The organism is Streptomyces sp. MS191 (assembly GCF_008042125.1).
GTDB lineage: Bacteria > Actinomycetota > Actinomycetes > Streptomycetales > Streptomycetaceae > Streptomyces.
The window spans coordinates 1-48334 of record NZ_RDBI01000020.1 but is presented as its reverse complement, the minus strand read 5'-3'; the positions used below and the strand labels follow the sequence as shown (position 1 = coordinate 48334).

General features: G+C 72.2%; 49 protein-coding genes and 1 tRNA gene. 28 read left to right on the top strand and 22 right to left on the bottom strand.

Going from position 1 to position 48334, the window contains the following annotated elements; all coding sequences use genetic code 11:
- Positions 1-124 precede the first annotated feature (124 nt).
- Positions 125-976 (top strand): aldo/keto reductase, encoded by an 852-nt coding sequence (locus EAO71_RS02675; protein ID WP_147976168.1) that lies wholly within the window; start codon positions 125-127, stop codon positions 974-976.
- Positions 977-1145: 169 nt separating this feature from the next.
- On the opposite strand, the gene EAO71_RS02670 is transcribed toward EAO71_RS02675, so the two are convergent.
- The 4 genes from EAO71_RS02670 to EAO71_RS02655 all read right to left on the bottom strand — a co-directional run bounded on the left by EAO71_RS02670 (position 1146) and on the right by EAO71_RS02655 (position 3041).
- Positions 1146-1712, bottom strand: a complete 567-nt coding sequence (locus tag EAO71_RS02670) for a hypothetical protein (protein ID WP_147976136.1) — start codon at positions 1710-1712, stop codon at positions 1146-1148.
- Between the two features lie 118 nt (positions 1713-1830).
- A tRNA-Met gene (locus EAO71_RS02665) sits at positions 1831-1904 on the bottom strand.
- Positions 1905-2044: 140 nt separating this feature from the next.
- Positions 2045-2473, bottom strand: a complete 429-nt coding sequence (locus tag EAO71_RS02660) for a VOC family protein (protein ID WP_147976135.1) — start codon at positions 2471-2473, stop codon at positions 2045-2047.
- A gap of 154 nt (positions 2474-2627) precedes the next feature.
- On the bottom strand, positions 2628-3041 hold the full coding sequence (locus tag EAO71_RS02655) for a peptidoglycan-binding domain-containing protein (protein ID WP_147976134.1): 414 nt from the start codon (positions 3039-3041) through the stop codon (positions 2628-2630).
- A gap of 165 nt (positions 3042-3206) precedes the next feature.
- Here EAO71_RS02655 and EAO71_RS02650 point away from each other — a divergent pair, with 165 nt between their 5' ends.
- The gene (locus EAO71_RS02650) at positions 3207-4238 is read left to right on the top strand and encodes a helix-turn-helix domain-containing protein (RefSeq protein WP_147976133.1); all 1032 of its coding nucleotides are present in this window, start codon (positions 3207-3209) and stop codon (positions 4236-4238) included.
- A gap of 174 nt (positions 4239-4412) precedes the next feature.
- The gene (locus EAO71_RS02645; RefSeq protein WP_147976132.1) at positions 4413-4964 is read left to right on the top strand and encodes a YciI family protein; all 552 of its coding nucleotides are present in this window, start codon (positions 4413-4415) and stop codon (positions 4962-4964) included.
- A 92-nt stretch (positions 4965-5056) separates the two neighbouring features.
- On the opposite strand, the gene EAO71_RS02640 is transcribed toward EAO71_RS02645, so the two are convergent.
- The 4 genes from EAO71_RS02640 to EAO71_RS02620 form a co-directional block, all read right to left on the bottom strand.
- Positions 5057-5701 (bottom strand): dihydrofolate reductase family protein, encoded by a 645-nt coding sequence (locus EAO71_RS02640; RefSeq protein WP_147976131.1) that lies wholly within the window; start codon positions 5699-5701, stop codon positions 5057-5059.
- A 212-nt stretch (positions 5702-5913) separates the two neighbouring features.
- Positions 5914-6186 (bottom strand): hypothetical protein, encoded by a 273-nt coding sequence (locus EAO71_RS02630; RefSeq protein WP_147976130.1) that lies wholly within the window; start codon positions 6184-6186, stop codon positions 5914-5916.
- Entirely contained in the window at positions 6186-6419 is a 234-nt protein-coding gene (locus EAO71_RS02625; protein ID WP_147976129.1) for a hypothetical protein, read from the bottom strand. The genes EAO71_RS02630 and EAO71_RS02625 overlap by 1 nt, the downstream gene beginning before the upstream one ends.
- Positions 6420-6623: 204 nt before the next feature.
- Positions 6624-7046: a DUF2690 domain-containing protein gene (locus EAO71_RS02620; protein WP_187282532.1), complete on the bottom strand. Its 423-nt coding sequence runs from the start codon at positions 7044-7046 to the stop codon at positions 6624-6626.
- Between the two features lie 289 nt (positions 7047-7335).
- Between EAO71_RS02620 and EAO71_RS02615 the strand changes: the two genes are divergently transcribed.
- From EAO71_RS02615 to EAO71_RS02605, 3 genes are read left to right on the top strand one after another with little or no spacing between them, the layout of a single operon-like run.
- Positions 7336-7794: a Crp/Fnr family transcriptional regulator gene (locus EAO71_RS02615; protein ID WP_147976127.1), complete on the top strand. Its 459-nt coding sequence runs from the start codon at positions 7336-7338 to the stop codon at positions 7792-7794.
- Positions 7795-7818: 24 nt separating this feature from the next.
- Entirely contained in the window at positions 7819-8457 is a 639-nt protein-coding gene (locus EAO71_RS02610; protein ID WP_147976126.1) for a CBS domain-containing protein, read from the top strand.
- Positions 8458-8507: 50 nt separating this feature from the next.
- Positions 8508-9209 (top strand): response regulator, encoded by a 702-nt coding sequence (locus tag EAO71_RS02605; protein WP_147976125.1) that lies wholly within the window; start codon positions 8508-8510, stop codon positions 9207-9209.
- Positions 9210-9297: 88 nt separating this feature from the next.
- Here the strand turns inward: EAO71_RS02605 and EAO71_RS02600 are convergent, their stop codons facing one another.
- The 3 genes from EAO71_RS02600 to EAO71_RS02590 all read right to left on the bottom strand — a co-directional run bounded on the left by EAO71_RS02600 (position 9298) and on the right by EAO71_RS02590 (position 13422).
- Entirely contained in the window at positions 9298-11031 is a 1734-nt protein-coding gene (locus EAO71_RS02600; protein ID WP_147976167.1) for a sensor histidine kinase, read from the bottom strand.
- 393 nt (positions 11032-11424) lie between these two features.
- Positions 11425-12282: a universal stress protein gene (locus tag EAO71_RS02595; protein WP_147976124.1), complete on the bottom strand. Its 858-nt coding sequence runs from the start codon at positions 12280-12282 to the stop codon at positions 11425-11427.
- A gap of 99 nt (positions 12283-12381) precedes the next feature.
- Positions 12382-13422 carry a zinc-dependent alcohol dehydrogenase family protein gene (locus tag EAO71_RS02590; protein ID WP_147976123.1) on the bottom strand — a complete coding sequence of 347 codons (1041 nt, stop codon included), beginning with the start codon at positions 13420-13422 and terminating at the stop codon, positions 12382-12384.
- Positions 13423-13625: 203 nt separating this feature from the next.
- On the opposite strand from EAO71_RS02590, the gene EAO71_RS02585 reads away from it, so the two are divergent.
- Positions 13626-14279, top strand: a complete 654-nt coding sequence (locus EAO71_RS02585; protein ID WP_147976122.1) for a CBS domain-containing protein — start codon at positions 13626-13628, stop codon at positions 14277-14279.
- 176 nt (positions 14280-14455) lie between these two features.
- On the opposite strand, the gene EAO71_RS02580 is transcribed toward EAO71_RS02585, so the two are convergent.
- The 6 genes from EAO71_RS02580 to EAO71_RS02555 all read right to left on the bottom strand — a co-directional run bounded on the left by EAO71_RS02580 (position 14456) and on the right by EAO71_RS02555 (position 18949).
- Entirely contained in the window at positions 14456-15049 is a 594-nt protein-coding gene (locus EAO71_RS02580) for an Rv1733c family protein (protein ID WP_147976121.1), read from the bottom strand.
- Between the two features lie 46 nt (positions 15050-15095).
- Positions 15096-15599, bottom strand: a complete 504-nt coding sequence (locus EAO71_RS02575; protein ID WP_147976120.1) for a flavodoxin domain-containing protein — start codon at positions 15597-15599, stop codon at positions 15096-15098.
- Positions 15596-16057: an Hsp20/alpha crystallin family protein gene (locus tag EAO71_RS02570; RefSeq protein WP_147976119.1), complete on the bottom strand. Its 462-nt coding sequence runs from the start codon at positions 16055-16057 to the stop codon at positions 15596-15598. The genes EAO71_RS02575 and EAO71_RS02570 overlap by 4 nt, the downstream gene beginning before the upstream one ends.
- Positions 16058-16304: 247 nt before the next feature.
- Positions 16305-17210 (bottom strand): universal stress protein, encoded by a 906-nt coding sequence (locus EAO71_RS02565; RefSeq protein ID WP_147976118.1) that lies wholly within the window; start codon positions 17208-17210, stop codon positions 16305-16307.
- A gap of 135 nt (positions 17211-17345) precedes the next feature.
- Positions 17346-18032, bottom strand: a complete 687-nt coding sequence (locus EAO71_RS02560; protein WP_147976117.1) for a helix-turn-helix domain-containing protein — start codon at positions 18030-18032, stop codon at positions 17346-17348.
- Positions 18032-18949, bottom strand: coding sequence for a universal stress protein (locus EAO71_RS02555; protein ID WP_399753776.1), 918 nt, complete (start codon positions 18947-18949; stop codon positions 18032-18034). The genes EAO71_RS02560 and EAO71_RS02555 overlap by 1 nt, the downstream gene beginning before the upstream one ends.
- 390 nt (positions 18950-19339) lie before the next feature.
- Between EAO71_RS02555 and EAO71_RS02550 the strand changes: the two genes are divergently transcribed.
- The 7 genes from EAO71_RS02550 to EAO71_RS02520 all read left to right on the top strand — a co-directional run bounded on the left by EAO71_RS02550 (position 19340) and on the right by EAO71_RS02520 (position 27645).
- Positions 19340-19573, top strand: coding sequence for a hypothetical protein (locus EAO71_RS02550; RefSeq protein WP_147976115.1), 234 nt, complete (start codon positions 19340-19342; stop codon positions 19571-19573).
- Positions 19570-21384, top strand: coding sequence for an acetate--CoA ligase (gene acsA / locus EAO71_RS02545; RefSeq protein ID WP_147976114.1), 1815 nt, complete (start codon positions 19570-19572; stop codon positions 21382-21384). The genes EAO71_RS02550 and acsA overlap by 4 nt, the downstream gene beginning before the upstream one ends.
- 26 nt (positions 21385-21410) lie before the next feature.
- Positions 21411-22094, top strand: coding sequence for a CBS domain-containing protein (locus EAO71_RS02540; RefSeq protein WP_147976113.1), 684 nt, complete (start codon positions 21411-21413; stop codon positions 22092-22094).
- Positions 22091-22948: a universal stress protein gene (locus EAO71_RS02535; protein ID WP_147976112.1), complete on the top strand. Its 858-nt coding sequence runs from the start codon at positions 22091-22093 to the stop codon at positions 22946-22948. The genes EAO71_RS02540 and EAO71_RS02535 overlap by 4 nt, the downstream gene beginning before the upstream one ends.
- A 265-nt stretch (positions 22949-23213) precedes the next feature.
- Positions 23214-23945, top strand: coding sequence for an ABC transporter ATP-binding protein (locus tag EAO71_RS02530; RefSeq protein WP_147976111.1), 732 nt, complete (start codon positions 23214-23216; stop codon positions 23943-23945).
- Positions 23946-23953: 8 nt separating this feature from the next.
- The gene (locus tag EAO71_RS02525; protein ID WP_147976110.1) at positions 23954-26890 is read left to right on the top strand and encodes an ABC transporter permease; all 2937 of its coding nucleotides are present in this window, start codon (positions 23954-23956) and stop codon (positions 26888-26890) included.
- Positions 26891-27069: 179 nt separating this feature from the next.
- Complete coding sequence (locus tag EAO71_RS02520) at positions 27070-27645, top strand: flavodoxin domain-containing protein (RefSeq protein ID WP_261991957.1); 576 nt, start codon at positions 27070-27072, stop codon at positions 27643-27645.
- 205 nt (positions 27646-27850) lie between these two features.
- On the opposite strand, the gene EAO71_RS02515 is transcribed toward EAO71_RS02520, so the two are convergent.
- Positions 27851-28792, bottom strand: coding sequence for a glycoside hydrolase family 16 protein (locus EAO71_RS02515; protein ID WP_147976109.1), 942 nt, complete (start codon positions 28790-28792; stop codon positions 27851-27853).
- A gap of 595 nt (positions 28793-29387) precedes the next feature.
- Here EAO71_RS02515 and EAO71_RS02510 point away from each other — a divergent pair.
- The 3 genes from EAO71_RS02510 to EAO71_RS02500 all read left to right on the top strand — a co-directional run bounded on the left by EAO71_RS02510 (position 29388) and on the right by EAO71_RS02500 (position 32325).
- Positions 29388-29642, top strand: a complete 255-nt coding sequence (locus EAO71_RS02510) for a hypothetical protein (RefSeq protein WP_147976108.1) — start codon at positions 29388-29390, stop codon at positions 29640-29642.
- Positions 29643-29777: 135 nt separating this feature from the next.
- Positions 29778-31916, top strand: coding sequence for a catalase/peroxidase HPI (katG, locus tag EAO71_RS02505; protein ID WP_410093941.1), 2139 nt, complete (start codon positions 29778-29780; stop codon positions 31914-31916).
- 187 nt (positions 31917-32103) lie between these two features.
- Entirely contained in the window at positions 32104-32325 is a 222-nt protein-coding gene (locus EAO71_RS02500; RefSeq protein ID WP_147976107.1) for a hypothetical protein, read from the top strand.
- Between the two features lie 33 nt (positions 32326-32358).
- On the opposite strand, the gene EAO71_RS02495 is transcribed toward EAO71_RS02500, so the two are convergent.
- Entirely contained in the window at positions 32359-33708 is a 1350-nt protein-coding gene (locus EAO71_RS02495; protein ID WP_187282531.1) for a PucR family transcriptional regulator, read from the bottom strand.
- Positions 33709-33985: 277 nt separating this feature from the next.
- Between EAO71_RS02495 and EAO71_RS02490 the strand changes: the two genes are divergently transcribed.
- Complete coding sequence (locus EAO71_RS02490) at positions 33986-34381, top strand: hypothetical protein (RefSeq protein WP_147976106.1); 396 nt, start codon at positions 33986-33988, stop codon at positions 34379-34381.
- Here EAO71_RS02490 and EAO71_RS02485 read toward each other — a convergent pair.
- Both EAO71_RS02485 and EAO71_RS02480 read right to left on the bottom strand, forming a co-directional pair.
- Positions 34353-35474, bottom strand: a complete 1122-nt coding sequence (locus EAO71_RS02485) for a polyprenyl synthetase family protein (protein ID WP_147976105.1) — start codon at positions 35472-35474, stop codon at positions 34353-34355. The two genes, EAO71_RS02490 and EAO71_RS02485, sit on opposite strands and share 29 nt — an antisense overlap.
- Positions 35471-36619 (bottom strand): tetratricopeptide repeat protein, encoded by a 1149-nt coding sequence (locus tag EAO71_RS02480; RefSeq protein WP_147976104.1) that lies wholly within the window; start codon positions 36617-36619, stop codon positions 35471-35473. The genes EAO71_RS02485 and EAO71_RS02480 overlap by 4 nt, the downstream gene beginning before the upstream one ends.
- A gap of 600 nt (positions 36620-37219) precedes the next feature.
- Here EAO71_RS02480 and EAO71_RS02475 point away from each other — a divergent pair.
- The 9 genes from EAO71_RS02475 (at position 37220) to EAO71_RS02435 (ending at position 46714) form a co-directional block, all read left to right on the top strand.
- Positions 37220-38101: a DUF1684 domain-containing protein gene (locus tag EAO71_RS02475; RefSeq protein ID WP_147976103.1), complete on the top strand. Its 882-nt coding sequence runs from the start codon at positions 37220-37222 to the stop codon at positions 38099-38101.
- Between the two features lie 260 nt (positions 38102-38361).
- A complete protein-coding gene (locus EAO71_RS02470) occupies positions 38362-38895 on the top strand; it encodes a rhodanese-like domain-containing protein (protein ID WP_147976102.1) in 534 nt (177 codons plus the stop codon).
- Between the two features lie 650 nt (positions 38896-39545).
- Positions 39546-40613 carry an ABC transporter substrate-binding protein gene (locus EAO71_RS02465; RefSeq protein WP_147976101.1) on the top strand — a complete coding sequence of 356 codons (1068 nt, stop codon included), beginning with the start codon at positions 39546-39548 and terminating at the stop codon, positions 40611-40613.
- Positions 40614-40617: 4 nt separating this feature from the next.
- On the top strand, positions 40618-41469 hold the full coding sequence (locus tag EAO71_RS02460; RefSeq protein WP_147976100.1) for an ABC transporter ATP-binding protein: 852 nt from the start codon (positions 40618-40620) through the stop codon (positions 41467-41469).
- Positions 41466-42401: an ABC transporter permease gene (locus tag EAO71_RS02455; RefSeq protein WP_222723535.1), complete on the top strand. Its 936-nt coding sequence runs from the start codon at positions 41466-41468 to the stop codon at positions 42399-42401. The genes EAO71_RS02460 and EAO71_RS02455 overlap by 4 nt, the downstream gene beginning before the upstream one ends.
- Positions 42402-42460: 59 nt before the next feature.
- Positions 42461-43813 carry an LLM class flavin-dependent oxidoreductase gene (locus tag EAO71_RS02450; RefSeq protein ID WP_147976099.1) on the top strand — a complete coding sequence of 451 codons (1353 nt, stop codon included), beginning with the start codon at positions 42461-42463 and terminating at the stop codon, positions 43811-43813.
- The gene (locus tag EAO71_RS02445; protein ID WP_147976098.1) at positions 43810-45414 is read left to right on the top strand and encodes an FAD-dependent oxidoreductase; all 1605 of its coding nucleotides are present in this window, start codon (positions 43810-43812) and stop codon (positions 45412-45414) included. The genes EAO71_RS02450 and EAO71_RS02445 overlap by 4 nt, the downstream gene beginning before the upstream one ends.
- Positions 45411-45779 carry a 4Fe-4S dicluster domain-containing protein gene (locus EAO71_RS02440; RefSeq protein WP_147976097.1) on the top strand — a complete coding sequence of 123 codons (369 nt, stop codon included), beginning with the start codon at positions 45411-45413 and terminating at the stop codon, positions 45777-45779. The genes EAO71_RS02445 and EAO71_RS02440 overlap by 4 nt, the downstream gene beginning before the upstream one ends.
- Positions 45780-45805: 26 nt before the next feature.
- The gene (locus tag EAO71_RS02435) at positions 45806-46714 is read left to right on the top strand and encodes a TauD/TfdA dioxygenase family protein (RefSeq protein ID WP_147976096.1); all 909 of its coding nucleotides are present in this window, start codon (positions 45806-45808) and stop codon (positions 46712-46714) included.
- Positions 46715-47006: 292 nt separating this feature from the next.
- On the opposite strand, the gene EAO71_RS02430 is transcribed toward EAO71_RS02435, so the two are convergent.
- Entirely contained in the window at positions 47007-47702 is a 696-nt protein-coding gene (locus EAO71_RS02430) for a substrate-binding domain-containing protein (protein WP_147976095.1), read from the bottom strand.
- A gap of 75 nt (positions 47703-47777) precedes the next feature.
- Here EAO71_RS02430 and EAO71_RS02425 point away from each other — a divergent pair.
- The coding region (locus tag EAO71_RS02425; protein ID WP_147976094.1) for an IclR family transcriptional regulator at positions 47778-48334 on the top strand (557 nt) is incomplete at its 3' end.

The window sequence follows — 48334 nt, the reverse complement described above, 5'->3', positions numbered from 1 at the left end:
CGCCCGCGCCCTGCACATGGACGACCAGGAACACCAGCACCTGCGCGAGCTCGCCGCCCGCGCCGCCCGCTACGCCCCCGAACCGCCCCCGGCCCCCAGCCGCACAGGCAAGGACCTTCCGCTCATGCAGACCGTCACCCTCAACAACGGCGTCGAGATGCCGCTCCTCGGCTTCGGCGTGTACCAGATCCCCGCCGAGGACACCGAGCGCGCCGTCTCCGAGGCCCTGGCCGCCGGCTACCGCCTGCTGGACACCGCCGCCGCCTACGGCAACGAAGAGGCCGTCGGCCGCGCCATCAGGTCCAGCGGAATCCCGCGCGAGGACCTCTTCGTCACGACCAAGCTGTGGGTTCAGGACTCCCCCGCCGAGGACCACACCCGCCGCGCGTTCGAGACGTCCCTGGAGAAGCTGGGCCTGGACCACCTCGACCTGTATCTGATGCACCAGCCCTTCGGCGACGTCTACGGCCAGTGGCGCGCCATGGAAGCCCTCAACCGCGAAGGCGCGACCAAGGCGATCGGCGTCGCCAACTTCTACCCGGACCGGCTGATCGACCTGATCGTCAACAACGAGCTCACCCCGCAGGTCAACCAGATCGAGACCCACCCCTTCTTCCAGCGCGCCGAGTACCAGGACCTCATGCGTCGGCACGGGGTGCAGATCCAGTCCTGGGGCGGCTTCGCCGAGGGCAGGAACGACCTGTTCACCAACCCGCTCCTGGCCGACATCGGCAAGGAGCACGGCAAGTCGGTCGCCCAGGTCGTCCTGCGCTGGCTGACCCAGCGCGGCGTCGTGGCCATCCCCAAGTCGGTGCGCGCCGAACGCATGGCGGAGAACTTCGACGTCTTCGACTTCCGGCTCACCGACGAGCAGATGGCGGCCATCGCCACCCTGGACACCGGCAGCTCCCTCTTCTTCGACCACCGCGACCCCGAGATGGTCGACTGGCTCGCCAAGCGCCGCGTCGACGCCTGACCCGGCCGCCGCCGAACGGCGCGGACACGCCAATCCCCCGGGTATCCGCGCCGGCCGCGCAGGGCCGCACCCGAAGGACGTTCTCCGTGGCCCCTCCGCAGCAGGGCGGACTGCTCACCTGACCACCGCGCGAACCTTGGCGGTCACGTCTGGACCAGGTCCGCCGGCATCAGCCGTTCGGGGCCTCGAACGTGTTCACCGCGGTCCGGAAGGTTCCCTGACCGGGCCGAGCAGGGTTGATCAGCACCACGAAATCCGGCAGGGCTCCTGGAACGGGGCGCCCGGCCGCGTCCTGGCTGCCGGCTTCGGCCTGCCAGTCGATCAGGTGGACGACCACGGCATGGCGGCCCTCAGGCACCGGGTGCTCGATCACACCGTCCGAAGGGTCCCCGCTGACGTCTTCGATGCCGCTGACGAGGGCGCGGCCGCGGGAGACGAAGAGGTAGGGCTGGGAGGCGACCAGCTGATGGGCTGCCTCCCGTTCGGTCAACCCGGCCTCCGCGGCCGCACTGCCCCGGCGGACCAGAACGGCGAACGCGCCGTCTCCGCCGATGTTCACCGGAACAAGGGCACCCGCCCGGATATGACGGACGATGTCCTCGTCCTCCAGGAGTTCGTCCTCCCAGGCGTCGTCATCGACGACGGCCTCGAACCGCTGCGGATCCCACAGGACGAGCATTCCGGCGTCCGTGGCGACCGTCGCGGGGACCTCGTCATGGGGCTGCTGAGCAGTCACTCGATTCTCCGGATCCTCTTCTGCCACTCAGCGCATCGCGCCTTGGCCGGCGAAACCTCGCGAACCGGCGGCCGGGAAACGCGACAGGGGCCCGGCTGCGCCGGGCCCCTGTCTTTCGTAGCGGGGACAGGATTTGAACCTGCGACCTCTGGGTTATGAGCCCAGCGAGCTACCGAGCTGCTCCACCCCGCGTCGGTGACACCAGCTTACACACTGTTTTGGTGCCGGTCCGCCACCCTCCGTCCTCCGGCCCCGGTACCGGACACGGTCGGAGCCGGCAGCGGGGCCCGGAGGTCGCGTCGCGCGGCTCCACGTGCATCCGGCTCGGAGACTCAGTCGATACAGAACTCGTTGCCTTCGATGTCCAGCATCGGAATGCACGAGTCATTTCCGTCGTACAGCGTTTGCACATGTACGGCGCCGAGTGGGATCAGTCGCGCGCATTCGGCCTCGAGCACGGCGAGACGCTCCTCACCCACGAGACCGGTGCCGACCCGCACATCAAGATGCACCCGGTTCTTGGCGGCCTTCCCTTCGGGGACGCGTTGGAAGTACAACCGCGGACCCACTCCCGAGGGATCCGCGCAGGCGAACCATGCATCCCGCTGCTCGGGTGGTTGCGCGTTCCTGTAGTCGTCCCACGTGGCGAACCCCTCTGGTGGCGGCGGTACGACGTACCCGAGCACCTCGCACCAGAAGCGAGCGAGGCGCTCGGGTTCCGCGCAGTCGAAGGTCACCTGGAACTTCTTGATCGCCGGCATCGGCGCACCGTAGCAGGAGGCCTCTTCCCCACGCAGCCCCCAGTGGATGCACCGCGCCCCGCCGACCTCATGGCCGGCGGGGCGCAGCAGGGGTCGAAGCCCGGATCACCGGACCACGTCAGCATGTCGACGGGTCATCACCGGGGTCCCGGGGTCAGGGGACGCGGACGCAGGTGCTGCCGCTGACGGGCTTGTGCTTGATGGCCTTCCGGGTGAGCGGACCGTAGTCGCCGTCCACGGTGGTGCCGGCCTTCTGCTGGGCGCGACGCAGCGCGGCCTCGGTGGAGGGCCCGAAGTCCTGGTCCACCACGAGTCTTTCGCCGTAGCACAGGTTGAGCGTCTCCTGCAGCGTTCCCACCGCGACGCTGTTCATGACGCCCTGGTAGAGGGCGCAGTTGACGTTGCCGCTGGTCGTGCCGTAGTTGGGCACCCAGGCTCCGTAGTACGAAGCGCTCCAGTTGCACGTCGGGTTGGCGGCCGCAGCCGGTCCGGCGGAGCCGAGCGCCATCGCTGCGGCGCCGCCGATCGCCAGGACGGTCGCGAGCAGTGCGTTGAGAGGCTTGCGCACAGGGATCTCCTTTTTCGGGAATCGGGCAGGAAGGACGTCACCCGGCCGCTGGTGGCGGGGCGACGGAACTGCGTGTGCGATACGGCGAACCTTGTCAGCCGTGATCGGCGGCAGCCATCATGTTTCGCCGTAGGTAAAAGACGCACGGCGATCGGGGGGAACTGCGTGCTCCGCATTCATTTCACCGATGCCGATCTCGGGCGTACACGTGTGGCAGCGGCCGCGGACCCGTTCTGGGAGATCGCCTCCAGCCTGCATCGATTCCAGACGCGCCGCGGGCGCTGGGCTTATGCCGAATGGCATCGCACGGCCCGGAGCCGACTTCGCGAGCAAGGGCTGGAAACCGCTGTACGCACCATGCTGTTACCGCTTTTCCCGCGAGCGGCCTATTTCCCCGATTTCCTGACTCCGGCTGCCGGGGGCGGCGGCTGGGATGCCGGTGTGGACGCGATCCTGTCCACGCCGGCTCCCCAGGTGCTGCAGGAGGTGGGGATGCTGGCCCGGGTGAGTGGCGCTCCCCCATGGGTGCCGCGCCTCGCCGAGGCAGAGATCCGCACGGAGCTGGTGCGGGTGTTACGGGCCTACTACGACGCCGTCGTCGCGCCGCAGGCCGACCACGTCCAGGCGACGCTGGAGGCTGAGCGGTGTCTGCGGACCCGCGCCCTGCTCACCGAGGGCATCGACGGACTTCTTCGGAGTCTGCGTCCGACCATGCGGTGGGAGCCGCCGATCCTGCATGTGAACGCGCTCGGCGGCGACCGGGACCTTCATCTGGGCGGCCGCGGGCTGCTGCTCGTACCCTCGTACTTCTGCTGGGGCTCGCCCGTGCCCATCGCCGACCCCGAGTTGCCACCGGTCGTCGTGTACTCGGTCCTCGACGGGATGCCGAGCTGCGATCGTGTCCCGGCCAGGGCCGCCATGGAGGCCCTGGCCGGAGTCGTCGGACGGAGTCGTGCCGTCATCCTCCATGCCTGCGCGACGGGGGCGACCACCGGGGAACTCGCGCGAGCGGTGGGGATATCCGCCTCGGCCGCGACGCAGCACACCTCCGCCCTGCGCGATGCCGGACTGATCAACAGCCGGCGCTCGGCCAACCGCGTGCTGCACACCCTCACCCCCCTGGGCGCGGCGCTCATCCGGGCCGATCCGCTCGCACCCGCCCTGACGAGCGACGGCCCGCCGGGCGTGCCGGGGTAGAGGTGGGCATCGCCCTCCGCCTCATCGGCCTCACCTGGTCCCCCTCACCGATCACAGAAAGCGGAGGCTCACCCTACGAGAGCCACCGGTGTCGTCCAGGCTTCGGGGCGATCAACTGGTCCGGCCCAGCCGGAAACCGCTCGACGGGTCACCGCCCCGAAGAGATCATTGGGCATGGAATTCCTCTGCTACCACCGCGACCGGCCCGGGTCCCTGCCCCTGCGCCACGAACTGCTGGAAGAGCATTGGTCGTACATGGACCGGTACGCGAAGGAGATGATCGCCCGGGGGCCGACCCTCTCCGGCGACGGCAGCACACCCACCGGAAGCGTGCACATCGTCGACCTGCCCGATCACGCGGCTGCCCGCGCGTTCGCCTTCGAAGAACCCGGCTACCAGGCCGGCGTCTACCGGGACGTGCTCCTTCGAAGGTGGCGCAACACCCTGGGGCGCACCATGTGGGACTTCCCCGGCGGCCGGACCGGCGGCAACCGATACCTGGTGATCGGCCTCGGCACGGGGGATGCCGCCGACCTCACGGTGCCGCCCGATCGGGACGAGCTGATCGCCTACGGGCCGCTGCTGTCCGACGACGGCGCCACCTGGCTGGGCACGGCGCTGTTGGTCCGGGCGCCCGACCCGGACACGGCACGCGCCATCCTGACACCGGACCGGTATGCCGACATCGAGGTGCACAACTGGCAGTTCGGCGGGCGCCCGTCCTAGGTCATGTCCGGGAGCGAGGACAAGGCGCCGCCTGATCGTGTCCACGGCTGCCGCAGGGGCGCCCACCTCCACGGGGCGCCCCTGCGGACCGGTCACTTTCGCCAGAACAGGTGGTGGGTCACCCCGCTCGGGCTGGGAACCACATCCAGGTGGAACCGGTCGAGCAGCTCTTCCGGGGACTCCCAGAGTCGCAGCCCCGACCCGAGCTTCACGGGAGAGACCGCCACGTGCATGGTGTCGACGAGGTCGGCGTCGAGGAACTGCCGGATGGTGCTGACCCCACCGCCGAGTCGGACGTCCTTGCCCTGGGCCGCTTCCCGCGCCTGCTCGAGAACCGTGGCGGGGTCGCCGTCGACGAAGTGGAACGTGGTGTCGGAGAGTGTGAACGAAGGACGCTCGTGGTGGGTCAGGACGAACACCGGGGTGCGGAACGGGGGCTCGTCACCCCACCAGCCCTGCCACTCGAGGTCGTGCCAGGGCCCGCGCTGGGGACCGAACTTGTTGCGGCCCATGATCTCCGCGCCGATGTTGTGGGGATAGTCCCGCGTGAAGTAGTCGTCGAGACCCCGGCTGCCCCCGGGCTCGGTGCGCATGGGCCAGCTCGCCGTGGCGCCGGCCCAGGCGAACAGCCTCTCGGGGTCGACATGCCCGAACGGCCTCTCGAGGGTCTGGTCCTCGCCGGCGCCGATTCCGTCACTCGAGACGTTGAAGTTCTGGACCCTCAGCAACTGAGCCACGTGTTCCTCCTGTGTTGTCGACAACGGTGGTGAGACTCGCCGGGCCGGGAAATCTCATCGCCGCGTCCGCGACCGGTCGGAACCGAGGCTACATACTGTCCCTGCTTGCGTGGTTCGCCCGTTTCAGGAAGGCCCCTGCGGCGAGGGGCCGACCACCCCTTCGGAGCCATTCCAAGGACCCGTTGACTGACACACCATCAAAGCACTGTGCTCTAAACCTCGATGTAGGCGACGACCACGACCGTGCGGAGCGCGGTGACGAAGTACAGAACGCGTACCTGCTCGACCTCATCGGCGTACTGGCGCAGCTGGGGGCCGGTCGTGTCGCCGGGGATAGGTTCGCCGGCCTCGGGGTCGACGGAGATGACCACCAGGGCGCGGTCCAGGGCGTGGATCTCCGCCTCGTCGGTGATGTTCTCGAGCTGCTTGGCGGCGGAGTCGGAGAAGGCGATCCGGGCGCGGCGCGGGCTGTGCTGCTGGGCCATCAGGCGACGGCCGGGCGCTGGCCCGCGAGCCGGGCGAGGTGGGCCTCGCGGAGCTCCTCCCAGGGAGTGGAGCCCTCCACCGGTGGCAGCCCGTTGGTGGCGATGTCCTCCAGGACGGCGGCGAGCTGGTCGGCGTTCTCGCGGGTCTTGGCCGCGTACGCGCGGACCGCGTCGGCGGCCGCGGGCTCCAGCTGCTGCCGGACGTGTTCGGCGGGGGCCGGCTGTTCGCTCATCGAGGACTCCAAAGGGCAGAACTGGCGTCTGCTCCCACGGTATCGCCCACTCCACGCCCATGGGGACCACTCCGGACGGACCGGCCCGGAGAGGAGTCGCAGAGGATGCAGCCGATCACCCGGGGGCTACCCGGCGAGAACTCGCGTCGGGCCCCCGGGCATGTGGCGCAAGTCCCGCCTGCCCCGCGACGCCTGGCACGCGCCCTAGAACCAGCCCGTGCACCGCATGTCGTTGAAGCTCGCGCCCCCACAGGCACGTGCCTTGAGCGGATTGACGTCGTCCACCATGAGTGTGTAGACGTCGTGACCGGAGGAGACGGTCGCCGTGTAGGACGTGCCGCCGTTGCTGTCCACATCGGCGAAGTCTCCGGGCCAGGCATTGGTGATGCGGGCCCAAGCGGCCCTGCACGTACGGCTGTACCGCAGCTCGACCCGGACCCCGAGGGGAGTCGTGGTGGAGAGGACAGTGCGCGCGTCCGCACTGCACAGTCCTTGCGGATCACGGCCGTCACATGTCCATCCGTAGCAGCTCACAGCGTTCGCCTGCCCCGCGGCGAAGGTCAGGCTGCCGAGCACGGTCGCCATGACCAGAAGCAGTCGAAACGCCGCTCTCCTGAGTGAACTCATGTGTCCCCCCATGTCCATCAACGGTGGGCAGAGACTGATGGAGCCAACCGCCGCTGTCAAGAGGGAACTCGGCACCGTCAGACAGCGTGTCCACGCGCCGGAGAGGCGACCCGGACCGGCTCGACGTCGGCACCCTGCGGTGGTGTTCCCGGAGCCGCTGGACCGCACCGGTCCCTCGGGGGCCACACCGGCTGACCCCGAGAGGTCCGAGAAGGGGACCATCCGGCCCTCCCTGCGCCCGTGCCGTGCTGCGCACACTGGAGGCGGACACTGATGAGGAGGTTCTCCGATGAGTCCTGTCGCTTCCCCTCGCCTCGCGGCAGCCCTGTCCGCGGAGCAGCGTGACCGGCTGATGGCATGCGCCCGCCCGGTGGACCTTCCCGAAGGCAGCAGGCTGTTCGAGGAAGGCGGTCCCGCCGAGCATTTCTGGGTTCTTCGTACCGGTACGGTCACGCTGGACGTCCCGGTGCCGGGCGAACGTCCGGCGGTGGTCGACACCGTGAACGCGGGTGAGCTGCTCGGATGGTCGTGGCTGTTCGCGCCGTATCGCTGGCACTGCGGGGCGGAGGCCATGACGCGGGTGCGGGCGTACGAATTCGACGCGATGACCGTGCGCATGATGATGGACGCCGATCCGCACCTCGGCTCCGCCCTCGGCCATCTCGTCGCACAGATGCTCGCCCACCGGCTGGACTCCGCCCGGGTGCGGCTCCTCGATCTGTACGCCCCGCACGGCAGCGGCTTGTAGACCCTCGACCCTCAGGAGACCGTCATGACTGCCTCGCCCTACACCGTCAGCGACGTCATGACCCACACCGCCGTCGCGATCGGCCGGGACGCGCCGTACAAGGAGATCGTCGCCCTGATGGACGAGTGGAAGGTCAGCGCCGTCCCCGTCCTCGAGGGCGAGGGACGTGTCGTCGGGGTCGTGTCGGAGGCGGATCTTCTGCCGAAGGAGGAGTTCCGGCTCGATGAGCCCCGGCCGGACGAAGCCGGCGAGGCCGCCAAGGCCGGGGCGCTGCGAGCCGGGGAGCTCATGTCGGCCCCGGCCGTGACCGTGCACCCCGACACCACGCTCGCCGCGGCGGCGCGGATCATGGCCACGCGGAAGGTGAAGCGTCTGCCCGTCGTCGACGGCATCGGGATGCTGGAGGGTGTCGTCAGCCGCAGCGACCTGCTCAAGGTGTTCCTCCGCGCGGATGCCGAGATCGAGGAGGAGATCCGCCGTTCCGTCCTCGGTGAGCCGGCTGCCGCGGCGCACCTGGACGTCGCTGTACGGGAGGGTGTGGCGACCGTGCGCGGTGTGCTCGCCGACCGGTCGATGGTGCCGCTGATCGCCCGCGCCGTGCGGGCGGTGGAGGGTGTCGTCGACGTCCGGATGGATCTCGGTGCCCCTGCGGGCGCCCCATGACGGACAATCTTCACGGGGCGGATACGAATCCACCGACCGCAGGGGACGCCATGTCCGGTCTTCCGGCCTCCGCGCCGGCGCGGGTCTTCCTCGTCGACGACCACGAGGTCGTCCGCCGGGGCCTTCGTGACCTGATCGACGACGAGCCCGACATGGAGGTGGTCGGCGAGGCGGCGACGGCGGAGCAGGCGCTGGCCCGCGGCCCGGCGCTGCGTCCCGACGTCGCGGTCCTCGACGTCCGGCTGCCGGACGGCGACGGAGTGTCGGTCTGCCGCGAACTGCGCTCCGCGATGCCCGAGCTGGCCTGTCTGATGCTGACCTCGTTCGACGACGAGGACGCCCTGCTCGACGCGATCATGGCGGGGGCGGCCGGTTACGTGCTCAAGCAGATCAAGGGGTCCGATCTCGTCTCGGCGGTACGGACCGTGGCCACGGGGCAGTCGCTGCTGGATCCCGCGACCACCGCTCGGCTGATGCACGCGCTTCGGGAGCCGGAGACCGCGAGGCCGCCGGAGGACGAGCGGCTCGCGATGCTCTCCGAGCGGGAGCGGTCCGTACTCGACCTCATCGGCGAGGGGCTCACCAACCGGCAGATCGCCCAGCGGCTCTACCTGTCGGAGAAGACGGTCAAGCACCACATCTCGCGCCTGCTGGGCAAGCTCGGCGTGGAGCGCCGCGTGCAGGCGGCCGTCATCGCCGCGCAGGCGCACGAGCACGAGCACGGCACCGGGACCGGCACCGGAACCGGATAGAGGTCAGGACCGGATAGGGGTCGCGGCCGGACAAAGGTCCGGGGCCGGACAGGGCCGGGACGGGGCCCGGTCTCACTCCCGCCCGGTCTCACTCCCGCCCGTCCGTCAGCGGGATCCGCCACTCCAGTACGGTGCCGGTGCCCGGTTCCGCTCGGGCATGGACCGACAGGGTGCCGCCCAGCCGCTCGGCTCGCTCGAGGAGGTTCCGCAGTCCGCTCCGGGCGACGTCCGGTGGCATACCGATTCCGTTGTCACCCACTCTCACCATCAGGACGCCGTCGTCGGCGACGACCGTGACCTCGGCCCGGCGGGACCGCGCGTGCCGCGCCACGTTGGTGAGCCCTTCCCCGATGACGGCGATCACCGCGTCGGCCGCCTCCGGGGGGACATCCGTGTCGAGAAGCCCTTCCATGCGCAGGGCCGGGGCGAACCCGAGCGTGGCCGCGGCCTGGTCCACCGCGGTGACCACGCGGCTTCTGAGCTTCGGGGCGACGCCGGGGGTCTCGTGTTCCCGAAGTCCGAAGATGGTCGATCGGATGATCTTGATGGTGGCGTCCAGGTCGTCGATGGCCCGCTCCAGCCGGTCCACGGCTTCCGGGTGTTCGACGAACCGCCGCGCGCTCTGCAGGGTCATCCCGGTGGCGAACAGACGCTGGATCGCGAGGTCGTGGAGGTCGCGGGCGATCCGGTCACGGTCCTCCAGGAGGCTCACCTGCTCGGCGTCGCGGCGCCGGTCGGCCAGTTCGAGGGCCAGTGCGGCCTGCCCCGCGAATCCCGGGAGTGCCGTGATCTCCGGACCTGTGAACGGGGGCCTCCCGCGGCGCCGCGCGAGGATCAGCACCCCGCTGAGTCGCTCCTTGGTTCCGACCGTGACGGCCACCACCGGTCCGAAGCCCTTCCACCGCTCGGGCTGCACGGTGATCCGCGGTTCGTTCGCGACGTCGACGACCGTGACCAGGCCCTCCTGCGCGAGGGCGGCCTCGGCGAGCGTTCCTTCGCTGGTCGGCAGGACGACGCCGCGGTGCGCTTCGGCCCCCTCACCGCGGGCGAGCGAACCGCGTAGTTCACCGCCGGTCCCCACCAGGTAGAAGACGCCCATGTCGGCGCCCGCGATGTCCACCGCGTGCTCCAGCATCCCGTCGAGGACCTCGGTCTCCTCCGTGCCCGACAGCAGGGCGTTGGTGAGGTCGGAGCTCGCGGCCAGCCACCGCTGCTTGCGCCGGCCCTCCTCGTAGAGGCGGGCGTTGTCGATCGCGATGCCGGCGGCGACGGCCAGGGTCGTCACCACCGCCTCGTCCTCGGCGTCGAAGTCGGCCGCCCCCCGCTTCTCGGTGAGGTAGAGGTTGCCGAAGACCTCGTCGCGCACGCGGATGGGTACGCCCAGGAACGTGTGCATCGGCGGGTGGTGCGGCGGGAGCCCGTAGGAGGCGGGATGCTCGGACAGCTCGGACAGCCGCAGCGGCTGGGGGTTGCGGATCAGCTCTCCGAGCAGGCCGTGGCCGGAGGGCAGCGCCCCGATCTGCTTCCGTAGGTCGTCGTCGATGCCGACGGGGAGGAACTCGGAGAGCTTGTCGTCGTCTCCGATGACGCCGAGGGCTCCGTACTCGGCGTCCACCAGCGTCACCGCCGCCTGCACGATGCCGCGCAGCACCTGCGGCAGGTCGAGCTTCCTGCCGACGGTCATGACGGCTTCCAGCAGCCCGTTGAGCCGGTCCCTGGTGCTCCGTACTTCGTCGATGCGCACCTGGAGCTCATCGAGCAGCTCGTCGAGTCGCAGCCGCGGCAGCCTGCCGTCCGTCGGTCGCGGGCCTTCGTGATCCATCATCGCCTCCGGCCACGTCGGACGCACGGTCCGCGCCTGATGGGCACAACGTCAGGGTGGTTCCGGCCCCTCGGTCACTTTATCCGGATTCGTCCGGAGGAAGGCGGTGCGGAGTCGGCGTCCGGCGGGGAGGCCGAGGGGTGCGCTGGACGCGGCGGTCCCGACACCCGCCCGATCGACCGGTCCGGCCACCGGGACCCGGCGCGGGAAGGGCACGGACAGCGGCAGGGTGGAGGCGAGGACGGACATGGGCAGGAGGGGGTTCATACGGGTGAACCTCCGGGAGGGAAGTCCCGGGACGAGTCCCCGTCGGACGACGCCGACCGCCCGCTCCCCCGTCGTCCTCCGGATCGGCGCGCGTGCGCGGTCCGCTGCCGACGCCGTCCTGCCCGCTCATCCCGCCGGGACGGTGATCACCGGGCACCGGGCACGGTGCAGCAGTCCGTGGACGACGGAGCCGACGCGCATCCCGGTGTATCCACCGCGGCCCCGACGGCCGACGACCACGGCGAGCGCGTGTTCGGCGGCGTCCGCGAGCGTCTCGACCGGGGAGCCGGGGAGCACCTCGTGGGTGACTTGGACGTCGGGGTACTTCTCCGCCCAGCCCGCGGTGGTCTCCGAGAGGAGGTGGGTCTCGGCGTCGAAGACCGTGTCACGGCTGTGCAGCGTGAAGACCGGGGGTTGCCAGGCGGCGACGACCCGCAGGGCGCAGCGCCGGAGGTCCGCTTCCTCGAAGGCCCAGGCCAGGGCCGCGCGGGAGGACTCGCTGCCGTCGACGCCGACGACGAGGCAGGGCTGCTCCCGCGCGACGTGTTCCGCGACCACGACGGCCACCGGGCAGCGCGCCTTCGCCGTCACCGGTACGACCAGGGAGCCGGCGCTCAGGAACTCCTCGGTGCGGCTGAGGTGCCGGGAGCCCAGCACGACCATGGCGGCCTCGCGCGTGAGGCCCGCCAGGACCGCTGAAGGGAACCCGTCGAGAAGCGCGGAGTCGGCCCTGATGCCCGGCTGCCGGGCCTCCACCCAGGCAAGGGATCCGCGGAGGGCCTCCGTGCCTGCCTGCCGCCGCGCCAGGTGACGAGGGGTGTCGTCCACGTGCTGGGTGTCGTGCTGCGGCGGCACGGCGACCACGAGGCGCAGTCCCGTGCCTCGCAGGAGAGCCTCCTCCGCAGCCCAGGCAAGGGCCGGCTGCCCGTTCCCGACCGGATCGATGCCGACGACGATGTCGCGTCGGCCCGTGGTGCGTGTCATGTCGTACTCCCCTGTCCTGGCCGTCGCGGAGGGACGGGTTCCCGGGGCGGTGGGCGCCGGCCTCCGGTTCGGATGGTGCGCCGCGCAGGTCGTCGGGGCCTACGCCCCGGCGAGCACGACCTTGAGGGCGCCCGTGTCCGCCGCGCGCCCGAAGACGTCGTAGGCCTCTTCCATCCGGTCCAGGGGGAAGCGGTGGGTGACCAGGGACGCAGCAGGCAGTCGTCCGGCGGACATCATGCGCAGGAGCAGCGGCGTGGAGTAGGTGTCCACGAGTCCGGTGGTGATCGTGACGTCCTTGATCCACAGCTCTTCGAGGTGCAGTGTCGCCGGCTTGCCGTGGACGCCGATGTTGGCGACCCGGCCGCCCGGCCGGACCATCCGCGTGCACATCTCGAACGTCTCGGGGACGCCCACGGCCTCCATGACGACGTCGGCACCCAGGCCGTCGGTCAGGTCCGCGACGAACTGCTCCGGGTCCTCGCCCGCGGTGACGGTGGCGTCGGCGCCCAGCGTGCGTGCGGCGGCGAGCCGGGAGTCGGCGAGGTCGACGGCCACGATCTGTCCGGGGCTGTAGAGCCGTGCGGTGACGACCGCGGCGAGGCCGACGGGCCCGGCGCCGACCACGACCACCGTGTCGGCCGGCCGTACGCCGCCGTTCAGGACGCCCACCTCGTAGGAGGTGGGGAAGATGTCCGCGAGCAGGACGGCGTCGGAGCTCTCGACCGCGCTCGGCAGCGGGTACACGGACAGGTCCGCGAACGGCACTCGGACGTACTCCGCCTGTGTGCCGTCGATGGTGTGGCCGAGGATCCAGCCTCCCCCGCCGCGGCATTGGCCGTAGCGGCCCTCGCGGCAGAAGCGGCATCGGCCGCAGGCCGTGATGCAGGAGATCAGCACGCGGTCTCCGGGCCGCACCGTGCGGACGTCGCTGCCCGTCTCGACGACCGTGCCGACCGCCTCGTGTCCGAGGATCCGGCCGGAGGTCACCTCCGGCACGTCCCCCTTCAGGATGTGCAGGTCCGTGCCGCAGATGGTGACGGCGTCGACGCGGACGATCGCGTCGGCGGGGTCCTTGACGCCCGGGTCGGGTACGTCCTGCCAGGCGAGCCGGCCCGTCCCCTGGAAGACGAGTGCCTTCATGGCGCCCACCCACTTCCTGTCGCGAGTCGCAGCGGTCCCCGTTCTCCAGGGTGTGCGCCGCTCTCCGTCGGCACATGAGCCGGTCGGCCCCTGGAAGGACCCGCTCGGCCCCTCCGGACCGGCCCGGTCCGGATGCGAGGGTGGAGATCGGACGCCCAGGTGCCCGGTCCCCCGGCGTACGCCCGCCTGCCGAGGAGGGAGTCATGGCCGCTCAGCCCTTCACCGTCGCCGACGTGATGACCAAGAAGGTCGTCGCCGTGCGGCCCGGAGCGGAGTTCAAGGAGATCGTCGCCGCCATGGAGCGGTGGAAGGTGACGGCCGTCCCGGTCATCGAGGGCGAGGGCCGCGTGGTCGGGATCGTCTCCGAGGCGGACCTGCTTCTCAAGGAGGAGTTCCACGACCACCGGCTCGGTCTCGTCGAACAGCTGCGCCGAGGCGATGCCACGGCCAAGGCCGGCTCCCGGCGGGCCGGGGACCTGATGACGACGCCCGCCGTGACCGTGAATCCAGGCGCCTCGTTGCCGCGGGCCGCGCGCCTCATGGCCGCGCACCGGGTGAAGCGGCTGCCGGTCGTCGACTCGGGCGGCTCCCTGGAAGGGATCGTGAGCCGGTCCGACCTCCTCAAGGTCTTCCTCCGTCCGGACGAGGACCTGGCCGCCGAGGTGCGCCGCGACGTCGTCGAGCACCTGTTCTCGCTCTCGCACCGCCAGGTCGACGTCCTGGTCGACGCCGGCGTCGTGACCCTGTCCGGCACGGTCCGCGACAGCGCTCTCATCCCGCTCGCGGTCCGTCTGGCCCGCGCCGTCGAGGGCGTGGTGGACGTGCGGTGCGAGCTCACCGCCGAGGGCACGGGCTGACCGCGCCCGGCCTTTCCGGTTCCGGACACCGGCCCCGTCGCGCATGCCGGAAGACCCTCCCGGTGACCACCAGCGACCTGCCGAGCGGTCCGGGCAGAGGCTCACTGAGGTCGATGAGGTCGGGAGGAAACGGCCCGGGCGGGGGCAGTGGCACCGCGGCGGCGCCGGGAACACGGTCAGTCGTCGTCGCCTCCGGCACCGCTGCCTCGGTGCAGGCGTCCGGACCACACGGGTTCCACCCGCTCCCACTCCCGTTCCCAGTCGGCGAGCCGGCGCCCTTCGGTTCGCCGCCGGACGAGCAGGACCATGCCGGTCCCCGCCGCGCCGACGACACCTGCCGCCGCGGTACCGCCCGAGAGGGAGACGAGGGCCCGGTCCGCGGTGCTGCGCGGTGGCCGGGCCGGGGACCCCGCGTCGTCCACCCAGACCGTCACGGTGTGGCCCTGCGGCGTCCGGGGCGGGACGAGAACGGTCCCGGACCGGCGGACGTGTTCGGGCTGTTCCCATACCGCCGGTGCGAGGGCCTGCGGCTTCGAGCCGTACCGGCCGATGACGAACGGGTCCCTGGCCGGCCCGGTGGTGGTCGCGTGCACCCGGTGGCGATGGGCGGCGAGCTCTCGATCGGCCCTGGCTCCGGCGTTCCACAGAATCCCGGCGGCGATGGCGCCGCCGACCAGGGCGATCATCAGGACGACGAACAGGGCGGTACGTCCGAACGCGCCCCTCGCCGGAAGGGCCGTCCCGCGGCTCGGAGGCTCCTGGTGGGACATGCCCCACCTCCCCTCGGGGGTGCCGGCCGACGGACCCGCGGCGCTCTCAGGCCGTGGCGCCGAGTTCCGTTCCGATGTGATGAGCCCATACCCGGATCCGTTCCGGATTACGGAAGTCTCCGCCCTTGCCCCGGCTCACCATGGCCCGGGCGACCGGGTCCGACGTATCGGCGGTCACGGCGCCGCCGAAGGTCATGTGCTCGCGTGCACCGAGTTTTTCCATCCGCCGGGCGACACCGCGTACGGGCGGGATGTCGCGCTCGTCCGCGGAGCTGTCGACGGGACCGCTGCTGAAGAGCCACAGCGGCCGGCGGCGCAGCTGTTCGGCGTTCCGCCGGGCGCAGCGCCTGGCCTTGCCCGTCCAGTGCCCGGCGTACAGGGCGCCGCCGAGGACGACGCCGTCGTAGCCGCTGACGTCGGTGACGGTGTCGGCCGGCAGGACGACCGCGTCGAAACCGTCGTCCCGGAGCGTCCGGCCGATCTCCTCGGCGATTCCCGCGGTCGCGCCGGCCTTGCTGCCGTAGGCGACCAGGACGCGCTTGGCGTTCATGGCGCCGCGCCGCCCTCGCTCGGCTTCCCGATCCGCTTCACCGGAATCGTCCGCACCGCCGTGGTCTGCTCGTCGGGCATGGGCACACGGACGGTGAGGATGCCGTCGGCGTACGACGCCTCGACGTCGTCGGCCGGGATCGTGGCCGGGAGGCGTACGGTCCTGCGGAACGACCCGTAGCGGAACTCCGAATGCTCCTTGTCTTCCTTGGTTTCGCCGTGCTCCGCGTTCACCGTGAGGAGGTTGTCGTCGACGGTGATGCTGATGTCGTCGTCCGGGTCCATTCCCGGGAGCTCGGCCCTCAGTACGTAGACCCCGCCGCTGTTGGTCACCTCCACCGGGATGGAGTGGGCAGCCGTCGCGGGTCGCCAGCCGGGCAGCCCCGGAAACTCCCGGTTGAACCAGTCGTTGAAGTCCGGGAAGAGGCTGTGCCTGCGTTCCACCTTGCCTCCGGTCATGGTTCTGCTCCTTGTGTAGGGGCCCGGGAAACTCGCCGCGGGCCGAGTCGGTTCGGGCGGGCGGGCGGATCGCCCGTGCGTTCCGGTCCGACTCCGTACCCCACTCTTCCGCCTGCGGGGTCGCGTGGCGCAGTGTCCAAGGGGGCTGTCCGACGGGGCCGAACGGGCCGCATCGGGAGGGGCCCGATCGGCCCATGTCGCCACGGGTTCGAAGGGACGGGGAGGCCGGCGCCGACCGGTTCGTCGTTCACGTCCGCGCGGCCGGCATCACGAAGGAGGGCGGGACGATCTCGACCGGGCAGTGCGCGTGGTGGATCAGGGCATGGGCGACACGGCCCAGCGAAGGTCCGACTCCCAGCGGGCGGCGGCCGCGGCCCAGCACGAGCAGGTCGCTGTGGCGGCTGGCATCGATGAGCGTTCCCGGGGTGCTCGTGCCCGTCACCACGTGGTGCCCGACGATCAGCTGGGGGTAGACCTCCCGGACGCGGTCGGCGAGCGACTTCACCTCGTACACCCGCTGCTGGGCGATGCCGTCGAGGTCATCGAGCATGGTGGCGACGCTGCCGACATGGGTGAGGACGTTCCAGACGCTCACGAGTCGCAGCGCCGCCTTGCGGGCGTCGGCCTCGGCGGCCGCGAGGAGCAGCCATCCCAGGTCCTCCGCGTCGTGCACGGCGGCGGTCACCGAGCCCGTCTCGGGACGCTCGCCCTCCCCCCGTACGACGATCACGGGTGCTTCGGCACGCCCTGCCACCCCCAGACCGACGGAGCCGAGCAGGAGAGCGGAGAATCCGCCGAGACCCCGGTTGCCCACCACGATCGTGCCCCGGTGGCCGGCGGCCGCCCGGAGACCGGCGACCGGCTCCTGTCGGCTCAGCTCCCTGGTGACGGCGAGGTCCGCGAAGCGGTCCTGCACGAGGCTCGCGGTGTCGATCAGCAGGTCGCGTCCGGCCTCACGCACCGCCTGCAGCGTTTCGGCGTTGGCGAACAGGGCCCTCCGGTCAGTGTCGGCGGCGTGCACGAGATGCAGGGACCGCCCTCGACGGGCCGCCTCGTCGGCGGCCCAGAGCACGGCGGTACGCGCGGAGGGGGACCCGTCGACTCCGACGAGGACGTTGCCGAGCTCCGGACGGGCGGCGATCTCGCTGTTCATGGTTCCTCCTCCGGAGTGGTCCCGGGGCTCGGGACCGCGGCCCGAGGGACGGCACTCCCACGCTGCCATCGCGGCGGTCCGGCCGGATGGGCCGTTCGGCCCCTGTCGGCGCGCCTGCTGCCTTCGGCCGCCGGATCAGGAAGGCGTGCCGGGCGCGCCCGGCACCAGGATCCGGCGTCCGGTCACCCGGCGCGGTGAGAGTGCCACCGGGGTGTCCCTCCCGCCCCCTGCCCAGGGTTGCGCGACGCCGGCGTCCTTGATCCTCCGTACCGCGSTCCCGTCCGACACGGTGCGCGCCGGACCGACGACGAGGACGCTCCAGCCCTGGCTGAAGGCTTCGTCCAGGCGGTCCGCCTCGAAGGCGACCTCCCCACCGTGTGCCGAGGCGTGCGCGAGGGACGAGTCCGCGGTGGTCAGGAAGGCGATCTCCCCGTCGAGGAGCTGGAAGTTCACGGGGAACACGGCCAGTCCGTCCGGTCCTTCGACGGCGACGCGGCCGACGCCGTGACCGCCCAGCAGCTTCCAGCACTCGGCCTCGTCGATCTCCTCCAGCCGCGCCCGGTATCCGGCCCGTGCCGCTCCGGGCGCGACGTCCGGGGTGTATCCGGTGAGCTCCTGGACCGTCGTCTCCAGGGCGTTCGCGAGCCGGACCAGGAACTCGATGCCGGGGCTGGGCACCCGCTCCTCCACGTAGGTGATGTAGCCGGGCGTGGAGCCGGCTCGTTCGGCCACTTCGTCCCGCGACAGGCCGAGTTGCGCGCGTCGGGCCGCGACGCGGCGGCCCAGGTCGCTCGTGGCGTGCCGGGCGCCGTCCGTGTTCATCACCGCTCTCCTTCCGTGGTCTCCACATGCCGCTGGGGTACGACGGCGACGGGACACGAGGCGTGGTGCAGGGCGCGGTGGGCGACCCTGCCGAGCTCCAGACCGACGTGCCGGTCACGGCGTCTCGCTCCGACGACCAGGAGGTCGGCGGCGGCGGATCGCTCGGTGAGGACGCTGTGGGCGGGGCCCTCGAGTACGGTCCTGCGCAGGTGCACCCGGGGGTGTGCGGACGCCGCGGCCTCGAGGGCCTTGTCGAGCAGTTCGGAGGACCGTTCCGCGGCGAAGGCACCCTCGTCACCGTGCGGCGGAGGGTGGTCGGCCGGTTCGTGGCTCGGCCGCCGCCAGGTGCGGACGGCGTCGAGTTCCGCCTCGCGGACCGCCGCCTCCTGGAAGGCGAATCCGACGGCCGACGAGTCGACGTCGTGGTCCCCGACGCCGAGCAGCACGCGCTGGTGGCGCGCCTCCAGGGCGTAACGGTCTCCTCGGACGACGACGACCGGGCAGGAGGCCCGCGCGGCCACGATCAGGCTGACGGATCCGAGGAGAAGGTCGGCGAACTCTCCGCGGCCTCGGGAGCCGACGACGAGAAGCGCCCCTTCCCGGCCCTCCGTGAGAAGCGCGCCGGCCGCGTCCTCGGCGAGGACGTGGGTGGTGAAGGCGAGGCCGGGTGCGCGGCGCCGGGCGCGCTCGGTCGCGACGGCGGCGATGTTCTCGGCGAGGATCCGGCCCGGCTGCCGGTCGGGTGTCCAGTCCGGCAGGACCCCCTCGTACCGTTCCCACCTCGAGGCATGGACAATGCGCAGGGGAACCCCGTGCCGCACCGCTTCGTCGACGGCCCAGTCCACGGCCGTGAGACTCGCGTCGGACCCGTCCACTCCCACCACTCCTACCACCAGAGGCGATCCCATCGTGCCCACCGCCTTCCGGGTCGTGAGGTGGCCTGCTGCCACGTTCCCACCGCGCCGGAGCGGCGGGTAGGGCTGGTCGGTCCCCGGCGGGGACCGACCGGACCCGCGCGCCTGTGACGCACCGGGCTTGTCCCGCCCTTGCGGGGTTCCGGTCGCGGTCGTGGTTCTCACCTCCCGGCCCGAGCGTCCGGTCGCCGTCGTGGTTCTCACCTCCCGGCCCGAGCGTCCGGTCGCGTTCGCGGGACCGGGGCTCTCGCTCTCCGCTCTGCGTCCCGGGCGGCCGCCGTCCCAGGGGCCATCTGTCCCCGGAGGGGACCGTTCGGCACTGCCGGGGGGTGCGCTTCGCGCAGGAGGCTGAGAGCGGCAGAGGCCCTCGCGTCCCGGGAAAGGGGGGCCGTCATGCAGCACCGCACGGTTTTCGTCCCCTCCCCCGACACGCCGCACGTCGCCGTGGTGGCCGTGGCCGCCGCCGACGGAGTGGTGGCCCTGACCGGCCGTTCCCGGGAGCGTGCCGACACCCCGGTGATCGTGCGTCCGCGCCGCTCGGTCGACGGTGTCGTCGCACTCGCCCTGCGCACACCGATCGACCACGCCCACGACGACCTCGCGCGCGATCCGGACCGACCGCGATGAACTCCCTGTGGGTCTCGCCGGTCATGCCCGACTACGACAGCGCCCGGGCCACGTTCTCCTGGCGTCGCGAGCGGTCCCGGCTCGCCGGGCTGCCGGACGGCGGCGTCAACATCGGTTACGAGGCGGTCGACCGGCACCTGCGAGCAGGTCACGGCGAGCACGTCGCCCTGTGCTGCGTCGCCCGCGACGGATCCGTGAGGACCATGACGTTCGCCCGGCTCGCCGCCGAGAGCTCCCGCTTCGCGCACGTACTGGGGACGCTCGGCCTGGAACGGGGTGAGCGTGTGTTCACCTTGCTCGGCCGCCGGTCCGAGCTCTACGCCACCGTCCTCGGAACGCTGCGCGCCGGCAGAGTCCTGTGCCCCCTGTCCACCGGCTCCGGCGCCGAGCCCGTCGCGCTCCGCATGAAAGCGGGCAACGCCCGTGCACTGGTGACGACCCGGGAGCAGTACGAGCGCAAGGTCGCTCCGATCCGGTCCCGGCTTCCCCATCTGCGACACGTCCTGCTCCTCGACCCGGGCGCCGACCCGCCCGCGGACACCCTCTCCTTCCCGGCTCTCACGCGCGCCGCGCCGGACGAGTACACGGTGGCACCGACCGATCCGGCCGAGCCCGCCCTGCTGCAGTTCACCAGCGGCACGACGGGCGCCCCCAAGGGCGCGATCCACGAGCACGAGGCGGTGCTGGCCCATCACGTGACCGCCGCCTACGCCCTGGACCTTCACGAGGGCGACGTCTTCTGGTGCACGGCCGACCCGGGCTGGGTCACGGGCATGTCGTACGGCATCATCGCCCCGCTCACCCACGGGGTGACGACCGTCGTCGACGAAGGGGACTTCTCGCCCGCCCGCTGGTACGGGATCCTCGCCAACCAGCGCGTCACCGTCTGGTACACGACACCGGCGGCGCTCCGCATGCTCATGCGGGCAGCACCTCGCGGCGGCGACCCGTCGCCCGCCGTGCGCCACGACCTCTCCGCGCTCCGGTTCGTCGCGAGTGCCGGCGAGCCCCTCGCTGCCGAGGCGGTGCTCTGGGGTCGGGAGGCGCTCGGTGTACCGGTCCACGACACCTGGTGGCAGACCGAGACCGGGGCCGTCATGATCGCCAACTTCGCGGCCGATCCCGTACGCCCCGGGTCGATGGGCCGGCCGCTTCCCGGCGTCGAGGCCGGCGTACTGGCGTGCGGCGAGGACGGCCGGGCCGCGGTCACCGGCGGCCACGTCCGCGTCCTCCGGGAGCCGGGGGCCCAGGGTGAGCTCGCCCTGCGGGCGGGCTGGCCGTCGATGTTCCGCGGATACCTCCACGAGCCGCACCGTTACGAAGCCTCCTTCGCGGACGGGTGGTACCTGACCGGCGACCTCGTCAGCCGTGACGGCGACGGCTGGTACTGGTTCGTGGGACGTGCCGACGACGTCATCAGGTCCGCGGGGCACCTCATCGGGCCGTTCGAGGTGGAGAGCGTGCTCAGGGAACATCCGGCGGTCGCCGAGGCCGGTGTCATCGGACGCCCCGACCGGCTGGCCGGCGCGATCGTCAAGGCGTTCGTGCTGCCGCGCCCCGAGTGCCCGCCGGACCCCGAACTGCGGCGCGATGTCATGGCGTTCGCCCGCCGCCGGCTCGGTCCGGCCGTCGCCCCCCGGGAGATCGAGTTCGTCGACGACCTGCCCCGCACCCGCGGCGGAAAGGTCATGCGCCGCCTCCTGCGGGCCCGCGAACCGGGCCTGCCCGAGGGCGACCTGGGGACGCCGGAGACGACGGCACCGGCCGGAACGGCCGAGACGTCCGGCCGGCCGGCCGAGAGGGAGCCGTGATGGCCACCGCACGGAAGGAGAGGGTGATGCGTCACCGCAGGATCGACCGGCTGATGACCCGTGAGGTGGTGAGCGTCCGCGGCGACGCCCCGTTCAAGGAGGTCGTCCGCACGCTCTCGCGGAGCCGCGTGACCGCGGTTCCCGTGCTGGACGGCGGGGGGCGGGTGCTCGGGGTGGTCTCGGAGGCGGACCTGCTGCGCAAGACCGCGGACCAGGCAGCCGTACCGGGTGGTCAGCGGGCCGTTCCCGGCCTGGAGGCGCCGGAGCGGGCGAAGTCCGAGGGGACGCGGGCCGAGGAGCTGATGTCCGCTCCCGCCGTGTGCGCGCGGCCGGAGTGGACCGTGCCGGAGGCGGCCCGGCTGATGGAGGTCCAGGGGGTCAAACGGCTCGTCGTCGTCGACGACGAGGACCGGCCGGTGGGCATCGTGAGCCGCCGTGACCTGCTGGGCGTGTTCCTCCGCGAGGACGACGACATCCGCCGGGAGATCGTCGAGGACGTGCTCGGCGACACGCTGCGTCTCACGCCGGACGTGCTCTCCGTCGAGGTCCGCGACGGGCGGGTGGACCTCGCCGGCAGTCTGCCCTTCCGGCGCATGATCCCGGCGGTGGAGCGCATGTGCGCGACCGTCGACGGCGTGGTCTCGGTCTCCTGCTCGCGTCTCACGTACGACATCGACGACGACACCGAACGAGGAGGTGGGCGATCATGACGCGGAACATCGTGGTCGGCCTGGACGGCACGGCACAGGCGGACGCCGCCGCGGAGTGGGCAGCGGACGAGGCCCTGCTGCGCGGCACCGGCGTGGATCTGGTGTACGCGAGGGAACCGGTACCGGAGGCGGCTCTGCCGTTCGTGGCGCAGGAGTCCGAGGAGGCATGGGCCGGGGAGATGCTGGCGCGTACCGCCCGTGGGCTGGGCGAGCGCCGTCCCGGCCTGTCGGTGACCACCCGGCTGCTGCCCGCGGGTCCCGTGACGGCTCTCGTCGCCGCGGGCGAGGAGAGCGAGCTGCTGGTACTCGGCTCGCGGGCGCTCGGCGGCATGGCGGGCTACCTGCTGGGCTCGGTCGGCCTGACGGTCGCCGGTGCCGTCGAGCGGCCCGTCGTACTGGTACGGGCCGGCGGCGAAGCGACCGGTCCGCAGGCCCCCGTCGTGGTGGGGACCGACGTACGCCGGCCGGTGGACGCCGTCCTGGGTTTCGCCTTCGAGGAAGCCTCACGACGGCGCTGCCAGGTCCACGTGGTCTACGCGCAGCAGCTGCCGCTGTACGCGTCCTGGGGACCCGCGATGGTCCCGGACATCCGGATGACCGTGGCTCCCGAGATCCGGCGTTCGCTCGACGAGCTGCTGGATCCCTGGCGCGCGAAGTACTCCGCGGTCGAAGCCGCGGCCCGCGTGGTGGTCGGATCGGCCGGCATCGAACTCGTCGAGGCCGCCAGGGACGCGGGGCTCGTGGTCGTGGGTCGGCGCGCGCGTCGTGCGGCGCTGGGCGCGCACATCGGCAGCGCGGCGCACGCGGTGCTGCACCACAGCCCGGTGCCCGTGGCCCTCGTTCCCCACGCCTGAGCCCGCCGCCGGACACTCGTCGGGCGCCGTCGGACACAGCCGTACGCGTCGGACACAGCCCGCCGCCCGTACCGCCGTGACCTCGTACCCCGGACATGAGGTCGCGGTGGCGGCGTGCTCCCCCATCGTCCCGGCGGCCGGACCGGGCAGAAACCGGACATCCGCGGCTTCGGCCCGCCCGGCACCCCGATGGGGTCCTTCGGCCCTTCTCGGGGACCCGGGTGGCCGTAGCCTCAGGTCCCTCCCGGAGGTTGGTATGGGGAGCATGAACACCGACGGGGCACTCCTTGTCGCCACCGGGGTACGCAAGATCTACCGGACGGGCTCGGTGGAGGTCATGGCCCTGTGCGACCTCGATCTCGTGGTGCGTCACGGGGAGATGGTGGGCGTGATGGGGCCGTCCGGATCCGGAAAGACCACGCTGCTGAACTGTCTGTCGGGGCTCGACGACATCGACGGCGGCCGGGTCCTGGTCGACGGCCATGACCTGTTCGCCATGTCGGACGCGGCGCGCACGGAGCACCGCGCCCACACCATGGGCTTCGTCTTCCAGGCGTTCAACCTCATACCGGTCTTCTCCGCCGTGGAGAACGTCGAACTTCCCCTGCTGCTCGTGGGCACCCGGCCGCGTGAGGCACGGCGCCGGGCGCTGGACATGCTCGACCGGGTCGACCTCGGCCACCGGGTCGGGCACCGGCCGAGTGAGATGTCCGGGGGTGAGCAGCAGCGGGTGACGATCGCCCGTGCCCTGGCCGGACGCCCGGCCATCGTGTGGGCGGACGAACCCACGGGCAATCTCGACAGCACGATGGCCGACCAGGTCATGGACCTGCTGTGCGAGCTCAACCGGGACGAGGGGCAGACGATCGTCCTGGTCACCCACGACGGTGCCATAGGCGCTCGCGTCCCCCGGCTGATCCGCATGCGCGACGGGCGCCTGGTCGACGACGTCCGTCGGACCGTCACCGCCCCCGCCGCGGACCTGGACCTTCCCTAGGCCTCCCCATGTATCCGAACCTCCTCGTCCCGCTGCTCGCCGCACTCGCGCTCGCCCTCGCGGCCCTGGTGGTCGTCGCCGTCCGGCAGCCGGTGTCACGGCGGCTGGCCTTCCGTCAGGTCGCCCGCCGGCGCACCGAGGCGGCGCTGGTGATCGGCGGCTCGATGCTCGGAACGGCCATCGTCATCGGGGCCCTGGTCGTCGGCGACACCCTCAACTTCTCCGTGCGGCAGGAGGCGTACCGGACCCTGGGTCCGGTGGACGAGCGCGTCGTCGCGCCCCCCGGACCGACCGGGCGCGCCGTCACCGAACGGCTGGCCGTCCTGACCGGTGATCCCGACGTCGACGGAGTTCTGAGCGCACAGGCGACGCAGGCGTCGGCGGTCAGCGGTACCGCCGGCCTCAGGGCTGCCGAACCCCGGGTCCTGGCCTGGCAGATGGACTTCGACAAGGCGGCGCGCTTCGGGTCCCCGGGCGGAGACTCCGGTCTGGGCGGACCGAACCCGGAGCCGGGCACGGTGGTGGTCAACGAGCCGCTGGCCCGCTCCCTGAGCCTCGGAGCCGGCGATCCGATCACGCTGTACCTCTTCGGTGCACCGGGGACGTACCGGGTCGAGCGCGTGGTACCCGAACAGGGCCTGGCCGGGGTGGGTCTCGGCGGCAGGCTGAACCGCGACGTGTTCCTGCCCCCCGGGACTCTGGACTCCGCCGCCCGGGCCGCCGGCGCGGAGCCGCGCTCGGTCACCTTCGTGTCCAACCGGGGCGGCGTCGAGGGCGGCGAGGCCCTGACCGACCGGGTCACCGCCGACATCCGCCAGGCTCTGGGCCCGTTCGCCGGCCGGACGACGATCGAGACGCCCAAGCACACGGTCCTGCGGGACGCCAGACAGGCCGGGGACTCGCTCGGAGCCCTCTTCCTCATGATCGGCAGTTTCAGCATCATCGCGGGCGCGCTGCTGCTGGTGAACATCTTCGTGATGCTCGGCGAGGAGCGGAAGTCCCAGATGGGCATGGTGCGGGCGGTCGGGATGAAGCGCTCGCGGCTCGTCGGGTCCTTCGCCCTGGAGGGGGCGACCTACGCGTCGTTGTCCGCGCTGCCGGGCGTGGCCATCGGGGTCGCGGTCGGCTGGGGCGTCGCCGTGGTGGCGGCGCAGATCTTCCAGGGCTGGTCGGTCGGCGGAAGCAGCATCCGCATCGCGTTCGCCGTGACCCCCACCAGCATCCTCAACGGCCTCGCCCTGGGCCTGCTGATCGCCTTCGCCGCGATCCTCGCGACCAGCGTGCGCATCAGCAGGTTCAACATCATCGCCGCGATCCGCGACCTCCCCACCGCCCCCGGACGAGGGCCGCGCCGGCGCCTGCTCGCGGTCTGCACCGCCCTGGCCGTCCTGTGCGCGTTCGCGGCCGTCCCGGCCGTGGCCCGCAGCCAGCCCGACGCGACGTACCTCATGCCGGCTCTCGCGCTCGCCTTCGCCACTCCGGCGCTGCTACGCGTCCTCCCCCGCCACACCGTCACCACCTCGGTCGCGGGAGCCGTTCTCGCCTGGACGCTCCTCGCCCCCGTCCTGCGCCCCCGGATCTTCGACGCGCCCTCCATGTCGGTGTACGTCATCCAGGGCTCCCTGGCCGCCTTCTCCGCCGTGGTCCTCGTCAGCGACAACCAGAAGACGCTGCTCCGCCCCGTGCGGCGACTGCTCCAGCGCCCGACGGAGAGCGGCCTCGCGGCACGGCTCGCGGTGGCCTATCCGCTGGCCAAGCGGTTCAGAACCGGCGCGACGCTGGTGATGTACACCCTGATCGTGTTCGTCCTGGTGCTCCTGACGGAGATCTCGGGCATCCTTCGCGCCGGCGTCGACGGTGTCGTCTCCGATGCCACCGCCGGATACTCCCTGCGGCTCGACTACAACCCCCAGGTCGCCGGTGACCGCCTCGTGTCCGACATCCGCGGCGGGCCGTCGGGCGCCCGGATCTCCGCCGTGACGCCGCTGCTGAACGCGACGGGGCAGGCGACCGATCCGGGACACCGCAGCCCTCGACCGCTCGACACGGCCGTCGTCGGCGTACCCGACGGAGCGATCAGCGGCATCACCTTCAGGGAACGTCTGCCCGGCCTGGCGAACGACGCGGCCGTGTGGCGGGCGCTCGCGTCCGACCCCCGCTACGTCGTGCTCGACGCCTTCTTCGGGAGCACCGGCGGTCCGGCCGGCGACTACTACGACCCCGGCGACGGTCTCACCCTGAAGGATCCCCGGACGGGCCGCAGCGAACAGAAGGTCATCGCCGGCGTGCTCAGCAACGGACTGGTCTTCTACCCGGGCACCGGCGCCAGCTCGACCACCTACCCCGTCGTGATGAGCGCGCAGGGCACGCGCGAGCTCTTCGGTGCCCAGGCGCAGAACGCCTCCGCACTGGTGAGGACCGGTCCCGGAACCTCGCCCGACGCCCTCGCGACCCGACTCCAGGGCGAACAGCTGTCGTCCAGCCTGGTCGCCACGCCCATCGAGTCGGACATCCGTCGCCAGTTCGACTCCAGCACCGCCTTCTTCCGCCTCATGCAGGGCTTCCTCGCGCTGGGCCTCGGCGTCGGCATCACCGGCCTCGGCGTCGTCATGGTCCGAGCCGTACGCGAACGCCGCCGCACCATCGGCATCCTGCGGGCCCTCGGCTTCCGGGCACGGACGGTCCAGCGGTCCTTCCTGTGGGAGAGCAGCTTCGTCGCGGTGGAGGGAATCGTCCTCGGCTCGCTGCTGGGCGTGCTCACCACCTGGCTGATGTACGCCAACAGCGCCGCTTTCGAGGGCCTGGAAGGAGGGTTCCCGGTCGAGTGGACCAGCATCTGCGGCCTGGCCGCGGCCACCTTCGCCGCGTCGCTCCTGGCCACGATCGGGCCCGCCCGCCGCGCCGCGGCCATCCGCCCGGCACTCGCCGTCCGGGTCACCGAATGACGAGCGGCGCCGTGGACACCGCCCCCGCGATGACGGCGTTGCGCGGGGGCTCACGAGCCCTGCGCGTCGCCGCGGGAGGTCGACGCACCGGGATTTCCTTCCGGGCAGCGCCGAGGGAAGCAGCCGCGGTCGGATTCGGCGAGTCGCGGGAGGAGGCGCGGTCGACGAGACTGGCGCGCGTGAGCAGCGTTTCTCAACCTCCACCTCGCCACGACGACGCCCGAGTGCTCCTCGCGTATGCCGGTGTCCACGGCTCGACCAGGAGCACGGCCGAACGCATCGCCGCTCGCCTGGAGGAGCGGGGAGTCCACGCCGATGTGGTTCCCGTCGACGCCGTGGATGATCCAGGTGCCTACGACGCGTTCGTCGTGGGCAGCGCGGTTCACGACATGGCATGGCTCCCCCAGGCGCTGACCTTCGTGCACGCGAACAGGGACCTCCTGGTCCGGCGAGGCGTGTGGCTGTTCAGCGTGGGCATGCCGGCCGCGCTGCGGGGCCCGTGGAAGGCACTGGTCGCCAAGGAGGAGGACCATGTGGTCGGCGGCCTCGCCGCCGAACTGCATCCCCTGGGGCACCGTTTGTTCTCGGGTGTCATCGAACCCGGACATCTGACGCGGGCCGGGCGAGTGGAGTTCCGGGCGATGGGTCTGCGCTACGGCGACTACCGCGACTGGTCCGCGGTCGACGCGTGGGCCGAGGAGGTCGGCCGTGACCTGCTCGGGCGCGGCGCCGAAGGCGACGGCGCTCCGGCATGAGGGCCGGCGGACGCCGGGCGGCCGTGACGGCACTCGCCCATGGCGCGACGCCGGAACGCTGCGGCACGTTGACGGGCGGGGAAGGACCGGCCGGCTGAATCGCCCGCCGGCAGGGGCCGGTTGGACGCGTGAGGCGCCCGACCGGCCCACCGTCAGCGGCCTGCCCCCGGGGCAGAGCCGCTCGTCGGAGAAGGCCCCGACGGAGTCAGGACTTCGGCACGGTGTCGATGTGGTTGGTGCCGGCGCTGTAGAAGCCGTCCACCGCCTTCTGGACGTCCGCCTGGGACACGGCCTCGTCGGCCTTGTAGTAGAACCAGTTGACCTTCATGTCCCAGGTGCGCGGGCCGCCGCTGAAGGGAAGGTCGATGAACCAGTTGCTGAAGTGGATGTCCATCTTCTCGCGCGGGACGTACTTGCCGGAGCTGGTGAACAACTCCTTGCCGTCCAGGGAGTAGGTCACCTTTCCGTCCATGGCGGTGACCATCAGGGTGTGCCAGCCCTCGAGCCGCCGCTTGTGCGCGCGGGTGACCCGGTCCGGCGGATCGGCCTTGTACCAGGTGGTGGTGTCGAGTTGCGGGCCGACATGACCCCAGCCGCCGTTCGGCAGGTACTCGTAGTCGAGTTCGCTGTAGTCCGTCGAGGAGTCCGAGGCGGAGATCGGGAAGAACGTCTCGACGACGTGGTCGCCGTCGCGACCGCTCGTGGGCTTGTCGCTGAAGTGGACCCGGGCGGCGAAGGTCCCCGTGAAGAGGCTGGTGCCGGTGCTCTGCACCTCGGCCTGCCTGGTGCCCTGCTCGGTGCCGTCGGTGGAGGACTGCAGCTGCAGGATCCTGCCTCCCTGGGCGGTCGGGTCGGAGAAGAAGCCGACTCCGTCGGCGGACCAGGTGTCCTTGATCCCCGGGCCTCCCCCACCGGTACGGACCTGCCAGCCGTTGGCGGCGAGCGCGGAGTCTTCGGGGCCGCTGTAGTGGAAGTTGTCGAACAGGGTTCCCGGCGGTCCGGACGGGCTCGGCGAGGCGCTGGGGGCGGCGTCGACCCCCTCGCCGGCTATGGGGGTGCCGGAACACGCGGCGAGTACGCACAGCAGGGCGGGCAGCGTGAGCACGGTCCACGCGCGGCGGCGAGAGGTGCGGCGGGGTTGGCTCACACGGGCTCCTGAGGAATAGCGGCGGTACTCGGACACGCCGTTTGCACGAAGATCGATCTCTGTGACTGGTCACACGAGGGGGTCATCCTAACGACGGCCCGGACGGGGTCGCGCAGGTGGTCACGGCGGCTCCGCCGCAGGTCGAGGGCGCACCGGTTCCCGGTGGCGCGCCGCGCCCGTCCTCGGTGCGGCGTGGACGGCCTGCGAGCCAGGTCCGGCCTCGGTGGGGCCAGGAGCATCCGGACCGCTCGCTCCGCCGCGGCGTCAGCGGGCGGCGCGGAACGACGACCCGGGCGGTTCCACGCCACCGGCCACCGGAGGCCCGGCGCATACCTTCGACTGAAACATGCCGATTTGCGCCCACCACCTGGAGGGGTTTTTGCGGAACGACACCTACCGGAGCATTCCAATCCGGTTACAACGCCTCCATGGATCACACCAAATGCTCACATCAGGACCAATCCGAGGAACAGCGGTGCACTAGCGTTCGCCCTGCCATCCCGCGGTCTACGTACCCTGCACTGAAAGGCCTCGCAAGGTGCGCCCAGTCATCACCCCCACTGAACGCGGATCGGCTCGCCAGACGCCGCCTGACATGTACGAGTCGAGCTTCGAGGAGCCCGCTCTCCCACCGGTGTTCGTCGACCAGTCCGGGCTGCGTGGCCGGCTGCTCAGGGGCTTCGGCTGGCCGGTCTCCGTGGTCGGCGCGATCCTGGCCGTCGCCATGGGCAGCAGTCTGATCGGAGTGCAGGCGGACGCCCCCGCGATGGGCATCCCCACGCAACTCCCGGGGTCGTCCACCCCGCCGGTCTCACCCGCGCCGTCGCTGTCGCCGGCGCCCACCCCGTAACGCTCGTCGCCCCCGCGTCACGCTCGTCGCCCCGCCTCGGTCGTCTTGTCGACCGACGTGGCGATCCGGGCGTCGTGGAACGCCTCGTTGGTGGCGAGGCCGCGCAGGACGAGGCCCCCGGACGAACCGGGACTGGTGGCCGCCCCCCGGACGAACCGGGACTGGTGGCCGCAGCAGCTCGACCTACAGGTTCTCCATCAGCACTCGCCCCAGTCCACGCCCATGGACGAGGACTTCGACTACGCGGCGGAGTTCGCGGGCCTCGACGTCGACGCGCTGAAGCGCGACGTCATCGACGTGATGACGACCTCACAGGACTGGTGGCCGGCCGACTACGGGCACTACGGGCCGCTCTTCATCCGTATGAGCTGGCACGCCGCGGGGACGTACCGGATCGCGGACGGCCGCGGTGGCGGCGGTTCCGGCGCCCAGCGATTCGCACCTCTCAACAGCTGGCCGGACAACGCGAGCCTCGACAAGGCGCGCCGTCTTCTCTGGCCCGTGAAGCGGAAATACGGTCGGAAGATCTCCTGGGCCGATCTTCTGGTCTTCGCCGGCAACTGCGCGATGGAATCCATGGGATTCAAGACGTTCGGATTCGGATTCGGACGGCCGGACATCTGGGAACCCGAGGAGATCTTCTGGGGCCCCGAGGACACCTGGCTCGGAGACGAGCGGTACAGCGGCGACCGTGAACTCACCGGGCCTTTCGGCGCCGTGCAGATGGGTCTCATCTACGTCAATCCCGAAGGCCCCAACGGAAATCCCGATCCCCTCGCGGCCGCCCGCGACATCCGCGAGACCTTCGCCCGCATGGCGATGAACGACGAGGAGACGGCCGCGCTCATCATCGGCGGTCACACCTTCGGCAAGTGTCACGGCGCGGTCGACCCCTCGTACATCGGTCCGGAGCCGGAGGCGTGCCCCATCGAGCAGCAGGGGCTCGGCTGGCGGAACACGCACGGCACCGGCGCGGGCGTCGACGCGCTGACCAGCGGGCTCGAGGGTGCCTGGACCACCGAGCCGACCAAGTGGGACAACGGCTACCTGGACAACCTGTTCCGGTACGACTGGGAGCTGACGACCAGTCCGGCCGGAGCCCAGCAGTGGAAGCCGAAGGACCCCGCCGCGCAGGGCACGGTTCCCGACGCGCACGACCCGTCGAAGCGGCACGCGCCGATGATGCTGACGACGGACCTCTCGCTGAAGCTGGATCCGGTCTACGGTCCGATCGCGAAGCGCTTCCACGAGAACCCCGACCAGCTCGCCGACGCCTTCGCCAAGGCGTGGTACAAGCTGCTCCACCGCGACATGGGACCGCTCTCCCGCTACCTGGGCCCGTGGATCCCCGAGCCGCAGCTGTGGCAGGACCCCGTCCCCGCCGTCGATCACGAGCTGGTCGGGGACGCGGACGTCGCCGCTCTCAAGGAGCGGATCCTGTCCTCGGGACTGTCCGTCCCCCAGCTGGTCACCGCCGCCTGGGCGTCGGCGGCGAGCTTCCGCGGCACCGACAAGCGCGGCGGGGCCAACGGAGGCCGGATCCGCCTCGCGCCGCAGAAGGACTGGGAGATCAACGGCCGGTCCGGCGTGGCCGAGACGGTGCGGACACTCGAACAGATCCAGCGGGACTTCAACGGCTCGCAGTCCGGTGGGACCAGGATCTCCCTCGCGGACCTGATCGTCCTGGGCGGGTGCGCGGCCGTCGAGCAGGCCGCGAAGAACGCCGGGCATCCGGTCACGGTGCCGTTCGCGCCGGGACGCACCGACGCCTCCCAGGAGCAGACGGACGTGGAGGCGTTCTCCGTGCTGGAGCCACGGGCGGACGGATTCCGCAACTACCTGCGGGCCGGCGAGAAGCTCTCCCCGGAGATGCTCCTGCTCGACCGGGCCGCCCTGTTGACCCTGACCGCTCCGGAGATGACGGTCCTCACCGGTGGCATGCGTGCCCTGAACGCCAACTTCGGGGGATCGGCGCACGGCGTCTTCACCGACCGGCCGGAGGCGCTGACCACCGACTTCTTCGTGAACCTGCTCGACATGGACACGGAGTGGAAGGCGTCGGAGTCCACCGAGAACGTCTTCGAGGGCCGCGACCGCTCCACGGGTGCCGTCAAGTGGACCGCGACGGCAGCCGACCTCGTCTTCGGCTCGCACTCCCAGCTGCGGGCGCTCAGCGAGGTCTACGCGGCCGAGGACGCGGGCGAGAAGTTCGTGCGCGACTTCGTCGGGGCGTGGGACAAGGTGATGAACCTCGATCGGTTCGACCTCGGCTGAGCCGCCCGCGCCGTACGTCCCGGCCCGCCGGTCGGTGGGCCGGGACCTCGGCCGGCTCCCGGGTCGGTTCCGGCCGGTGAGCCGGTGCCGGGCGGGTGAGCCGGTGCCGGGACGGTGCGCCGGGACGGTGGGCCGGGCGGCAGAGCGCCGGAAGGCGGACCGGCCCGGGTCCCGGGATCATGAGGCCATGACGGACATGGACGCTGCCCAGTTGTTGGACCGGATCCGGCGGGCCCGTGACTGGGCGCGGCGGCGGGAGCAGGAGTCGATCACCTCCTACGTGCCCTCGGACGACTCGTCGGAGTCCTTCGCGGCGACGCTCGACGGGGTGATCCACCGTGTCGTCGCCGACGTCCTCGACGAGATCCTGGAGCCCTCGTCCGAGGAGCGGCCGACCGATCGGGACTGATGCCGTCCGGGCCCGTGCGGCCCGCCGCCGGGCTCAGGACGCGGTCGTGCGCGCCCCCTCCTGGCGGCCGGGTCCGGGCCCGGTCGCCTCACGCGACGCGGTCCTGCCGTCACCCGGGCTCCGGGGCGGCTGCCGCAGGGCGTCCCGCGCGGCGAACGCGGCCTGCAGCACCAGCAGATCAGCGCCCCGGACCGTGTCGAGGCCGGTGAGTTCCATCGCCTTGCGCAGGCGGTAGTCGACCGTGTTCGGGTGGACCTGGAGCCGGGCGGCGGCGCGGCGGCGGTCGAGCCCGCAGGCGACGAAGGTCCGCAGGGTGTCCGACAGCTCCGGGCGCGCGTCGAGCGGGTCGAGGAGTGCGGCGAGCCCGGCGCGGGCCGGGCTCGGAAGGCTCAACTGGTACTCGAGCAGGACGTCGTCGAGCAGGTGGAGTCCGGGTCCGCGGCCGGAGGTCTCCGCGATCTCGCGGACCTCGCCGGCCAGCCGGACGGCCTGTGAGACGTCCTCGGGGGCCGCGGCGGCCGCGCCCGCGATCAGTTCGGCTCCGCACATCCGGCCGAGCTCCTCGATCAGCCGGGAGAGGCGTTCCCGGTCGACGGCGCCCCATTCGGCGGCCGGCGTCTCGTGCGGGATCAGTATCAGCCCGCCGTCCCCGGAGAGCGCGGAGAGGGGTACTCCGGTGGTCTGGCGCTGCAGCTCGTTGCGCAGGCGCCTCAGCTTGCGCCGCACGGCGACGCCGGTGTTCACGTCGGGCAGCAGCTCGTCCGGATGCGGTCCCAGACCGATGCTCAGGACCAGGTAGCAGGGTGGCAGGTGGATGCCGGCACGGGCCGCTTCGGCGTACGGGCTGCCGCCCTCCAGCAGCCTGGACATCAGCGACTGGAGGGCCACCTGCCGGTCGCCGAGAGCCGCCTGCCGTTCCTGTACGTATCCGGCGGCGACGGCGCAGCTCACCAGGCGCAGATAGGCGAGCAGCCGGCTCTGGGCCAGCAGCACGTCGCGCAGGTCGCCGGGCTCGGCCGACGCCAGCACCTGGGCGGCGCACTCCTCCGCGCCGAGGTGGTAGGCGCCGACGACGGACTCCAGGGGCACCCCTTCGTCTGCGCGCCGGGCCGCCGACTCGCGGATCTCGGCCTGCTCGGTCTCCCCGGGCAGCTCGCCGGTGCGCAGGACCTCGGCGCAGCTCCGGATGCCGTTCGCCACCTGCCGGGCGATGTCGCCCCGGAGCTGTTCCGAAGGCAGCGTCCCGTAGACGGGCAGCTGCTCGACGAGCCGGGCGACGACGGCGGACGCCAGGCCCGGCCGGGCGGCCAGCAGCCGTCGGTGTACCGGGATGCCGCCGAACTGCGGTGTCTGGTCGCGCTCCAGCTCGTTGTGCGCGGTCACAATCCACCTCACGAATCTCTGTCACGTGGACCGGGGGCGCGGTCCCGCACCGCCGCCATCATGGTTTCCGGCTCGCTACCAGTTGGTAACACGGCACGTCCGTGGACCACCAGACACGGGTGGAACACGCCGTGCCCCTCCCCCGCCGCACCGGTGCACCGTGACTCGGACAGGAGAACCGCCATGCCCCGCAGATGACGCGGGCGATCACCTCCCGGCCGGACGCCCGCGTGCGGGCCGTGTCCGCGAGGCCGAGGTCCGGGGCGCTGATCTGCTGGTGCTGCAGGCCGCGTTCGCCGCGCGGGACGCCCTGCGGCAGCGCCTGGAGGAGTTCGAGCGGCTCTTCGACCACACGGTCCGCTTCTGGCGTTCCTGGCTGGGGCAGTCCACCTACTCCGGCCGCTGGCGCGAGGCGGTGGAACGTTCGGCAGTGACGCTGAAGCTCATGACCTACGCGCCGACCGGCGCACTGGTCGCCGCCCCCACCACGGGGTTCGACGGGGCGCGGACCCGGGACACGGCCGGTCCGCGCACCGGCTCCGTACTCCCCGGCGGCGCCCCGGAGCGGGGAGAGCCGCGCGACGGCCCGGGCGGCCGACCGCACCGGCGGCCGGGCGACCGGTCCCGGGTGTGCGGCGCGTGCGTCACCACGTGCGGTCGAGCAGGTGCGTGAACAGCGTGTCCAGTTCCTGTGCGGCGGTGTGGGCCAGCGGCGCCGCCCGCAACGCGCGGCGGGCGGTGTCCAGCTGGCGGCGGGCCTCCTCGCGGGCGGCGGTCCGGCCGCCGGCCTCCTCCACGAGGGTCGCGAGCCGTGCGGCGGTCTCTCCGTCGATCCGGCGGGCGGAGCCGAGCCGCGTCTCGAGTTCCCGCGCGGCCGTGCCGCCGCCGGCCAGCGCGGCGAGGACCGGGTAGGTCTTCTTGCCCCGTCGCAGGTCGGCGTGGACGGGCTTGCCGGTCTCCGCCGGGTCGCCCCAGATGCCGAGGAGGTCGTCCACCGCCTGGAAGGCGAGCCCGAGGTGGCGCCCGGCGCGTTCGAGCGCGGTCACGGTCCTGTCCGGGGCCCCGCCGAGGACCGCGCCGAGCGCGATCGCGCCACCCAGCAGCGCGCCCGTCTTGTGCTCGGCCATCGACCGGTACTCCCCCGGCACGACCGAGCCGGGTCCGGACCAGGGCCGCTCCTCGAAGCGCAGGTCCTCGGCCTGGCCGGTCACCAGGGCGTTCAGCGTCCGGCAGAGGCACCGGACCGCGGCCGCCGCGTGGGGGTTCCTGGCCTCGGCCAGGCCGGCCACGGCCTGGGCGTGGAGCGCGTCGCCGGCCAGGACGGCCGGACCCGTGCCGTAGGCCTTCCAGACCGCCGGGCGCCGCCGGCGCAGGGCGTCGGCGTCCATGATGTCGTCGTGGAGCAGGGAGAAGGTGTGCACGAGTTCGACGGCCACGGCGCCCGGGACGGCGGCGGCGCCGTCCGCCCCGACGGCCTCGGCCCCGAGCACCGCGAGCGCCTGTCGGACTCCCTTGCCCTCGGACCCGCCGAGGGCCGGGGTCCCGGCCGTATCGGCCCAGCCCAGCGCGTACGCGGCCATCTCCCCCGGCCAGGGATGCAGCCGGCCCACCGCCTCCGCCAGCACGGGGCGGACCAGTTCCCGGCATCGCTTCAGGACGGCGGGCGTCGAGGCGCCGTGACCACGAGGGGTGCGTGCCGGGGTCGCGGCGCCGGGAAGACCGGCGGGCGGCCGGACGGGTGAGGAGGAGGCCGGGAGGGCGGTCATCGGAGCCCCTCCGGGTCGGCCGTCCGCAGTGCCTCCACTCCGACCGCGGGCAGGATCGGCCCGGCCGCCCCCGGTCCGTCCCCGGTCCGGTCCGGCAGCGGCCCGACTCCCAGCTCGGCGGCGGCCTTGTCCACCATGTCCCGGGCGTGCCGCAGCCCGATGCGGTCCAGCGTCGAGCGGAGTTCGGCCAGTTCCGCGGCGGTCCTCCCGGCGTCACGGCCCAGGCGGGCGCCGGCCTTGACGAGTCCCAGCCGCGACAGCGCCGTCCCGCGCGGCTCGTCCATCTCGCGGAACTCCTCCAGCGCCAGCGCGTACAGCTCGCGGGCCTGCTCGTACCGACCCGCCCGGTAGAGCACGTTGCCGCGCATCTTGTGGTTGTAGGCGAGCGCGCTGGACAGCGATATCTCCCGGCACGCCTCCTCCGCCCGCGTCAGCAGGGACAGGGCGCGCTCCACGTCCCCGTCGCGTACGGACACCACGTCGGCGATGCCCCGCAGCGCCCACGCCCAACCGCGCCGGTCCTCGGCGCGCGACGCCGTCTCGGCCGCCTCCTCGAACAGGGCCAGGGCGTCGTCGTAGCGGCCGGTGTTGCGGTGCATCTGCGCGATGCCCTCCAGCGCCCACACCGTGTGCCGGGCCTCGCCTCGGCGGCGGGCCTCGGCCAGCAGCTGCTCGTGCAGCCTCCCCACGGCCTCGTAGTCGCCCTGGATCCGCCCGGTCTCGGCGAGCCCCGCCAGCGAGTAGCCCCGCACGACGACGTCCCCGCCCCGCTCGCCCGCCTCGGCCGCCAGGCTCAGCAACCGGTAGGCCAGCCTGAGCGCACCGCGCTGCCGGGCCAGGGTGCCGCCGCTCCACAGGGCCCACGCCATCGCCCCCTCGTGGCCTGCCGAACGCGCCGCCCGGTAGCTCGCCTTCCAGGCCCGGTCGGCCTCCCCGATCCGCCCGAGCCTGCGGCACGCCTCCGCGACGGCCAGACCGCAGCGCGCCGCCTCCCGGAGATCGCCGGACAGCTCCGCCGCACGGAGCTCCCGCACGCCCCGGGCGAGCACCTCGGGCAGGGAGGCGTTCACCGACAACGACCCCAGGGCCCCCTGGTACTCCGGCGCGGACGCCTTCGCCGGCCTCTCACTCACCTGACCTGCCATCAGAACCTCCTCCTGCCGACTCGACGATCAAGCCGGCGCGAGGGTCAAGACGTGGACGGCGGGCGCGGGTTCCTCATCGGCCGCAATGTCCGTCCCGGTACGGGCGCCGGGGTCCGCCTCAAGTGCTACAAGGCCGTCCGAGGATCCTCAGCGAGATGTACGCGGGGCCGGCCGAGACGTACGCGGGGCACGTCGCCGGCGCGTCCTGGAGGTCCCCGCAGGGGGTGCGGCCGGCCGTGCGGCGACGGTTCCCCGGGGACGGCACCGCCCGGGGCTCGGTCCGCGATGAGGCGGGATCACTGGTGCGGTGGACGGAAGTCGTGCTTTCCTGAACCCATGAGCCTGCTCGTGACGCGTCGGCACGTGGACTACGTGCGCGTCACGACCATGGCCTGTTCCGGCTGACACCGAGGCCTCGACCCGGCGTCCGGACACCGACGCGCTCGCCCCGAAGGGCTCCTGGGCGCCTCCCCGACGGCCTCGTCCTGCCCCACGGTCCGCTCCTCCTGCCGTTCCGGTCCCCTGCCTTCGGGATTCCGGCTCGCCGGCGGACGGGCCGCCCGAGCACACCTCACCATCCACAGCAGCAGGAGGAGACGCATGAGCGTCCGTGGCATCACCGAGGCCCGCGAGACCGTCGACGGCGACATCGACGGGCACACCGACACCGGCTCCCCCGATCCGGCGCGCTTCGCCGCGGAGTGGGAGGAGTGGCACCGGGACAAGGACGCCCGGCTCGCAGCCGAGCACGGCTTCCTCGCGGTCACCGGCCTGCACTGGCTCTCCGCGGAGCCGCAGAACGTCCCCGGCGCGCCCGGCAGTTGGTCGACGGGGCCCGAGGGCGTCACCGTGGAGCTCGACGAGGGGACGGAACTCGTCGTCGGGGGCGCGGTGGTGCGCGGGCGGCACCTCTTCGGCGTCATTCCGGAGCGCGGCGGCGTCGACGCCGTCTGGCAGGACACCGTGGTCGAGGTCGCCAAGCGCGGCGGCCACGACGTGGTCCGGCCCCGCCACCCCGACCATCCGCTGCGGGTCGGGTTCACCGGGACGCCGGCCTACGCGCCCGATGCCCGCTGGGTCGTCACGGGCCGCTACGAAGCCTTCGACGAGCCGCGGCCGACCACGGTCGGTGCCTCCGTCGAGGGACTCCGGCACGTGTACGACGCCCCGGGCCGTGTCGTCTTCCGGCTTCAGGAGCGCGAGCTGAGCCTCACCGCGTTCAACGGGCACACGCCCGGCAGCCTCACGGTGCTGTTCACCGACGAGACCTCCGGCGTCACCACGTACGCGGCCAACCGGCAGCTCACGGTGGCCGCGCCGGGGCCCGACGGCGCGGTCGTGCTCGACTTCAACCGCGCCACCAATCTGCCCTGCGCCTACACCGACTTCGCGACCTGCCCGCTGCCGCCGGCCGAGAACCGGCTGCCCGTCGCGATCGAGGCCGGGGAGAGGATCCCCCGGGAGCGCGGCCCGGTCGCCTGAACGGTGTCCCGATGGGGTCCCGCGGACGGCGTCGGCCCGGTTTGTTGCCGCGGCGTGACGGCGTCATGGCCACCCCGTGGCGATACCGTCCGCCGGCGGGCCCAGCGGCCCGGCGACACCTAGGGTGTGTTGCGAAAGTCCCGCCTGGCACGCCCTCCGGGCGGACGGCGCTCCTTCCGCAACACCCCCTAGCCTCCTGGGAACGGCCCTGCCGCTGAGGGTGCGGGGCCGCTCCCCGTCTCTGCCGAGGGCAGGTCCCCATGAGTATCTCCAGCACCCCGAGTGTCGACGAGGCACGGTCGCGACTGGCCGAGCTGCACGTGGTCGACGTCCGTACCCCCGGCGAGTTCGCCTCCGGCCGGCTGCCGGGCGCCGTCAACGTCCCCCTGGACCGCATCGAGGACCATCTCCCCGAGCTGCGGGACGCCGCCGAGCGAGGACCGCTGCTCCTGGTGTGCGCCGGCGGCACCCGCTCCGAGAAGGGCGTCGCCGTGCTCGCCTCCCACGGCATCACCGCCGCGGGCCTCACCGGCGGCACCCGGGCCTGGGCCGCCGCCGGGCACCCGCTCGAGCGTCCGCCCGGCCCCGTGCGTGCCGTCTGGGGCATGGAGCGTCAGGTGCGCTTCACCGCCGGTGCGCTCGTGCTGCTCGGTCTGGCTCTCGGCCTGCTCGTGCATCCGGCGTTCCAGGTGCTGTCCGCGGGGATCGCCGGAGGTCTGGTGTTCTCGGCGCTCACCGACACCTGCGGCATGGCCGTGGTCCTCGGCCGGCTGCCCTTCAACCGGCGCGGCTGAGCAGCGCCTCTCGCCCCTTCAGGGTGGGGCATTCTCCCTCGACGCGGTCCAGCAGGTCCGGGGTGTCGTTCACCCCGGACCTGTTCCGCGTCTTCCGCGTGGTCCCCCGCGATCCGGGATCCCGCTCGACGCCGTCCTTCTCCGGGCGTACCGGCCCGATATCCGGACGTACGGCCCCGATATCGCGGTGAACGCATTCGGCGAGCGAACGCCGGACCGGCAGAAAAACCTTTCCCGGCGCCGTTTTCCGGGCCGGTTGTGAACGCCGTACGACACGCGCATGTCACCCGATTCACTATGCGAGACGCAGCCGGACAAGACATTGACGGGTCCGGATTTCGCTGCAAGTCTCTTGGTCGTGAGCACGCCTGAGAACCTCGCCGCGCGGCTGCACGTCGATCTCCGACGTCAAGCCAGCGCCATCTGTGCCGCCGGCCGATAGATCCGCCGGCAGGCATCCTTCTCCTGCTCCTCTTTCCGCCGTGGACGTGCCGTGCCGCGCCGCGTCACCGCGATGACTCACGGGACATTTCTCCGGAGTCTTCGGCCTCGGCTCCTTTCCCGCCGTCCGGCGCCTTCCACGCCCTTTCCCGTCATTCCGGCGCGCCCGTTTCCGGCAGCCGCTCCATCGAACGTGAACAGGAATCCCCATGACCACGACGGCGTCGAACCGACGACAGTTCCTCACCCTGCTCGGGCTCTCGGCGGTGGCGGTGAGCTGCGGCACGGCCGCCACGGGAGCCTCCGGCAAGGGACAGACCCGGACGCTGCGGTACCAGGGGTGGGCAGGACAGGTCACGCTGCCGGAACTGGCGGCCGACCTCGGCTACCTGGAGGACGTGAAGCTGGAGTGGGTCGGCAACACGATCAGCGGGCCTCAGGACATCCAGTCCGCCGCCACCGGCCAGACGGACTTCGGCGGCGCGTTCAACGGCGCGGTCGTCAAACTGGCCGCGAACAACACCCCGATCAAGGCCGTCATCAGTTATTACGGCTCCGACAAGTACGCCTACAACGGCTACTACGTCCTCGAGGACAGCCCGATCCGATCGGCCCGCGATCTGGCCGGCAAGAAGGTCGGCATGAACACCCTCGGGGCGCACGCGGAGGCCATGCTCGACATCTATCTCCAGCGTGGCGGTCTGTCCCGGGCGGAGATCGGGAAGGTCGAACCGCTGGTCGTGCCGCCGGTGAACACCGAGCAGTCCCTGCGTGCGAGACAGATCGAAGTGGCCGTACTCGGCGGAATTCTGCGCGACAAGGCGCTCGCGGTCGGTGGAATTCGCCCGCTGTTCACGGACTTCGAACTGCTCGGCGCCTTCAGCGCCGGCTCCTACGTGATGACGGAGCGCTTTCTCAAGCAGAACCCCGACACGGCCCGGACCTTCGTCACCGCGGTGGGCCGGGCCATCGAGTGGTCGCGCACCACTCCGCGCGCCGAGGTCATCGCCCGGATGACGGACATCGTGAAGAAGCGCGGGCGCAACGAGGACACCGCGCCCCTGAAGTTCTGGCGGTCCTACGGCGTCGCCGAGACGTCGGGCCGGATCACCGGCAAGGAACTCCAGCTCTGGATCGACTGGCTGGCCGAGCGCGGCGACATCCGGAAGGGCCAGGTGACGTTGGGCGACCTCTACACCAACGAGTTCAACGCGGCCGGTCGGGGCGGCGCGACGCCCTCCTCGCCGGCCCCCTCCGCCTCGACGAGCGGGAGCTGATCCCATGCCTGTGTCCACCACACCCAAGATCGTGTTCGAGGACGTGCGGAAGGTCTTCACCGTCAAGGACTCCCCGGGGAAAGGGGGTTCGGGAGCACGGAGGTCCAGGGAGTTCACGGCCGTCGACGGCATCGACCTGGAGGTCGCGGCGGGTGAGTTCGTCGTCCTGGTCGGCCCCAGCGGCTGCGGAAAGTCGACCTTGCTGGATCTGCTCGCCGGCCTGGCCCGGCCCACCGGCGGGCGGATCCTGCTCGACGGCGAACCCGTGACCGGTCCGGGCCTGAACCGCGGCATCGTCTTCCAGCAGTACGCGCTGCTGCCCTGGCGCACCGCGCAGGGAAACGTGGAGTTCGGCCTGGAGGCCACCGGTGTTCCGCGCCGCGAAAGGGCCGCGCGGGCACGGGAGTTCCTGGATCTGGTCGGCCTGACCGGGTTCGAGAACCGGCATCCGCATGAGCTGTCGGGCGGGATGCGGCAGCGGGTGGCGATCGCCCGCAGCCTTGCCTACGACCCGGACGTGCTGCTCATGGACGAGCCGTTCGCCGCCCTGGACGCCCAGACCCGTGAGTCGTTGCAGGACGAACTGCTCCGCATCTGGCAGCGCACCGGGAAGACCGTCGTCTTCATCACGCACGGCATCGACGAAGCCGTCTACCTCGGGCAGCGCGTCGCCGTCATGACGTCCAGGCCGGGCCGCATCAAGCAGGTCGTGCCGGTCTCCCTCGACTCCCGCACCACCACGGACGACATACGTTCCAGTCCCGAGTTCGCACGCCACCGGCACGAGATCTGGTCGTTGCTGCACGACGAGGTGGCCCTGGCCCAGCAGTTGGAGAAGCAGGAGGCCTCCGTATGAGCCTCACGACCCGCCCCACCGCCGCCGAGGGAACTCTCCCGCCGGTCCCGGCGGAACGCGCCGAAGGCACCCACGCCCCCGCCGCCGCCCCGTCCGTCGTGTCCGCGCCGCCGCCGCGCCGGGCCCGCTCCCGGGCGGTCCGTCTCCGCGAGGCGCTCCGGCGGCCGGCGTCCCTCCTCGTGACCGGAGCCACCAAGTCCGCGGCGATCGCCGCCCTGTTGCTGCTGTGGGAGGCCGCGCCCCGGCTCGGACTCGTCGACCGGACCTTCCTGCCGCCGTTCAGCGAGGTCGCCGTCGCCTGGTGGGCGCTGGCGGCCGACGGCCAGCTCGCCGACAACACCTACGCCAGCCTGGTGCGCTCGTTCAGCGGATTCGGTCTGGCCCTCGCCGTGGCCGTACCCCTCGGTCTGCTGATCGGCTGGTACCGGCCCGTCGCCGATCTGCTCAATCCCCTGCTGGAGGTGTTCCGCAACACCGCCGCGCTGGCCCTGCTGCCGGTCTTCGTCCTGCTGCTGGGCATCGGTGAGACCTCGAAGATCTCCATCGTGGTGTACGCGTGCGCCTGGCCGATCCTGCTCAACACGATCAGCGCCGTACGCCATGTCGACCCCACCCTGCTGAAGCTGGCGAGGTCCATGGACCTGTCCGCACCCCGTCTCTTCCAGAAGGTCATCCTGCCGTCGGCCGTGCCGATGATCTTCACCGGCATCCGGCTGGCCGGAGCGGTGTCGATCCTGGTGCTGGTCGCCGCCGAGATGATCGGCGCGAAGGCGGGCCTCGGCTACCTGATCAACGCCTCGCAGTACAACTTCGCGATCCCGCAGATGTACGCGGGCATCATCACGATCTCCGCCATCGGCGTGACCGTCAACCAGCTCCTGGTGGTCCTGGAGCGCCGGCTCAGCTCCTGGCGCGTGTCCGCCGGCGACTGATCCGCCGCCCTCCCGCCGCGCAGTCCCGATCGTCCCACCGCCCCGATCCGAGGAACCCCATGACCGCGACCAGCCCCCGCCGGCTGCATCTCAACGCCTTCCTGATGAACGCCGGCCACCACGACGCCGCCTGGCGCCACCCCCGTACCCAGCCCGAACGGGTCACCGAACTGGCCTACTTCCAACAGCTCGCCCGGACCGCCGAGCGCGGGCTGCTCGACTCGGTCTTCCTCGCCGACGGCCTCGCCCTGTGGGGGAACGCCCGGTACAACGCGCTGGGCGGTTTCGAACCTCTCACGCTGCTGTCGGCGCTGGCGGCGGTCACCGAGCACGTCGGACTGATCGCCACCGTCTCCACCACCTTCAACGAGCCCTTCCACACCGCCCGCTGGTTCGCCTCCCTGGACCACATCAGCGGCGGCCGGGCCGGCTGGAACATCGTCACCTCCGGCACCGTCAACGAGGCCCGCAACTTCGGCCGGGACGAGCACCTGGAGCACCGGCTCCGCTACGAGCGGGCCCGGGAGTTCGTCGACGTCACCACCAAGCTGTGGGACAGCTGGGAGGACGACGCGATCCTGCTCGACCGGGAGCGCGGCATCTACGCGGACACCGACCGGGTGCGGGAGATCAACCACCGCGGGGAGCACTTCGGGGTCCGGGGTCCGCTGAACGTTCCGCGCAGCCCCCAGGGCCACCCGCTCCTGGTGCAGGCCGGTTCGTCGGAGGACGGCAAGGAGTTCGCCGCCCGGTACGCCGAGGCCGTCTTCACCGCCCAGCAGACCCTCGCCGACGGCCAGGACTTCTACAAGGACCTCAAGTCCCGGCTCGCCGCCCACGGCCGCGGCGAGGACCAGCTGCTGGTGCTCCCGGGCATCGCCCCCGTCATCGGGTCCACCGAGGCGGAGGCGCGCGCGCTGGAGCAGGAGCTCACGGAGCTGCAGATCCCCGAGTACGGGCTCGCCCAGCTGTCGGGGATGCTCGGAACGGACCTCACGGGGCTGCCCCTGGACGGGCCGCTGCCCGAGCTGCCCGAGGAGCGGGACATCAACGGCAACAAGAGCCGTTTCACGCTCGTCGCCGAACTCGCCCGCCGCGACGGCCTGACCGTACGCCAGCTCATCGCCCGCCTCGGCGGCGGACGCGGCCACCGCGTCTTCGCCGGCACACCGGAGCAGATAGCCGACGAACTCGAGGAGTGGTTCACCCAGGGCGCCGCCGACGGTTTCAACATCATGCCGCCTCATCTGCCGGGCGGGCTGGAGGACTTCGTCGACCAGGTCGTACCGATCCTGCAGCGCCGCGGCCTGTTCCGCACCGAGTACACGGGCCGCACCCTGCGCGAGCACTACGGGCTGGCCCGCCCCGCCAACCGGCTCGCGGCGGCAGCGGCGGAGGGAGGCACCCGGTGACCGGTCTCGATCTCACGGCGGACGTCCTGGTGGTCGGCGGTGGCCCGGCGGCGACGTGGGCGGCGCTCAAGGCGGCGCAGGCCGGGGCGGACGTGGTCCTCGCCGACAAGGGCTACTGCGGCACGAGCGGCGCCACCGCCTCGAGCGGCACCGGGGTCTGGTACGTCCCGCCGGAACCCGCCGCGCGCGAGGCGGCCATGGCGAGCAGGGAGGCGCTGGGCGGCTTCCTGGCCGACCGGCGCTGGATGGCGCGGGTGCTGGACCGGACGTACGCGGGCATGAACGAACTCGCGGCAGCCGGCCGCTACCCCTTCCCGACCGGTCCGGACGGGAAGCAGCTGAGGAACGGGCTGCAGGGGCCGGAGTACATGCGCAGGATGCGGATCCGCGTCCAGCGGGCCGGTGCGCGCGTCCTCGACCACAGTCCGGTGACCGAGCTGCTCACGGACCGGTCCGGCGCGGTGGCGGGGGCGAGGGGTCACCGGCGCCAGGCCGGGGAGCCGTTCCGGGTGCGCGCCGGGGCGGTCGTCCTGGCCACCGGGGGCTGCGCGTTCCTCAGCGGTGCGCTGGGCTGCAACGTCAACACCGGCGACGGTGCGCTGTTCGCCGCCGAGGCGGGCGCGGAACTGTCCGGCATGGAGTTCTCCAACGCGTACGGCATCGCGCCCGAGGGCACCTCCGTCACCAAGACCGCGTTCTACTCCTTCGCGACCTTCTACCGCGAGGACGGCACGGTCCTGGAGGGTGCGGCCAGCCAGGGCGGCAGGTCCGTGATCGCGAGGACGCTGCTCAGCGAGAAGGTGTACTGCCGCCTGGACCGGGCGGACCCGGCTGCCCGGCGGTCGATGCGGCTGGCCCAGCCGAACTTCTTCCTCACCTTCGACCGGCTCGGCATCGACCCCTTCACGCAGCGCTTCGCCGTCACGCTGCTCGCCGAGGGCACCGTGCGCGGCACCGGCGGCATCCGCGTCACGGGAGACGACTGCTCGACGACCGTTCCGGGCCTGTACGCGGCCGGTGACGCGGCCTCCCGCGAGGAGATCTGCGGCGGCTTCACCGGCGGCGGCAGCCACAACGCCGCGTGGGCCATCTCCTCGGGCTCGTGGGCGGGTGAGGGCGCGGCCCGACACGCCTTCTCCCTGGGGGGCCGCTTCCCGGCGCGCCGTGCGCTCCCCGTGGGCGGGGCCGGGATCCGGCCGACGGGCAGGCCGGGGCCGGCCGGCGGCTTCCGTGACGTCGTCACCGCGGTCCAGGCGGAAGTGCTGCCCTACGAGAAGAACTACCTGCGCCACGGCGAGCAGCTCACCGCCTCCCTGCGGGTGCTCGACAGCCTCTGGCAGGAGCTGCGCGGCACGCTGCACGCGGAGGGCGGGGATGTCGTACGGGCCCGCCAGGCGTCGGCGATGGCGGCCCACGCCCGCTGGATGTACACCGCGGCGCTGGCCCGTACCGAGAGCCGCGGGATGGCCAGGCGGCTCGACTTCCCGGCGCAGGATCCGCGGCAGCACCACCGCATCGTCACCGGGGGCCTGGACCGGGTGTGGACCCGGCCCGAGCCCCTGGCCTCCGCACCGGACAGACCACTGGAGGTGGCTTCGTGATCGAACTGGTCTCGGCGGAACGCTGTATCGCCTGCGACAAGTGCATCAGGGTCTGCCCGACCGACGTCTTCGACCGGGGCGAGGACGGAGTCCCGGTGCTCGCCCGCCGCGACGACTGCCAGACCTGCTTCCAGTGCGAGGCGAACTGCCCGGTCGACGCCCTGTACGTCGCGCCGCAGACCCGCCCGCTGCCCGACGACCCCGGCGCCCCGGACGAGGAGCACCTGGCCCGTACCGGACTGCTGGGCAGCTACCGCCGGCACATCGGCTGGGGACACGGCCGCACGCCCGGCGCACTGCGAGCCGTCGGCCCTCCCCTCGGCCCACCGGGGGCCGACCGCCCCGCACCGCCCCTCACATCCTGACCGATCACCCCCGAAAGGAACCGCACATGACCACCAGCACCGGCTTCGACGTCCGCAGGACCGGAGGCCGTATCGGCGCGGAGATCCACGGTGTGGACCTGCGCGCCGACCTCGACCCCGCCGTCGTCTCCGAGATCAACTCGGCGCTCCTGGAACACAAGGCCCTCGTCTTCCGCGACCAGCAGCTCGACGAGGCGGGCCAGCTCCGCTTCGCGTCCCTCTTCGGCGAGCTCACCACGGCGCACCCGACCGTGCCGTCCGTCGACGGCCGGCCCCAGATCCTGCCCGTGGACGGCGACGAGGGCATCCGCGCCAACACCTGGCACACGGACGTCACCTTCGTCCGCACACCGCCGAAGGCGTCCACGCTGCGCAGCATCGTGGTCCCGCCCTACGGGGGCAACACCCTCATCGCCAACTCGGGCGCCGCCTACCGGGATCTGCCCGAGCCGCTGCGCGAGCTGGCGGACCGGCTGTGGGCGGTGCACACGAACGCCTACGACTACGCCGCCCCCGCCGCCCCGGCGAGCGAGAAGGCGGCCGAGCACCGCAAGCAGTTCGTCTCCCGGAAGTACCGCACCGCCCACCCGGTCGTCCGGGTCCATCCCGAGACCGGGGAGCGCGGGCTGTTCATCGGCGGCTTCGCCCAGAGCATCATCGGTCTCGGCCCCTCGGAGTCCCGCGACCTGCTGCGCATCTTCCAGTCGTACGTGACCCGTCCCGAGAACATCCTGCGAGTGGCGTGGCAGCCCGGCGACCTCGTCCTGTTCGACAACCGCATCACCCAGCACTACGCCCCCGACGACTACGGCGACCTGCCGCGGCTGCTGCACCGGGTGACCGTCGCGGGCGACGTCCCGGCCGGTGTGGACGGCACGCTGAGCCACATCATCGAGGGTGACGACGCCGCCCACTACACCCCGGCGGCGGCCTGAGTCCTCCGGGCGTGTCCCGCCGGCCGGGTCGGAGTCCTGAACCCGGCGGGATCGGCGAGGCACTCCCCCGGGCCGCCGGGCAGCTCTCCGTTGCCCGGCGGCCCGGCGAGCGCCGCCGGCGTCGTGGACGTGCACCCGCGACGGCGGCGGCCGTCTCGTTCCACGCGTCGGACCACGACGACCGCACGTGGTCCCCTCGGACGCGACGAACCCGACGCGCCCCGGCGGGCGACGGGCCGCGCGGGCGAGGGCTCTTCGGTCACCGCGCGTCCGCGCACGGGCGCCGTGGACGCTACGCGCCGTACGCCCGCATGCCCTTGGCCCGGGCGGTCCTCGCGCTCGCGTCCGAGCCGAGGAGGCCGAGGACCTCGAGGGCGCGGCGCGGCTGGGACGCGGAGGCGAGGACGCCTCCGCCGAACGTCGAGCTGATGGCGGTGTCGCCCGGCAGCGGGCCGGCGACGACGACGCCCGGCAGGTCCATCAGCTCGCTGTGCTGCTGGAACGCCAGGTCGGCCCGGCCGGACGACAGCAGGCTGCCGGCCGGCACGCCGGGCGGCGCCTGGACGAGGCGGCCGGCGAGCGGGCCGGCGAGGCCCAGCCGGCCGATCAGGTCGATCAGGGCGGTCCCGCTGGGACCGGTGGAGTAGGCGATCGTCCTGGCGGACGCCAGGACGGTGCGCAGGTCGGCTTCCGTGTCGAGCGCCGGAACGGGTGACCCCTCCGGCACGGCGGCGACGACCTGGGAGATCCACAGCGGGCGCGCCGTGCCCGCCAGGAGGTGCCCCTCCTTCTCCAGGGCGGTCAGCGCTCCGTGGGCGAGCACGAGCAGGTCGGCCTCGGCGCCCTCGCGCACCCGCCGGGCGATCTCGACCCCGCCGGCGGCCTCGAACCGCACGGGGAGCCCGTGGGCGAGCCGGATGTGCGCGGACAGCTCGGCCAGTACCGGCCGGGTCGCCATCGAGGACAGCCCAGAGATCACTCGGTCCACGTCGCCTCCTTGGTGTCCGGCAGAGGGTACGACGCTCGGCCGGGCGGCTCAACGGCGGTCTGCGAGACTGGCCGCGTGAGCGCACCCCGGAGCACGGCGGCTGGAAAGGTCCTCGAGGTCCTCGCGGCCTTCGACCGCGAACACCCGTCGCAGACACTGTCGGAGATCGCCCAGCGCACCGGCCTGGCCCTGAGCACGACGCACCGGGTGGTCGCCGAGCTGGCGGGTTGGGGGGCGCTGGAGCGCGGGGAGGACGGCTCGTGGCATGTCGGGCTGAGGCTCTGGGAGATCGCCTCGGGATGCCCGCGCACCCAGATCCTGCGTGATGTGGCGCTGCCCTTCATGCAGGACCTCTACGAGGCGACCCACGAGAACGTCCAGCTCGCGGTGCGCGAGGGGGCGGAGCTCGTGTTCGTCGAGCGGATCGCCGGGCACCGGTCGGTGGAGCTGGTGACGGAGGTCGGGTCCCGTTTCCCGATCGGCTCCACCGGGATGGGGCGGGTGCTGCTGGCCCACGCGCCGCCGGACATCCAGGAGGAGGTCCTCGCCTCGCCGCTGCGGGCCTGGACCCCGCACACCGTCACCGACCCGAAGACCCTGCGGACGGATCCGGTCCAGCTCCGTCCGCAGGG

Bases quoted from the DNA above. Each gene is read 5' to 3' on its own strand.
- EAO71_RS02610 (WP_147976126.1), top strand. From the start codon at position 7,819: ATGACTGCCTCGCCCTACACCGTCAGCGACGTCATGACCCACACCGCC.
- EAO71_RS02525 (WP_147976110.1), top strand. From the start codon at position 23,954: ATGTATCCGAACCTCCTCGTCCCGCTGCTCGCCGCACTCGCGCTCGCC.
- EAO71_RS02565 (WP_147976118.1), bottom strand. From the start codon at position 17,210: ATGAACAGCGAGATCGCCGCCCGTCCGGAGCTCGGCAACGTCCTCGTC.
- EAO71_RS02435 (WP_147976096.1), top strand. From the start codon at position 45,806: ATGACCACCAGCACCGGCTTCGACGTCCGCAGGACCGGAGGCCGTATC.
- EAO71_RS02530 (WP_147976111.1), top strand. From the start codon at position 23,214: ATGAACACCGACGGGGCACTCCTTGTCGCCACCGGGGTACGCAAGATC.
- EAO71_RS02475 (WP_147976103.1), top strand. From the start codon at position 37,220: ATGAGCGTCCGTGGCATCACCGAGGCCCGCGAGACCGTCGACGGCGAC.
- EAO71_RS02615 (WP_147976127.1), top strand. From the start codon at position 7,336: ATGAGTCCTGTCGCTTCCCCTCGCCTCGCGGCAGCCCTGTCCGCGGAG.
- EAO71_RS02675 (WP_147976168.1), top strand. From the start codon at position 125: ATGCAGACCGTCACCCTCAACAACGGCGTCGAGATGCCGCTCCTCGGC.
- EAO71_RS02480 (WP_147976104.1), bottom strand. From the start codon at position 36,619: ATGGCAGGTCAGGTGAGTGAGAGGCCGGCGAAGGCGTCCGCGCCGGAG.
- EAO71_RS02625 (WP_147976129.1), bottom strand. From the start codon at position 6,419: ATGAGCGAACAGCCGGCCCCCGCCGAACACGTCCGGCAGCAGCTGGAG.
- EAO71_RS02630 (WP_147976130.1), bottom strand. From the start codon at position 6,186: ATGGCCCAGCAGCACAGCCCGCGCCGCGCCCGGATCGCCTTCTCCGAC.
- EAO71_RS02580 (WP_147976121.1), bottom strand. From the start codon at position 15,049: ATGTCCCACCAGGAGCCTCCGAGCCGCGGGACGGCCCTTCCGGCGAGG.
- EAO71_RS02645 (WP_147976132.1), top strand. From the start codon at position 4,413: ATGGAATTCCTCTGCTACCACCGCGACCGGCCCGGGTCCCTGCCCCTG.
- EAO71_RS02570 (WP_147976119.1), bottom strand. From the start codon at position 16,057: ATGACCGGAGGCAAGGTGGAACGCAGGCACAGCCTCTTCCCGGACTTC.
- EAO71_RS02460 (WP_147976100.1), top strand. From the start codon at position 40,618: ATGCCTGTGTCCACCACACCCAAGATCGTGTTCGAGGACGTGCGGAAG.
- EAO71_RS02590 (WP_147976123.1), bottom strand. From the start codon at position 13,422: ATGAAGGCACTCGTCTTCCAGGGGACGGGCCGGCTCGCCTGGCAGGAC.
- EAO71_RS02500 (WP_147976107.1), top strand. From the start codon at position 32,104: ATGACGGACATGGACGCTGCCCAGTTGTTGGACCGGATCCGGCGGGCC.
- EAO71_RS02550 (WP_147976115.1), top strand. From the start codon at position 19,340: ATGCAGCACCGCACGGTTTTCGTCCCCTCCCCCGACACGCCGCACGTC.
- EAO71_RS02455 (WP_222723535.1), top strand. From the start codon at position 41,466: ATGAGCCTCACGACCCGCCCCACCGCCGCCGAGGGAACTCTCCCGCCG.
- EAO71_RS02605 (WP_147976125.1), top strand. From the start codon at position 8,508: ATGTCCGGTCTTCCGGCCTCCGCGCCGGCGCGGGTCTTCCTCGTCGAC.
- EAO71_RS02450 (WP_147976099.1), top strand. From the start codon at position 42,461: ATGACCGCGACCAGCCCCCGCCGGCTGCATCTCAACGCCTTCCTGATG.
- EAO71_RS02575 (WP_147976120.1), bottom strand. From the start codon at position 15,599: ATGAACGCCAAGCGCGTCCTGGTCGCCTACGGCAGCAAGGCCGGCGCG.
- EAO71_RS02660 (WP_147976135.1), bottom strand. From the start codon at position 2,473: ATGCCGGCGATCAAGAAGTTCCAGGTGACCTTCGACTGCGCGGAACCC.
- acsA (WP_147976114.1), top strand. From the start codon at position 19,570: ATGAACTCCCTGTGGGTCTCGCCGGTCATGCCCGACTACGACAGCGCC.
- EAO71_RS02510 (WP_147976108.1), top strand. From the start codon at position 29,388: ATGTACGAGTCGAGCTTCGAGGAGCCCGCTCTCCCACCGGTGTTCGTC.
- EAO71_RS02595 (WP_147976124.1), bottom strand. From the start codon at position 12,282: ATGACACGCACCACGGGCCGACGCGACATCGTCGTCGGCATCGATCCG.
- EAO71_RS02585 (WP_147976122.1), top strand. From the start codon at position 13,626: ATGGCCGCTCAGCCCTTCACCGTCGCCGACGTGATGACCAAGAAGGTC.
- EAO71_RS02485 (WP_147976105.1), bottom strand. From the start codon at position 35,474: ATGACCGCCCTCCCGGCCTCCTCCTCACCCGTCCGGCCGCCCGCCGGT.
- EAO71_RS02470 (WP_147976102.1), top strand. From the start codon at position 38,362: ATGAGTATCTCCAGCACCCCGAGTGTCGACGAGGCACGGTCGCGACTG.
- EAO71_RS02465 (WP_147976101.1), top strand. From the start codon at position 39,546: ATGACCACGACGGCGTCGAACCGACGACAGTTCCTCACCCTGCTCGGG.
- EAO71_RS02540 (WP_147976113.1), top strand. From the start codon at position 21,411: ATGCGTCACCGCAGGATCGACCGGCTGATGACCCGTGAGGTGGTGAGC.
- EAO71_RS02620 (WP_187282532.1), bottom strand. From the start codon at position 7,046: ATGAGTTCACTCAGGAGAGCGGCGTTTCGACTGCTTCTGGTCATGGCG.
- EAO71_RS02535 (WP_147976112.1), top strand. From the start codon at position 22,091: ATGACGCGGAACATCGTGGTCGGCCTGGACGGCACGGCACAGGCGGAC.
- EAO71_RS02600 (WP_147976167.1), bottom strand. From the start codon at position 11,031: ATGGATCACGAAGGCCCGCGACCGACGGACGGCAGGCTGCCGCGGCTG.